The organism is Lysobacter sp. 1R34A, assembly GCF_051217035.1.
Taxonomy (GTDB): Bacteria; Pseudomonadota; Gammaproteobacteria; order Xanthomonadales; family Xanthomonadaceae; genus Lysobacter.
This window is the reverse complement of record NZ_JBPKJP010000001.1, coordinates 171,304-228,974: the sequence shown is the minus strand read 5'-3', so window position 1 is coordinate 228,974 and position 57,671 is coordinate 171,304. Positions and strand designations below refer to the sequence as shown.

The window sequence follows — 57,671 nt, the reverse complement described above, 5'->3', positions numbered from 1 at the left end:
CCTTCTCGCGGCCACCCGTCGCCGAAGACGGCGGCGGGCTCGACATCGACCTGCGCATCGAGCCCGGCGGGCATACCGAGCTGTACGTCGAGGCCGGCCTGGCCGGCGGCGACGAATTGCCGCCGTCGCGCGAACGGTTCCGTCAGGCCGCCACCCAGGCGCGGCTGCGCATGCGCCATCGCCAGCGGCGCGGCGCCAGGATCAGCAGCAACGGCCCGCTGTTCGACGAGTGGATGCAGCGATCTCGCTCGGATCTGGCCTTGCTGACCAGCGAACTGGCCAGCGGCCCCTATCCCTATGCCGGCATCCCTTGGTTCTCGACGCCGTTCGGGCGCGATGCGGTGATCACCGCGCTGCAGACCCTGTGGCTCGACCCGGGACTGGCCCGCGGCGTGCTGCGCTTCCTGGCCGAACACCAGGCCCAGGAGGAATCGGCGTTCCTCGATTCCGCGCCGGGCAAAATCATGCACGAAACCCGCAAGGGCGAAATGTCGAGCCTGCGCGAACTGCCGTTCGGCCTGTACTACGGCGGCGTCGACACCACCCCGCTGTTCGTGTTGCTGGCCGGCGCCTATGCGCGTCGCACCGGCGACCACGGCTTCATCGATACGCTGTGGCCGGCGCTGAGCGCGGCGACCGCGTGGATCGAGCGCGTCTGCGACGCCAACCCCTGGGGGCTGCTGGACTACGCACGGCGCGAGGCCAGCGGGCTGGCGAACCAAGGCTGGAAAGACAGCGAGGATTCGGTGTTCCATGCCGACGGCCGCTTCCCGGTCGGGCCGATCGCGCTGATCGAAGTGCAGGGTTATGCCTATGCGGCGTTCCGCGCCATGGCCGATCTCGGACGCCGTCGCGGCGAAGCGAACGCGGCGCGTTGGGACGCGCGCGCCGAACGCTTGCGCGACATCGTCCAGGCCAAGTTCTGGATGCCCGAGGCCGGCTACTACGGCATCGCGGTCGACGGCGAAGGCCGGCTGTGCGAGGTGCGCGCCAGCAACCCGGGGCACCTGCTGTACGTCGGCCTGCCCGAGCCGGCCCAGGCCAAGGCCGTGGCCGAGCAACTGATGTCGCCGGCGTTCTATACCGGCTGGGGCCTGCGCACCCTGGCCAAGGGCGAGCCGCGCTACAACCCGATGTCCTACCACAACGGTTCGGTGTGGCCGCACGACAGCGCGCTGTGCGCCAGCGGCATCGCCCGCTACCACGGCCGCGACGTCGCCGCGCGCTTGCTGCGCAGCGCGTTCGAGACCGCGGTGCACTTCGACATGCGCCTGCCGGAACTGTATTGCGGCTTCGCTCGCCGCCCCGGCGTGCCGCCGATTCCGTATCCGGTGGCCTGCCTGCCGCAGGCCTGGGCCGCGGGCTCGCCGTTCCTGTTGTTGCAGGCCTGCCTGGGCGTGGAGATCGACGGCGAACACGGGGTGGTGCATGTCGATCGCCCACGCCTGCCGCCAGGCATCGATGACGTGCGGGTGCGCGGCCTGATCGTGGGCGACCAGAAGGTCGACCTGGTGTTCAAGCAATTCGGCGACCGGGTCGGCGTGTTCAGCGAAAGCCGCAACGAGCACGCCATACCGGTCAACCTGCGCAGTTGAATGCAGGCGTCCACAGCCTGGCCGCGGCAACAGGTGCCGCCTGCGAAAAAACTGCAGTGCGTTCGCCGGCGACGTAGCGCCGCCCTCGGCTACGGATCGGCGGCACCGCGCGGCGCGGCTGGCACGGCGCTTGCTTGATGGCGCTTGCTTGATCCTGGGTGCTCGCCTGTCGCGCCGCTCTTCCCGGAAGCCTTAACAGCCAAGACAAGAGGAGAACCCTCGTGAAAGTAGATGCGATCATGACGCCCTCGCCGGTCAAGGCCACCTCGTCCACGCGACTGCGCGAGGTGGCCCGGATGATGCTCGACCACGACGTCGGCGAGATCCCCATCGTCGACGAAAACGGCATGCCGGTCGGTGTGGTGACCGACCGCGACATCGTCGTCCGCTTGGTCGCCCACGGCCAGGACCCGACCCAGGTCGCCGCGCACGAGTGCATGACCAGCCCGGCCCTGACGATTCCGCTCGACAGCGACGTCAAGGACTGCGCCGAACTGATGATGCGCGAGCAGATTCGCCGCGTGCCCGTGGTCGACGACGACGGTCGGCTGTGCGGCATGGTGTCGCTGGCCGACCTCGAACGCGAACAGAGCCTGCGCTCGATCAAGGCCGAAGTCGGCCGGCGGGTGTCTCAGCCCCATTGAGCCGTCGTAGGTAGGCGACCGCAAAGGCAGGCAATGGCGGATCGGGACGGTACGCTCCGACCCGCCCCGGCGGCCCGATGCCGCCTGACGCGGCCTTTTGCCGACTTTCATCCGCAGGCGCCGCACGACTGATCATCGGTCACCGATCGTCCGCCGCGCGTTGGTTCCAGCGTCGCGGCCGGACGGGTCGGTCGAATGCTTCGCGACGCCTGAGCGCGTCGGCGCAGGCGTCAGCGACGCACGTGGAAACCGCCGCCGGCGATCAGGTCGTTCACGTCCTGGAGGTCGACCAGGTTGAAGTCGCCGGGGACCGAATGCTTCAGGCTCGCCGCCGCCAAGGCGAAGGCCAGTCCGTGTTCGTCGCTCATGCCGCTCAACAGCGCATGCAGCAGGCCCGCGGCGAACGCGTCGCCGGCGCCGATCCGGTCGACGATCCCGCTCAGGTCCCTCGGCGTGGCGCGCAGCACGCTGCCGTCGCGATGGAAGAGCGACGCCGACAGCCGGTGATGGTCGACATCGCGTTGTTCGCGGTGGGTGCAGGCCAGTCGTTGCAGATTCGGGAACGTCTCGAAGGCGAGCCGCGCGGCCGCGGCCGTGTCTTCGGCGTCGGCGAAGCCGGCGGCCTTGGTTCCCAGCACCACCGCGATGTCGCGATGATCGGCGAACGCCAGGTCGGCCAGGCTCATCAAGGTGTACAGGATCGGCGCCGGTTCGCAGTTCGATTCCCGCCACAGCGAGCTGCGGAAATTGCCGTCGAAACACACGCGCACGCCGGCGTCGCGGGCAGCGCGTGCGGCAACGATGGCCGCTTCCGCGCCGCGTTCGCCGAGCGCCGGGGTGACGCCCGACAAATGCAGCCAAGCCGCGCCGGCAAGCAGCGCCGGCCAATCGTAGGGCCGGGTCCCGGCGATCGCGAACGCCGAGCCGGCGCGGTCGTACAACACTCGGCTGGGGCGTTGGATCGCCCCGGTTTCCAGGAAGTACAGGCCCATCCGCCCGGGTGCGGTCGATACCGCGCGGGTGTCGACACCGTGCCGGCGCAGCTCGCCGCATGCGGCCTCGCCGAGCGGGTTGTCCGGCACCACGCTGACCATCGCTGCCTCGTGCCCCAGCCGGGCCAGCGACACGGCGACGTTGGCCTCGGCGCCGCCGACATGCGCCTCCAACAGCGGCGACTGCAGCAGGCGCTGCCGCCCCGGCGCGCCGAGCCGCAGCAACAACTCGCCGAAACATACGACTCGTCCGCTCATACCGCCCCCTTCAGAATGACCCGCCGGCCTGGCGTGACCGGCCTCCCATTAGCGATTGCGCACCGCAGCATGCTGTTCGTCCAAGCTTTTGTTAGGGTTTTGACCAGCGGTGTCATTTTTGTTCAGGGGACACCATATCAGGCGCAGCAAGCCCGTCAAGACCGGCTCCCGAGCGGTCTGGCACCTTCGTAAGGGGAGAGGAATGCAAGTGCAACTAGAGACCAGAAAGACACCGGTTACCGTGCTCGCCGCCGCCATCGCGCTAGGGCTGTCGATGTCGCCATCGGCAGGGTACGCGCAACAACCGGCGCAGGCCGAGGCCCCGCCCGCAACCGCGGAGTCCACCCCGGCGGTTCAGACGCCGGCAACGCAGCCACCGGTCGAGGACGCCAAGAATCTCGATGCCGTCGTCGTCACCGGCTTTCGCGCCAGCCTGCAGCAAGCCCTGGACATCAAGCGCGAGGAAGTCGGGGTGGTCGACGCGATCGTCGCCGAGGACATCGCCGACTTTCCCGACTTGAACCTCGCCGAATCGCTGCAGCGCATTCCCGGCGTCTCGATCGCGCGCGATGCCGGCGAAGGCCGGCAGATCTCGGTGCGCGGCCTCGGCCCGGACTTCACCCGCGTGCGCATCAACGGCATGGAAGCGCTGACCACCGCCGGCGGCACCGACAGTTCCGGCGGCGCCAACCGCGGCCGCGGTTTCGATTTCAACGTCTTCGCCTCAGAGCTGTTCAACAGCCTGAAAGTGCGCAAGACCGCCTCGGCCGACGTCGAGGAAGGCTCGCTCGGCGCCACTGTCGATCTGCAAACCGCCCGCCCCTTCGACTACGACGGCCTGACTTTCGTCGCCGGCGGCCAACTCGGCTTCAACGACCTGTCCAAGGACATCGACCCGCGCGCCACCGCGCTGATCAGCAACACCTGGGCCGACGGCCGCTTCGGCGCCCTGCTATCGGTCGCTTACACCGACCGGCGCCTGGTCGAGGAAGGCCACAGCACGGTGCGCTGGGACAACGGCCCGAGCAGCGGCGGGTTCGCCGCGAGTTCGCCGTTCGCCGCCGCCCGTCTTCCCGGCACGTTTCATCCGCGCATTCCGCGCTACGGAGTGATGGAGCACGACCAGCAGCGCCTGGGCATCACCAGCGCGCTGCAGTTCAAGCCCAGCGACAAGACCGAACTCGGCCTGGACCTGCTGTACGCCAAGTTCGACGCGACCCGCACCGAGAATTTCCTCAACGGCATTTCCTTCAGCCGCACCGGCACCGGCAAGCCGCAGACCGTGGTCCTCGAGGGCGAGGTCGACGAGCGCGGCAACCTGGTCTACGGCCGCTTCAACAACGTCGACGTGCGTTCGGAAGCGCGCTACGACGAACTCAGCACCAAGTTCACCCAGGCCAATTTCTACGGCGAACACAAGTTCAGCGACGACTTCGCGCTGAGCGGCCAGATCGGCCGGGCCAAGTCCGAGTTCGACAACCCGATCCAGACCACGATCACCCTCGACCGCAGCAATGCGCAGGGCTATGTCTACGACTATCGCGACAGCAGCCGCCTGCCGGTCATCGACAACGGCTTCGACGTCAACGACCCCAATGCCTGGAGCTTCGCCAACGGCGTGTCCGAGATCCGCCTGCGCCCCCAGGCCTCGGAAAACACCTTCGATAACCGGCAACTGGATTTCCGTTGGACCCTCGCCCCGGGCTTCAAGCTTAAGGGCGGCATCCAGTCGAAGAAATACCAGTTCGACAGCAGCGAGATGCGTCGTGTTTCCGAGCTGGCCGTGCCCTCGTTGCCGGCCGGCACCCATCTGGCCGACCTGACCCGCTCGGTCGCCCTGCACGGCACCAGCGTCGGCGGCGCCAACGATTCGCGCTGGCTGATCCCGGACATCGATGCGTTTAACCGGCTGTTCGACATCTACAGCAACTCCGGGACCTTCGCCTTGTCGCCGGACGTGGCCAGCGCCCGCGGCAACAACCGCAGCGTCGAGGAAAAGGACCTGGGCTATTACCTGCAGACCGATTTCTCGACCAACCTGGGCGAGATCCCAATCAGCGGCAACCTCGGCGTGCGCCACGTCAAGACCAAGCAGTCCTCGACCGGCTTCGCCCTGGCCGGCACCACGCCGGTGCTGACCACGGTCGAGCGCGAATACAACGACACCCTGCCCTCGTTGAACCTGGTCGCCGACATCACCCCGGACTTCCTGATCCGCTTCGGCGCGGCTAAGGTGATGTCGCGCCCGGGCCTGGCCAATCTGACCCCGGGCGTGACCGTCAGCGTGAGCGGCGGCAACCGCGTCGTCGCCGGCGGCAACCCCCTGCTCGACCCGTTCCGCGCCAAGACCTACGACCTCGGCCTGGAATGGTATTTCGCCGAAGAAGCGTTGCTCGGCCTGGGGTTCTTCTACAAGAACATCGACAGCTTCGTGCAGACCTCGCGCGAGATCCGCCCCTACAACACCTCAGGCCTGCCCAACGAGTTGCTGGCCGGCACCGGCGCGCTGCCGACCGACGAGTTCCAGTTCAACATCCCGGTCAACACGCCGGGCGGCAAACTGCGCGGCGTCGAGTTCAGCTATCAACAGCCCTTCAGCTTCCTGCCGGGCTTCTGGAACGATTTCGGCGTGCAGTTCAACTACACCTACGTCGATTCGAAGATCCAGTACGTCACCGCCGCGGGCGCCTCGGCGCTCAAGACCGACCTGGTCGGGCTGTCCAAGAACGCCTACAACGCGACCCTGTACTACGAAGGCGAGCGTTTCAGTGCGCGGGTCTCGGCCGCCTACCGCGACGATTACCTGACCACGGTCCCGGGCCGCAACAACGCCGACGTCGAAGGCACCAAGGGCACCACCACGATCGACATGTCGGCGTCGTGGAAGATCAACGACAAGCTCGAACTGACTCTGGAAGGCCTCAACCTGACCGACGAATACAACGACCAGTGGGTGGATTCGCTGGCCGATCGCGTCTCGGTCTATCACCACACCGGACGCCAGTACTTCCTCGGCCTGCGCTTCAAGCTGTAAGCCGCCGCGTCGCGTCGCGGACCGGTGCGGCTCTCGAATGAGCCGTACCGGCCTCGGCCGAATCCGCACGACGGTTCCCTGCCCTTTCCTCACCGGTGCGTCGATGCGTAACCTGCTGCTGATCGCTTGCCTGGCCGGATGGCCGCTGCTCTCCTGCGCCGGCCCGGTGCCGACCGTATTCCTCGCCGGCGATTCGACCATGTCGATCAAGCGCGAAGAGAAACGGCCCGAGACCGGCTGGGGCGAGGCCTTCGCGGCGCAACTGCGGGCCGGCCGCGCCCGGCTCGACAACCGCGCGATGAACGGCCGCAGTACCCGCACGTTCATCGAGGAAGGCCGCTGGCAGGACCTGCTCGACGACCTCGGCGCGGGCGATTACGTGTTGATCCAGTTCGGCCACAACGACCAGTCCATGCACAAGGCCGACCGATACACGCCGCCGGCCGACTACCGCCGCAACCTGGAACGCTTCGTCGACCAGGTCCGCGAGCGCGGCGCCACCGCGGTGCTGCTCACGCCGGTGGCGCGACGCCGCTTCGACCACGCCGGCGCGGTTCTCGACAGTCACGGCGAATACCCCGGCCTGGTCCGGCAAGTCGCGGCCGAGCGCGCGGTGGCCCTGATCGACATGGAGCGGCGCAGCCAGGCCGTGCTTGGCGCTTGGGGCGATCAACGCTCCAAGGCCTTGTTCCTGTGGCTGCCCGCGGGCGAACACCGCAACTACCCGGACGGCTTGAGCGACGACACCCATTTCTCGCCGATGGGCGCGCGCTGCATGGCCGCGGAAGTCGTCGATGGGCTACGCCTGCTCGACCTGCCGTTGAGTGCCGCGCTGGGCCGGCCGGGGCGTTGCGTGCTGGCTAGGGGTGAGTGAAGAGGAGTGAGAAGCGAGAAGTGAGGAGTGAGAAGTGAGTGTCGAGGAGTGAGAAGTGAGTAACTAGGAACCAGGAACCGGTGCGGCCTTCGGGACGCGACTCGTTGCACGTTACTCGTTGCACGTTACTCGTTGCACGTTACTCGTTACTCGTTCCTCACTTCCCTACTCACTCCTCGCTCCGGCTACAAAGTGCCGCGCTGCACGAACGGCACGCGTTCGTAGAGCCTGCGCTCGCCGCCGCGCGGGTCTTCGGCCAGGCGCGGTTGGGTGTCGAACAGCAGGGTTTCGCGCCGCTGCAAAGAGTACGGCGGCCAGGCCGGCAGGCCCTCGTGGTTCGGGTCGCCGTGCCGGGCCAGGGCGATCAGGGCCTCGCTCATGTGCGCCGCCAGCGCCCGCGCCTGCTCCCCGTCGCCGGTGCGCGCGCCGGCCTGCCCGGTGTTGTCGAACACCAGGGCGATGTCGAGGGTGTGCATCGCGCCCCAGCGCCCGTCGTCGAGCGGCGAGCCCCAGTCCAGTTGATAGACCCAGGCCGGCGCGCCCTGGCGCGCGCGGGCTTCGGCCTCGATGATCGCCGCGCGCCAGGAGCGGCCGGCGGTGGTCGCGGCGAAGAAGATCTGCGAGGGCGTGTAGTCGGGGTACAGGCGCCGGTATTCGGCGATCACCGTGGCCGGATCCAGGTCGACGTACTGGTGCTCGCGGAGTTTGCCAGGCAGACGCTCCCAGTCCAGGGCCAGGTTCGCCGCATCGCCGGCGAGGAAGGCGCGGGTCTCGTCGCGGGTGTTGCCGATCACCATCGGGATCGCCGCCGATTGCGCCGGCGCATCGGGATAGAACGGATGCCGATGCAGGGATTTGCCGTCCAGCACCGGCCCGAAATACAGCGCGGTGTCTTCGACGCGCGAGACATCGCGCAGCGAGGTCGCCTCGACCAGGGTCTGCATCGGCAGGCTGCGCAGCCGCGCGAGATTTTTCGGCGCGATCTTCAGCGCGTCGAGCAGACGCTGCGCGCGCTGGGTCGCTGCGCGCGGCCCGGCCGCGGTGACCTGCTGCCCGCTCATGGTCATGGCGCGGTGAAACAGGCCTCGCGCTGCCGGCATCGCCATCAAGGTGGCGATCTTGGCGCCGCCGCCGGACTGGCCGAACAGGGTCACGTTGCGCGCGTCGCCGCCGAACTCGGCCGCATGCTCGCGCACCCAGTGCAGGGCCTGGACCAGATCGAGCTGGCCGACGTTGCCGGACCAGGCGAATTCGTCGCCGCCGAGCTGGGCGAGGTACAGATAACCGAAGGCGTTCAAGCGATGATTGAGTGTGATCACCACGACATCGCCGCGCCGGCACAGGCGCACGCCGTCGTACAGCGGGCTGCTGCCCGAGCCGCTGTCGTAGCCGCCGCCGTGGAGATACACCAGCACCGGCCGCGCGCCGCCGTCGCGCAGGGCCGGAGTGGACACGTTCGCGTACAGGCAGTCTTCGCCGATGCCGCCGTCCGGTGTGCGTTGCGGCGCCGACGCGCCGTGTGCGAGCGCATCGCGAACGCCCTGCCAGGGCCGCTCGCGCAGCGCCGGCAGGAAACGCCGCGTCGAGGTGTCGGCGCCGTAGGGGATGCCCTTGAATACCAGCACGCCGCGGTCCCGGTAACCGCGGACGCGGCCGCTGCGGGTCGCAGCGACCGGGCTCTCCGTGCTCGGATGCGCACAGGCGGCCGCCCTCGCCGCCGAGGACGGGACTTCTGTAGCGGCCGCCACGGCCGCGGACGTCAGGCAGGCGCCGGCCAACGCGCCTGCAAGCGCTTTCAAGCTGTCGCGGCGCCCTGGATCCTGCATCGCGGCTTCAGCGCAGCGGCGCGCGGCGCGGCAGCGGCTTCAGCGGCTCCATCGTCGCCAGGTCCCAGTCGGCCGGGACGAAGGCTTGCCGGGTCGGCTCGACCTTCGGATAGCCGCCGACCTCGTTCTCGCTGTCGATGATCTTGCCGCGGCCTTCGACCGTATCGGCCAGGATCCGGCGATCGATGTCGTCGCGGTCCCAGGGCCGCGCACCGGCCTCGGCGATGACCGCGTCCTGCACCTTCGACGCCGGCAGCAGGCGCACTCCGAACGGCAAGGCCGGCGCCTTCTTCATTCGGGTCAGGGCGAGCGGCGTGGTGGTGTAGCGCCCGGTTTGCGGCAGCGGCCGGCCGAGCCGGTCGACCGCAAGGTTGTCGTCGGCGTAATAGGCCAGATCGCCCGAACCGCCGACCATCAGCAAGGCGACGTCTTCGGTGGAAGGCCCGGCGCGCATCACGTTGCCGCGCAGCACCAGTTCGCCTTCGGAATAAGCGTGCCCGAGCCACTCCTCGGCGATCAGGTTGTAGTGCACCGCCCGTTGTCCCGGGTCGTAGATCAGGTTGTTGAGGACCTGTCCGCGCGCGCCGCCCTTGAACAGCGGATTGCGTTCGTAGTTGTGCGCATACAGATTGCCCACGATCAGCACATCGTTGACGTGGTCGTGGATCAGCGTGCCCTTGGAATGCTCCCCCTTGCCGTGAGTGGCATTGGCCAGGCCCTCGGCGATCAGGTTGTTGCTGAAGGTGATGCGCCGGGAAGCCGCCTGTCTCCACGCGGCCTCGCTTTCGCCGGCGAAACGGGTGCTCGAGGCCGACAGGTTTTCGTCGGTGGCCCAGCTCAGCGAGCAATGATCGACGATCACGTCGCGGGCGCCGCGCACGGTGTTGATGGCGTCGAAATCCACCCCGGCGCGTTTTTCCAGCCCGGCCTCTCCGGGCCGTATCCGGATATGCCGCACGACCACGTCGTGGGTGGCGATGGTCAGGCCGCCCCGGATGAAGGTCACGCCCGGTTGCGGCGCGGTCTGGCCGGCGATGGTCAGGTAGGGCTCGCTGATGCGCAGTTCCTTGCGGCCCAGGTCGATCACGCCGGCGACTTCGAACACGATGATGCGCGGGCCCGGCGTCGCCACCGCTTCGGCGAACGAACCGGGGCCTTCGCCGGCCAGGGTGGTGACGCGCAGGATCTGGCCGCCGCGTCCGGCCGGGGTATGCGCCGCCCAGCCCATCGCGCCGGGAAAGGCCAGAGGCTGCGCCGCGCCGTCGCGGTTCGGGGCGGCCGCGGGCTGCGCGGTCGCGACCCCGGCGATCACGGCCAGTACCGCGAGCAGAACGCCGCACGCCGTGTTCCGCTTATCGCGCCGCGCCAAGTTCGCGGCCTTGCCGCCGATGCCTCGCCCCATCTCGCCACTCCCCATCGCACCCTCCCCGGTCTGATTCGAGCATACGCCGGATTGTCAATGACACCGGTTTCCTATACAACACCCGGACGCACAATCGAGCCCCGGGGGGACCGTCCAGGCATGCCAACACACCCGTTCGATGACCAGCGCGACGAGCTGGCGATCGCCATCCGCCTGGTGCGAGCCCGGCTCGACGCGAAGGCGCTAGAGGCTTATCCAGGCCCGCAGCCGCAGACTTTGGACGCCGGCTACCGGATCCAGGACCAGGCCATCGCGCTGTGGCATCGCGCCGTCGCCGGGTGGAAAGTCGGGCGCATTCCGGACGCCTGGCAGGCCACGCTCGGCGAGGACCGCCTGGTCGGTCCGATCTTCGCCGGCGCGGTGCAGAATGTCCCGGCGGGACAACGCGGCCGCTTCCCAGTGATCGAGCGCGGCTTCGCCGCGATCGAAGCCGAATACGTATTCACCCTCGGCAGCGACGCCCCGGCCGGCAAGACCGAATACAGCGAGGAGGAAGCCGCCGATCTGGTCGCCAGCCTGTCCATAGGCATCGAGCTGGCCGGCAGCCCGCTGGCCTCCATTAATCGGCTCGGCCCGGCGGTGGTGGTGTCGGACTTCGGCAACAACGCCGGCCTGATCGTCGGCCCGGCGATCGCCGAGTGGCGCCGGCTCGACGACCGCGAGCTGACCTGCGAAAGCTTCATCGATCAGCGTCCGGTCGGCACCGGCGGCGCGGCTTCGATCCCCGGCGGGCCGCTGGCGGCCCTGGCCTTCGCCCTGGGGCGCTGCGCCCGGCGCGGCCATCCGCTCAAGGCCGGCATGCACGTCACCACTGGCGCGGCCACCGGCATCCACGACATCCTCGCCGGTCAGTCCGCCCGCGTGGACTTCGGTCGCTGGGGCCGCCTGGGCTGCGAGACCGCCACCGCCATCGCGACCACGGAGCGCCGGCCATGAGCACACGACGCAAGTTCCTGCTCGGCCTCGGCGCCGCCGGCGTATCGGCGGGCGTGGCCTCGGCTTCTTGGGGCGGCAGCGGCGGCGACACCCGCGTGCTGACCGCCACCGACGTGCACGTCAAGGACTATCCCACGGTCGCCGCGGTCGACTGGATCGGCCGCGAACTCGAACAGGCGACCGGCGGCCGCCTGCGCCTGCGCATGTACCACTCCGGCCAGCTCGGCCGCGAGTCCGAGGCGATCGACATGGCGCGCTTCGGCGCGATCGACATCACCCGCGTCTACAGCGGTGCGCTCAACAACGCGTTTCCGCTGACCCAGGTGTTGTCGCTGCCGTACGTATTCGATTCGGTCGCGCATCTGCGCCGGGTACTCGACGGCCCGGTCGGCGCGCGGGTGCTGCGCGGCTTCGCCGCCCGGGACCTGGTCGGCCTGGCGATGTACGACTGCGGGGCGCGCTGCTTCTACAACGTGCGCCAGCCGATCCGCACGCCGGCCGACATGCGCGGGCTCAAGTTCCGGGTGCCGTCGTCGGACATCTTCATGCGGATGATCCGCCTGCTCGGCGGCAACCCCACCCCGCTGGCCTACGGGGAAGTGTTCTCGGCCCTGCAGACCCATCTGATCGACGGGGCCGAGAACAACCTGCGCAGTTTTCATTCGAGCCGGCAGTTCGAGGCCGCCCGCCATTGGTCGCAGAGCGAGCACTCGTACGCGCCGGACGTGCTGCTGATGTCGAAACGCAGCCACGACGCCCTGGCCCCGCACGACCGCGGCCTGCTGCTGGAGATCGCCCGGGCCTCGGTGGCGGTGATGCGGCGCCTGTGGGACGAGTCCGAGGCGGTGGCGCGGCGCACCCTGGTCGAGGCCGGGGTGCAGATGAACGATTGCGACCTGCCTGCGTTCCGCAAGGCGGTGGCGCCGTTGTTGGACGACTACCACCGCGTGCCCGCGCTCGAAGCGCTGTACCGCGACGTACGCTCACTGGCTTGAGGCCCTACCCGTGAATGAAGCACGCGATGTCGATCCACAGGTTCTCCCTCCCGCGCCGAGCGGCCTGCTCGACCGTGTGGCCTCCGTCGCCGTCGCCATCGCCGGCGCGGCGCTGGTCGGCATGGTCGTGGTCCAGGCGGTACAGGTGTTCGCCCGTTACGTCATCAACGACTCGCCCGGCTGGACCGAGCCGGTCGCGCTGATCCTGCTCAATACCGCGATGAGCTTCGGCGCCGCGGCCGGCGTGCATCGCGGCGCGCACTTCGGTTTCTTCATCCTGCTGCACGTCGCGCCGCCGCCGCTGCGGCGGTTCCTGACCGCACTGTCGCAGGCGGTGATCGCGCTCATCGGCGCCGCGCTGGCGTTCTGGGGCGGCGAACTGCTGCTCGACGGGCTCGACATTCCGATGGCCGGCGCGTCCCTGCCACAAAGCGCCGCCTTCGCGCCGATGGCGATCGGCGGCGCGCTGATGACCGTGTTCGCGCTGCAACGCATCGTCCAGGCATACGCGCCGTCGCCCCGCATCGAAGGGAGCCCCTGATGGAAGTCACGATTCTGTTCGGCGTGTTCGCCGCGCTTTTGCTGATCGGCGTGCCGGTCGCGTATTCGCTGTCGTCTGCGGCGCTGGCGACGCTGATGTACATCGGCCTGCCGCCGATCGTGGTGGTCCAGCAGACCGCCGCGGGCGCCGGCTCGGCCTCGCTGATCGCGATCCCGCTCTTCATCTTCGCCGGGGAGATCATGCTGCGCGGCGGCATCTCCGAGCGCCTGATCGGCCTGGCCTCGGCCCTCGTCGGGCATCTGCGCGGCGGCCTGGGCCAGGTCAGCGTGCTGTCGTCGCTGTTCTTCGGCGGCGTCTCCGGCTCGGCCATCGCCGACGTCTCGGCGATCGGCGGGGCGATGATTCCGCAGATGGTCAAGCGCGGCTTCGACCGCGACTTCGCCGTCAACGTCACCATGACCGCGGCGATGGTGGCCTTGCTGGTGCCGCCCTCGCACAACCTGATCCTGTATTCGGCTTCGGCCGGCGGCAGCATCTCGATCGCCGACCTGTTCGCCGCCGGCATCGTGCCGGCGCTGCTGATGACCGTGACCCTGATGGTGACCTGCTGGATCATCGCGCGCCGGCGCGGCTACGCGATCGAACCGTTTCCCGGCTTCGGCATCGTGCTGCGCCGCTTCGTCTCGGCGCTGCCGGGACTGGCGCTGGTCGCGCTGATCTTCGTCGGCATCCGCGCCGGCATCTTCACCGCGGTCGAGAGCGCCGCGATCGCCGTGGTTTACGCTTTGCTGGTCACCACCCTGGTCTACCGCAAGCTGCGCTGGAAGGATTTCCTGGAGACCGTCGCCGGCGCCGCCCGCACCACCGGCATGATCTTGTTCGTGATCGCCTCGGCGGCGTCGTTCGGCTGGCTGCTGGCCTACCTGCAGGTGCCCACCGCCGCGGTCGAGGCCCTGACCGGCCTGACCACCGACAAGAACCTGCTGCTGTTGCTGATGATCCTGATCCTGCTGGTGCTCGGCACCTTCATGGACCTGGCGCCGATGATCATCATCTGCACCCCGATCTTCCTGCCGCTGGCGAAGGCCATCGGCGTCGACCCGGTGCACTTCGGCATCATCCTGGTGCTCAAGGGCGGCATCAGCCTGATCTCGCCGCCGCTGGGCTCGGTGCTGTTCGTCGGCACCGCCATCGGCCAGATCAGCATCGGCGAGACCTTGCGCACCATCTGGCCGTTCTGGCTGTCCGCGCTCGGCGTCCTGCTGGTGGTGACCTTCGTGCCGGAACTGTCGCTGTGGCTGCCGGCCCTGCTGAAACATTGAGCGCGGTCGCGGATCGTGGCCGCAGGCCGGCGCGGGCGCGCTCGGCCTGCGATGCGGGCTAGAATCCCCCATCCCTACGGTCCCCATCGCCTTGTCCATGCCGCCGCGCAAGAAAACTGAACGTATCGCACCGCCGGCCGCCAAGAGCGCGAGCGCGGTGCCCGGCAAGGCGCAGACGATCAACGACATCGCGCGCCTGGCCGAGGTGTCGAAGAAGACCGTCTCGCGGGTGATCAACCAGTCGCCGCTGGTGCACAAGGAGACCCGCGACCGGGTCGAAGCGGTGATGCGGGAGTTCAACTACACCCCGGACCCGTTCGCGCGCGGGCTGGCGTTTCGGCGCTCGTTCCTGATCGGCATGGTCTACGACAACCCGACCGCGCAGTACATCGTCAACATGCAGTACGGCGCGCTCGACGCGATCCGCGATTCCGGCTTCGAGCTGGTCGTCCATCCCTGCGACAGCCGCAGCCCGGGCTATATCGACGGCGTGCGCCGCTTCGTCCAGCAGCAGAAGCTGCACGGGGTGATGCTGGTGCCGCGCGTATCCGAAGACCAGGCCCTGGCCGACATGCTGGCCGAGATCGACTGCCGCTATTCGCGCATCGCCTCGGTCTCGCTGGACCAGGCCTCGCGCATGGTCATCACCCACGACCGCGACGGCGCGGCCGAGGCCGCCGACTATCTGCAGTCGCTCGGCCATCGCGACATCGCCCTGATCACCGGCCCGAACAGCTATCGCTCGGCGCACGAACGCACCGCCGGCTTCATCGAGGCCCTGGCCAAGCGCGGCATCGAGTTGCCGCGCGAGCGCGTGGTCGAGGCCGGCTACACCTTCGAGTCCGGCGTCGCCTCGGCCGAACGCCTGCTCGCCGGCAACCAGCGCCCGACCGCAATCTTCGCCGGCAACGACGAAATGGCCGCCGGCGTCTACAAGGTCGCCCTGCGCGCCGGCATCAGCATCCCGCAGGAACTGTCGGTGATCGGCTTCGACGACAGCCCCCTGGCATCGCGCCTGTGGCCGGCGTTGAGCTCTGTGCGCTTGCCGATCCGCGACATGGGCCGCATTGCCGCCTCGATGCTGCTGGCCGAACCCGCCGCCGCCTCGGCCCTGGCCGCCGCCAGCGTCCGCCCCCATCTGATCGTCCGCGATTCCTGCCAGCCGCCTGCGCGCTGAGTGGGAGGGCTGTCGATGGTGCGCTGTTCCAAGAGACGGCCGAATAACGATGGCTGTCGTCATTGCCCGGCCGGCGCGACACGGCCAGCCTAGGAGCGACGCAAGTCGCGACCAAGGGACGGGTAAAGGCCATAAAGCCAACATCAGTCATCGAAGCGGCGCATGCCGCGACCGCGTTGCGTCGGCCTTGCGGCGTCTCTCTAAAGCAAGATCAGGTTCAGGATCAAACCCAAAGCTTCCGCCACTAAAGGGGCGGGTTACTTTCTTTTGTCCAAAGCAACCAAAGAAAGGCAACCAAAGAAAAGTGCTTTTCTTGGAATCAAAGGCCCGCACGATCGAAGCCGACGCAGGGATGCTCCAGACAGGCCATCCCTGGCCTGCTGGCGCACGGCCCGCCTCCCTGCGGGCCGCCCTCCGGGTCTTCCATTGACCGGCAAAGCGGCAATGCCGATCAAAATCTCGATAGCGATAGTCGTCGCGCTCGTGGGTAGGAGCGGCGCGAGCCGCGACCACGCGGCCCCGATCAACCGCGCCGGCAGCCGCGGATTCGCGGTCGCGGCTTGCGCCGCTCCTACCCGGCGAAAGCACGCCGTTTCTGTAAATAACGCCAGCCCTGCGTCTCCGCGCGTTCCGCGGTCGCGACTTACGTCGCTCCTACAGGAAGCGGCGGCGCGCCATTGCTGGCTTCGCTGTGGCTTGGCTGTGGCTGTGCGCCGCTTCGCACTCGCGAAGGCTAAGAAGACCCGGAGGGCGGCGCGCAGGGATGCGGACCGTTTTTCATCGGGACAAGGAGGTCCCGTATGAAAAATCACCGCGTATGCATCGAACGCGCGGGCCCTTGATTCAAAGAAAAGCACTTTTCTTTGGTTACCTTTCTTTTGTTGCTTTAGACAAAAGAAAGTAACCCGCCGCTTTAGTGGCGGAAGCTTTGGGTTTGATCTTGATCTGTAGTTGCAGACCGTAACGCCGCGAGACCGGAGCAGCGCGGTCGCGGCTTGCGCCGCTCCTACCCGGCGAAAGCACGCCGTTTCTGTAAATAACGCCAGCCCTGCGTCTCCGCGCGTTCCGCGGTCGCGACTTACGTCGCTCCTACAGGGATGGGTCGACGTGCTCCGATTCCCTGTTGTTGGCTTTGGCTTTGGCTTTGGCTGTGCACCGCTTCGCACTCGCGAAGGCTAAAGAAGACCCGGAGGGCGGCCCGCAGGGATGCGGGCCGTTTTTCATCGGGACAGGGATGTCCCGTATGAAAAATTCCCGCGTTGGCATCGCTCATACGGGCCCTTGATTCAAAACAAAGCACTTTTCTTTGGTTACCTTTCTTTTGTTGCTTTAGACAAAAGAAAGTAACCCGCCGCTTTAGTGGCGGAAGCTTTGGGTTTGATCTTGATCTTGATCTGATCCTGATCTTGATCTGATCCAGATCTTTCTTGATCCATACGCCGCAAGACCGGACCAGCGCGGTCGCGGCTTGCGCCGCTCCTACCCCGGCGAAAGTGCGCCGCTTCGATGGATGACGAGGGCCTTCAGATCTCCGCGCGCTCCGCGGTCGCGACTCACGTCGCTCCTGCAAGGGTCTCCGCTCTGCCCAGCCAAATCCGGCACATTTTCGGAATCCATAACTTATTGATTTAGATAAATATTTAAGCGCGAAAGCTCCGTCAACCCGGACCCGACCCGATCCAAGCCTCGTCCCAGAGCGCCCTCCGAAGGAACGAATGACACCGGTTAACCTTCCGGTCTAGAATCGTCCCCTACCCGGTCCCCACTCCGGCCCGGACACCCGACCCGACGGAGCTTTCGATGTTCCAAAAGACCTACCACGCCACCCATCCCGACATGATGGCCGGCGCCAGCAACGAGCAATTGCGCGATCGCTACCTCATCGGCGATCTGTTCGCCGACGGCCAGGTGCGTCTGAACTATTCGCACAACGAACGCTTCGTCATCGGCGGCGCGGCGCCGACCGGTGCGCCGGTCGCGCTGCCGCAGCACACCGAGCCGGCATCGGCGGCGGGCAAATCCTTTCTGGAACGCCGAGAGCTCGGCATCGTCAACGTGGGCCGCGGCGCCGGCACGGTGCTCGTCGACGGCCAGACCTATGCACTGCAGCCGAAGGACGGCCTGTACGTGCCGATGGGCACGCAGAACGTCGTGTTCGCTTCTGACGATGCCGCCGAGCCGGCCAAGTTCTACCTGGCCTCGACGCCGGCGCATGCGCGCCACGAGACCGTGCACATCTCGATCGACCAGGCCGTGCCGCTGCAGCGCGGCGCGCTGGAGACGTCGAACGAGCGGGTGATCTATCAATACATCGTGCCGGCCACCTGCCGCTCCTGCCAGCTGCTGCTGGGCCTGACCGTGCTCAAGCCGGGCAGCGTCTGGAACACCATGCCGCCGCATCTGCACGACCGCCGTTCCGAGGTCTATTTCTACTTCGAACTCAGCGACCAGCGGGTCATGCATTTCATGGGCGAGCCGGCCGAGATGCGCCACATCGTGATCCGCAACGACGAGGCGGTGGTCTCGCCGCCATGGTCGATCCACATGGGCTCGGGCACGCAGAACTATTGCTTCATCTGGGCGATGGGCGGCGAGAACCTCGATTACACCGACATGCACCAGCTCGACATCTGCCAACTCAAGTGAGGGCGCGCGCATGAACACCGATCCGCATCCGCGCAATCCGTTCGGCCTCGACGGCACGGTCGCCCTGGTGACCGGCGCCAATCGCGGGCTCGGCCAGGCGATCGCCTTGGCGCTGGCCCAGGCCGGCGCCGACATCGCCGCGGTCGCCAGCGGCACGATGGACGAGACCGCCGCGCTGGTGCGCGGCCTCGGCCGCCGGCTGCTGCCCTTGCAGGCCGATCTGTCGAGCCTGGAACCGATCGACCGCATCGTCGCCGAAACCGCCGCAACCCTCGGGCCGGTCGACATCCTGGTCAACAACGCCGGCCTGATCCGCCGCGCCGACGCGCTCGATTTCAGCGAGGCCGACTGGGACGCGGTGATGAACGTCAATCTCAAGAGCGCGTTCTTCCTCGCCCAGGCGGCCGGGCGCGGCATGGTCGCCCGCGGCCGCGGCAAGATCATCAACGTCGCCTCGATGCTGTCGTTCCAGGGCGGCATCCGGGTGCCGTCCTACACCGCCAGCAAGTCCGGCCTGGCCGGCATCACCCGCCTGCTCGCCAACGAATGGGCCGGCAAGGGGCTCAACGTCAATGCGATCGCGCCCGGCTACATGACCACCGACAACACCGCGCAGCTGCGCTCGGACGAGGCGCGCAACCGCGACATCCTGGCGCGGATACCGGCCGGGCGCTGGGGCCAGCCGTCCGACATCGGCGGCGCTGCGGTGTTCCTCGCCAGCCGTGCATCGGACTACGTCAACGGGGCGGTCCTGCCCGTCGACGGAGGCTGGCTGGCGCGCTGAGCGCCGACACACTGGAGAACCCGCCATGACCCTGTCGATCCGCCGATACCCGAGCGCCGCCCTCGCCCTCGCGACCATCGCGATGGCGCTGTCGCCGGCGCAGGCCGCGCAGCCGCCGGCGAAACTGCGCAGCGACTCCTACGTCGAGCAGGCGCGCGACATCGCCCAGGCGCAGCCGGGCCCGCACGAAGGCGAAGGCCGCACCACCGCCTATCCGTTCTTCGCCCAGGCCGACGGCTTCGATATCGTGTTCCGCCAGCGCAGCCTGCATCCGGGCGCGAGCATCGGCGACCACACCAACGACAAGGACGAGATCTACTACGTGCTATCGGGACGCGGCGAGCTGATGCTCGACGGCCGCCGCCGCGAGGTCGGCGCGGGCGACGCGGTCCTCACCCGCCGCGGCAGCCGCCACGGCCTGCGCCAACTCGGCGACGAAGACCTGACCCTCATCGTGGTCTACCGCAAGCCCGCGCCCTGATCCGTCCGCGTCGTCCGCTGCGTCTGCGGTGAACGGCCGCGGGCGACAGGGCGGACTGCGCTTGGACCCTCGCTCGATTCGAGGATATGCGCACCCGAAGGTGCGCCCTCGCCATCCTTGGCGAGTGAGGGCTTCGTCCCGAAGCCGACGCAAGGCCTGCCCGCGGCGGCTCGCGTACCGACGCTGAAGGCCGGATGCGCTGATGACCGGATCGTCCGCGCGGCGCCGCGCCACAGGGCGCGGGTCGGTATCCCTAATCAGACGAGCGAGTGCCCCATTTCCCTCCGCGTCCCCGCGACGGCCCGGCGGTTCGGCGACGCCGGTCACGCTCCGGTACTGCCCGAGCCGGTCGCCCGCTTCCGGCCGCGCGGCACTGTGCCGTTATCCGCACCCGGGGCGCGCAAGCGATGCAAGCCGCGCCGGCGCGCCGGTCCGACCATGGCCCGGGTCGTGTCCGGAGGCGCCATGTCCGTCGAAGTCGAAAGCCGCTTGGTCCCGCTGGCCGGGGCGCCGGCATGAATCGTCCGAGTCTGGAGGTCGCCCTGCTCTGGTCGGCCCTGGCCCTGCTCGCGCTGGCTTATGCCTGGCGCTGGTACAGCCTGGAACGCGCCCGTCGCAAGCGGAACGATGGCCAGCATGCCGGCCCCGACGCCGGCGGCCCGCCGCCGCGCCTCGGCGATTGGCTGACCGGTCTGGTCGCGAATTTCTTCGACACGCTCGGCATCGGGTCGTTCGCGACCACCACCGCGATCTTCAAGTTGCGCGGCCGGGTCGCCGACGATCGCATTCCCGGCACCTTGAACGTAGGCCACGCCTTGCCGACCATCGCCCAGGCGCTGATCTTCATCGCCGTGGTCGGCGTCGACTTCGTCACCCTGGCGGGCATGATCGCCGCCGCAGTCGCCGGCGCCTGGGCCGGCGTGCGGGTGGTGGCGCGGCTGCCGAAGCGCGCGATCCAGGTCGGCATGGGCATCGCCCTGCTGGTCTCGGCCGCGTTGTTTCTCGCCACCAACCTGCAATGGCTGCCCGGCGGCGGCGAGGCCCTGGGCCTGTCCGGCGCGACCCTGGCCTTCGCGATCGGCGCCAGCTTCGTCCTCGGCGCCCTGATGATGCTCGGCATCGGCCTGTACGCGCCTTGCCTGATCCTGGTCAGCCTGCTCGGCATGAACCCGCTCGCGGCCTTCCCGATCATGATGGGCGCCTGCGCCTTCCTGATGCCGGTCGGCGGCGCGGCCTTCGTGCGCAGCGGCCGCTACGACCTGCGCGCGGCTCTCGGCCTGACCTTGGGCGGCGTTCCCGGAGTCTTGATCGCGGCCTTCCTGGTCAAGTCGCTGCCGCTGGAATGGCTGCGCTGGCTGGTATTGGCGGTCACCCTGTACGCCGCGGTGCAGATGCTGATTTCGGCGCTGCGCGCGCGCAGCGACCGCGCCGCCGCACTGGAAGCCGACCGCGCCTGAGCCCGAATCTTGATCTGGCGCCACGCGCACCGGCTCCGACACGCAGGCGCACTATCGGGCGTGGTTGGCGCGCGACGCTTGCGGACGTCGCTGATCGGCGACCGCTACGCCCCTGGGCGTCGTCGACTGCCGCCCGCGACACCTTGCGCGCGGCTTACCGCCGCCCTGCCCTATGCGCCGCTCAGGGCACGCTGCACTGGAAAACGAACGTGACCCGATTGCTGCCCGGCGTCGCGGACAAGCTGCCGAGAGTCACGCCGGCCGACAGCGCAGCGAAGGTCAGCGGGCCCGCCGGGCAAGCGCCCGCCGGCCCACTGCACGTCACGGCATTTCCCGCCGGACAGACGATCCCCGGACCGGCGGTATCGCTGACCCGCGCGCCCACCACGGTATCCGGGCCTTCGTTGGTCACCACCACGGTATAGGTCGTGGTCGATGCGCGCGTCACGGTGTCGTCGGGCGGGTCGATATCGTTGTTGACGCCCGGCGTATTGGTCTTGGTGATGCGCAAATCGGCCTGTTGCCGCGTATTGACGATGGTGCACACGATCGCGGTGTCGTTGTCGCCGACGGTCAGGGTGTTGCCCGACAGGCCGCCGGTACCGGAACAGGCCCAGGCGCCTGGGTTGTACAGCCCGACGTTGCCGGCGCCGAGCGTCTCCGACAGGGTCAACACAGCGCCGGTGTCGACGACGACCGCAGTGCCGGTATCGGTCTCGTTGGCGCTGCCGGCGACCGAGGCCAAGGCCGGATTCGCCACGCCGCCGGTGGCGCCGAGGTTGGCGCTGTCGTTGACGACCGCGCCGACCCAGGTCTTGGCCAACGCCACCGAAGCGGTCTTGCGCGTATTGGTGAAACTGCAGGTGAAATCGGTGCCGGCCACGACATCGGCGGCGGCGATGGTCACGGTGGTGCCGCTCAGGCTGCCGACGTTGGCGGTGCCGTTGCTGCAGGTCGCGCTGGAGAGTTGGTAGATCGCCGGCAATGCGGTTTCCTGGATCGTGATCGCGGTGCCCGGCGCGACGATCCCGAACGGTTGCAGGCCCGCTGCGGCATTGCCGTCGACCTGCGCCGTGCCCGATGCCGGGGTGCTCACCGTCGCGGCGGTCAGCACGGTATTGGTCAGGGCGAAGCCGAAGGTCGCGGCTGCGACCGGGCTGGTGGTCTTGCTCAAGGTCACGCAGCCCGGATCGACGCTCGCGCTAGCGGTGTTGTTGGCCGTACCGCCCGGCGCGGGCGTGACGAACAAGGCCTGCGCGCTGGTGGCTTCCTGGATCGGCGCGACCACCGCGACCGTGCTGGTGTTGGTGGCGGCCGCGCACCGGGCCGGGTCGAGGGTGCCGGTGATCGAATAGGTCAAGGTTCCGCCGGCCGCGCCGTTACCGGCCGGCAGGGTCGCCGTCGCGCCGATCGCACCGGTGCCGCTGGCCGCCGGGCACACCGGCGCGGGCGTGCCGCTGGCCGCGCAGGTCCACGAGAACGCGGTGAAACCCGCCGGCAACGCGTCGGCGATCGAAACCTGCGCGTCGTGGACGCTCAGATCGGCGCCCGTGCCGACGGTCGGACGTGCGGTGTTGTTCTGGTAGGTCACCGTGAACACGGTCGTACCGCCCGGCGCAGGATTGGCATTGCCGACGGTCTTGGTCGTGCGCGTATCGACGTCGTTGTCGAGGATGGTGTAGGCGGACAACGGCACGGCCACGCCGCCGCAGGTGCTGGTGCTGGCGATGGTGTAGACGGACGGATTAGGCACCACGCTCATCACGAGCGTTTCGTTGTTCTCGACGATGGTGTCGTTGACCACGACGATGCCGGTCGGGAACTGGCTGCCGGTGCCGCCGTCGTAGTTGCCGGCCGGGATCGTCATGGTGAAAGTGTTGGTGCCGGTCGGCGTGGTGTAGTCGCTGCCGAGCGTCGCGGTACTGGCCGCGGTGACCTGGATCGTCACGGTGATCGCAGTCGCCAGGTTGCCGGACACCGCGATCAGCGGGCCGGCGCCGGCGCCGGTCGATTCCGGCCCGGAGCTCGAGGATGCCCGGAACTCCAGGTACGGGGTCAGGAAGATCTGGATCTCGTCGAGAAAATTGCCGGCACTGTTGTTGCCGGTGGCCGTACTGATCGCTTCAAAGCCGAAATCGTGGATGCCGGAGGTGCCGGCCCAGGTGAAAGTACCGGTGTAATCGGCCCAGGTATTGGTGATGGTCGGCGCGGCGCAGCTCGCGCCGCCGATCAAGCCGCCGCCGCAGGCCTGCACGGTGCCCGCGCCGGTGGTATTGGTGGCGAAGCGACCGATCTGGTTCGCCGCCGTATCGATGTTGAAGGCCATCACGTCGATGCCGGTGCCCGCGCTCTCTCTGGCGCGATGACTGAGCTGCCAGCGGACCTGCTCACCGGTGACCAGGCAGACGCGCTGGAACAGGCGCGAGGCCGCCTGGGCATTGAGCTCGGCGAAATTGCTGCCGGCACGCGACGGCACGCCGAAAAAACCGTTGCTCCACAGCTCGATCAAGGGCCCGACTTCGCCGCCCGGCGGGCTGCTGCAGGTGCCGTTGGAAATGGCGCTGAAGTGGGTGGTGGTCCAGCCGGTGACCCGCGAATCCACGGTCTGGGTGAAACAGCCTGCAGGCGACAGGACTGGCTCTTCAAAACCGAGATTGATGAAACTGCGCTGGATCTGGGCAGTCGCCGGAAGCGCCAGCAAGGACAGCATGGCCAGTGCCGAAGCGCAGGCGAACGTGCGTGCGTCGCGGGCATGGCCGAACGAACATGGGCGGCGATGGCTAAACACGTGACCCCCTTCGCAACCGTCGTTCGATCGATGCCGAGCAGGACGGTTGGCGTACTCGGTTCGCTGCGTTGCGGACAAGGCAACGGATGCGCCTCATGGGCGTCCTTCCTCCCGGGCCGGGGCTAGCCCCGGTGCCTCGGCCAAGAGTTTCGTGATGAATATCACAAATTCAGCCCCCTCTCAATCACGGCGCGGGGGCGTCGGGGCGAGGCCGAGTCTTGTCGAATCGAATCCGGGAGCGATCGGTCACGGCAGCACACCATCGCAGAGGCCTGCGCATCGCCGGCCCGCCGCGGCCGGGGCGTCGCTACGGCTCGGCCCAAGGCGCCTTCTCGAACTTGCGCACCAGGTAATCGATCAGCACCTGCACGCGGGCCGGGCGGATGCGGCCCGGCGGCGTGACCACATGCAGGGCGATCGGCGGCGGCGCCCACTCCGGCATCACCACCTCGAGCTTGCCGCTGCGCAGTTCGCGCCAGACCAGGAACTCGGGCTGCAGGGCCAGGCCCTGCCCGGCGAGCAAGGCCGGATTCAAGGCCTCGGCATTGTTGACCCGCAGCGGCGTCGACACGCTGATCGAGAAATCGCCGTGGCGCTTATGGCTGAAACGCCATGCGTTGCCGAACCGCGAATAGGTATAGAACAGCGCGTCGTGATCGGCCAGTTGGCGCGGATGCTTCGGCCGGCCGCGCCGTTCCAGGTAGGCCGGCGCGCCGACCAGCAGGATGCGCACGCCGCACAGGCGCCGCGCCAGCAGGCTCGAATCGGCCAGGGTCGAGATCCGCAGGGCTAGGTCGTAGCCCCCGCCGATCAGGTCGGTGACGCCGTCGTCGAACGCGATCTCCACGGCGATATCGGGGAAGCGCGCCATGAACTCGGGCAACAACGGCGACAGATGGGCGACGCCGAACGACATCGGCGCGGCGATCCGCACCTGCCCGCGCGGGCTCTTGGCCTGGGCGGTGACCTCGGCCTCGACCGCTTCGCCCTCGGCGAGAATGCGGCTGGCGCGTTCGAGCGCGCCGCGGCCGCTCTCGGTCAGCGACATCTTGCGCGAGGTGCGGTGAAACAACACTGTCTTCAGCCGCGTCTCCAGGCGGGTGATCGCTTTCGACACGGTCGCCTGCGACAGGCCGAACTCGGCCGCGGTGCGGGCGAAGGATCCGGTTTCGGCGACCTTGGCGAAGATCGCCCAGGCTTCCAGGTCGGGCAGTTTCTGCATTGCGGGTGTCCATGCCTGTTTTGGAAAGAATGGTTTTCCATTGGTTCCATTCTAAACCCGATCGCGTCGGCCTATCGTTCTCCTCAAGCCGCACGGCACCCCACCAAGAGGACACGGACATGATCGAACTTCGCCCCTACGACAGCCTCGGCGGCGCCGACCACGGCTGGCTCGACGCCAAGCATCACTTTTCCTTCTCCGGTTACCGCGATCCCGAACGCATGGGCTGGGGCGCGCTGCGGGTCTGGAACGACGACACGATCCAGGCCAACACCGGCTTCCCGCCGCATTCGCATGCCGACATGGAGATCATCACCTACGTCCGCGACGGCGCGATCACCCACCAGGACAACCTCGGCAACCGCGGCCGCACCGAAGCCGGCGACGTCCAGGTGATGAGCGCGGGCACCGGCATCCAGCACGCCGAGTACAACCTCGAATCCGGCACCACCCGCATCTTCCAGATCTGGATCATTCCCGATCAGCGCGGCGGCGCGCCGACCTGGGGCAGCAAGCCGTTCCCGAAAGGCGACCGCGCCGGCCGCTTCGTGACCCTCGCCAGCGGCATCGAAGGCGACGAAGACACCTTGCCGATCCGCGCCGATGCGCGGGTGCTCGGACTGACTCTCGCCGCCGGCGAATCGGCCGAGTACGTCTTCGCCGACGACCGCTATGGTTACCTGGTGCCGGCCAAGGGCAGCGTCGAGGTCAACGGCGTGCGGGTGCAGGCTCGCGACGGCGCGGCGATCCGCAACGAGGGCGCGATCCGCGTCGTCGCGATCGAGGATGCCGAACTCGTGCTCGTCGACACAGCGCCCTGATCCCGACTTTCGCAGTTGACCCCGCCAGTTCAAAACGACTGCCTGCGACCGCGATCAACGCCGTGGTCGCCGGCATCGCCCACACTCTCCCTTTCCCCCCACCGTACAGGAGCAAACCCCATGGGCACTTTCACCACCAAAGATGGCGTGCAGATCTACTACAAGGATTGGGGCCCGCGCGACGGCGAACCGGTGGTCTTCAGCCACGGCTGGCCGCTGAGCTCGGACAGCTGGGAAGCGCAGATGCTGTTTCTCGCCGAACACGGCTATCGCACCATCGCCCATGACCGCCGCGGCCACGGCCGTTCCAGCCAGCCCTGGGACGGCAACGACATGGACCACTACGCCGACGACCTCGCGCAGTTGCTCGAACATCTCGACATTCAAGGCGCGAGCCTGTTCGGTTTCTCCACCGGCGGCGGCGAAGTCGCGCGCTACATCGGCCGTCACGGCACCGGACGGGTCAAGAAGGCCGGCCTGATTTCGGCGGTGCCGCCGCTGATGCTGAAGACCGAGGCCAACCCCGGCGGCCTGCCGAAGGACGTGTTCGACGGCCTGCGCGAAGGCTCCATCGCCGACCGCTCGCAGTTGTACCAGGACCTCGCCGGCGGTCCGTTCTTCGGCTTCAACCGGCCGGGCGCGAAGAAGTCGCAGGGCATGATCGATTCGTTCTGGGTCCAGGGCATGCAGGGCGGCCACAAGAACACCTACGACAGCATCAAGGCGTTCTCGGAAACCGACTTCACCGAAGACCTGAAGAAGTTCGACGTACCCACCCTGATCCTGCACGGCGACGACGATCAGGTCGTACCGATCGACGCGGCGGCGCGCGCCTCGGCCAAGCTGGTCAAGCAGGCCAAGCTGGTGGTCTACCCGGGCGCCCCGCACGGCCTGACCGACACCCACAAGCAAAAGCTCAACCAGGACTTGCTGGAGTTCCTCAAGTCCTGATCGCAGGCGCCGCACCGAGTCCGGTGCGGCGCTTCCATGTGCGGCCAGGCTGCGCGACGCAAGCCTGACGCCTTGCCTCCTCAGCCGACCGGCGCGGCCAACGCGGTCGCGATCCGAACCTCGCCGGTCAGGACTTTATGGATCGGGCAGGCATTGGCGACCTGCAGCAGGCGTTCGCGCTGCTCTTCGCTGAGTTCGCCGCTCAGCGCGATGCGACGGCGGATATCGGTACCCTCGGCAGGCCTGCCGTCGGGATTGAAGCTCAGTTCCACTTCGACCGCGCTCAGCGGCCACTGCTTGCGTGCCGCATACATGCGCAGGGTGATCGCGGTGCAGGCGCCGAGGCTCGACAGCAACAGACGTTCCGGGGTGGGGCCGCTGTCGGCGCCGCCCTGCTCGGCCGGTTCGTCGGCGAGCCAGTGATGGCCGAGGTCGTCGCTGAAGCGGATCTGGTACGGCGCGCCGTCGCCGCTGGCGACGACGGTGGGAATGGCGGCCATGCACGGCTCCGAAACGATTGAAGATCGGCCGGTTATCGCATGCGCCCGGCGAAAGCAGAAGCGCTCGCGGCGGAACGCTGCATCGAGGCGCGAAGGGTTGGCGATCCGCACGCAGACGGCGCTTGCGCGAGCGAAGCGGATCGTCGAAGGCGCGGTTGGAGGCGAACCGATCGCCAGCGAGACCTGCCGGCATCGAGCGCACCGACGAGGCAGAGCCAGGCGGACCGGGCGGTCCGTCCCGTGCTCCGGCGGCGCCCTGGCCGTTTTGGCGGACGGACTGCGTACCCCTGCTTGGCGGCCGCGATGGCGGCAGCGAACCCACGCGCCCGGCCGGCGCGGCAGCTACCGACGAGGAGAACGGCATGACCCAGGACAGCGGCGCGGGCAACGACCTGCTGGCGGACTTTGGAACCCGCGACATCGTGCTCGAAGTGGTCGCCGACACCGCGACCCAGGACGGCGCACCCGAGGTGCAGGTCACCCTGCTCGTGGCCGGCGTGCTGATCTCGGGCACGGTGATCGGCTTCAAACGTTACGCCGAGCATCACCCGATCACCGCGCGCATGCAGCAGGCGGTCGAAGGCCTGACCGAGAGGGTCGACGGCGATACGTCCCGGCCCGGACCGCCGCTGTATCTGCACCTCAAGGATGCGATCTATCACACGCCCGGGGCGCAACAGGCGTTTCCCTCCGATCGCGGGGTGTTCTGCCGTATCGCGCTGAAGGACGTGTCGGCGTTCAATTTCGGCGGCATCGGCTGGCCGCAGCCGGACTGAACCGGCCGCGGCGGTCGCTCTCCGCCCTGCGCGCCGCCGCCCAGCCGCAGGGGCGTCGGCAGCCATTGCTTCGCCACATGCCTGCCATATGCACGGGTTAGGGTTCGGTCACCCCGTGCCGAGCCAGCGCCATGCACGCCGACGATCCGCACCGCCGCCGTTTCCTCGTCCGTTCAGGCAACGCCCTCGGGCTCGCCGCCGCGAGCTGGGCCCTGCCCGCCGCCGCCGCACCGGCCATCCTCACCGCCGAATCGGCGCGTCCGCGGCTCGACTACGGCATCCAGTTCGGCGACGTCGGCACGCGCCAGGCCACGGTCTGGGCGCGCAGCGACCGCGCCTCGCGGATGTGGGTCGAAGTGGCCGACAACGAGGGTTTCCGCCGCGCCCGCTCGCTGCGCGGTCCGCTCGCGAGCGCCGCCAGCGACTACACCGCCCGCCTGGACTTGCCGCTGAGCCACGGCCCGGCGCAACGCTACGTGCGGGTCGCCTTCGAGGACGCGCGCAGCGGCATCCGCAGCGCCTGGACCGAAGGCCGGTTGCGCGGTGCGCCGCAAGGCCGCGCCGATGCGCGCCCGATCCGTTTCGTCTGGGGCGGCGACGTCGCCGGCCAGGGCTGGGGCATCAACCGCGAATTCGGCGGCATGCGCATCTTCGAGGCGATGCGCCTGCGCGATCCGGATTTCTTCCTGAACTCGGGCGACACCGTCTACGCCGACGGTCCGATCCAGGCCGAAGTCGCGGCCGAGGACGGCCGCATCTGGCGCAACCTGGTCGCCGAAGGCGTGCACAAGGTCGCCGAGACCCTCGACGAATACCGCGGCCGCTACCGCTACAACCTGCACGACGACAACCTGCGCCGCTTCGCCGCGCAGGTGCCGCAGCTGTGGCAGTGGGACGATCATGAAGTCGTCAACAACTGGTCGGCGTCGAAGGATCTCAGCGCCGATGCGCGCTACACGGTCAAGGACGTCGCGGTGCTGGCGCGGCGCGCCCGTCAGGCCTTCCTGGAGTATTCGCCGCTGCGCATGGATTGCGGCAGCGCAGGCACGCGGATCGACCGCGTGGTCCGCTATGGCCCGCAGCTCGATGTGTTCATGCTCGACATGCGCAGCTACCGCGGCCCCAACACCGCCAACCTGCAGTCCGGGCCGGACGCCGACACCGCGTTCCTCGGGCGCCGCCAACTGCGCGAGCTCGCTCATGGTCTGCGCCAGTCGCGCGCGACCTGGAAGATCGTCGCCGCCGACATGCCGCTGGGCCTGCTGGTGCCGGACGGCATCGACGCGCAGGGACGCGCTCGCTGGGAAGCGGTGGCCAACGGCGAGCACGGCCTGCCGCGCGGGCGCGAGCTCGAATTCGCCGAACTGCTGCGCGCCATCCGCGAGGTGCGCAACGTGGTCTGGCTGACCGCCGACGTCCACTACTGCGCGGCGCATTACTACGACCCGGGCCGCGCCGCGTTCCAGGAGTTCGCACCGTTCTGGGAGTTCGTCGCGGGCCCGCTCAACGCCGGCTCCTTCGGCCCGAACGGACTGGACGGCACCTTCGGCCCGCAGGTGGTGTTCCAGCGCGCCGCGCCCAGGGCGAACGCCTCGCCCTTCGCCGGCTACCAGTTCTTCGGCGAAGTGAACATCGACGCGGACGGCGCGGCCCTGACCGTGGACCTGCGCGGGCTCGACGGCGCCAGCGTATTCAATCAGCGCCTGCAGGCGCGCTGAGCGCCGCCCCATCGCCTGGCCGCCCGCGCGCGAACGCGCAGGCAGGCCACCGCCGCGGACTGGAACGCAGCGATTCGCCGGCCGCCGTGACGGCGGACCAGGGCCGCGCTTAGGATGCTGGGCCAGCCTCCGGAGCCGTGCCCGTCATGACCGACCTGCGTGTGTATCAGATCGATGCCTTCACCCGGCAGCGTTACCAGGGCAATCCGGCCGGCGTGGTCGCCAATGCCGAAGGGCTGAGCGACGAACATATGCAGTTGATCGCGCGCGAGCTCAACAATTCAGAAACCGCCTTCATCCTGCCGGCCGAGGCCGCCGATCACGATCTGCGGGTGCGCTTCTTCACCCCGACCACCGAAGTACCGGTGTGCGGCCATGCGACCGTCGCCGCCCATTTCGTCCTCGCCCTCGAACGCGGCCTGCCGACCGGACCCTGCCGCCAGCTCACCGGCGCCGGCATCCAGGTCATCGAAACCCTGCGCAGCGACGACGGCTTCCGCATCGCCATAGAACAGAATCGGCCGACTTTCGAGCCGCGCCTGCCCCAGGCGCTCGCCGGCCAAGTCGCTGCGGCGCTCGGCGTCGAGGAGCGCGCGCTCGACCCGCGCTGCCCGGTGCAATTCGTCTCGACCGGGCACGGCAAGCTGCTGATCGGCCTGCGCGAGCGCCGGCGACTGCAAGCGCTGCAGCCGGACGCCGCGCAGCTGATCGCGCTCGGCCCGAAGGTAGGCGCGAAAGGCTTTTTCGTCTTCACCCTGGACTGCGAGGGCGACGATCATGGCGATGCCCTGACCCATGGCCGCATGTTCGCACCGGCGATCGGCATCGCCGAAGACCCGGTCACCGGCAACGCCAACGGCCCGCTCGGCGCCTATCTGGTCAAGCACGGCCTGCTCGAAGCCCGCGACGGGCTCGCCCGTTTCCGCGCACGCCAACAGGCCGGCAACGGGCGCGCCGGGCACATGGACGTCAGCGTGCGCGTCGAACATGGGGAGCCGCGCGGCGTGCGTATCGAAGGCGACGCGGTGGCTTGCTTCCAGGCGACCTTGCCGCGCACGTTCTGAGAACGGCTCAGACCGCATCCTTCCGGCGCGCATCGATCGTTAGGAAGCTGGGCATCCCCGCTCCAGATCGGACATCGGCGAGATGGGAGATATGTCGCTTTCGACATACGGAGCGGCCCCCTCCAACGCATGCGCAAACGGTTCGTTACTTGAAACCGCGTTCCCGGAATGCCGGGCGGCTTCCTCCGTCGAAGCGAGGGGGCTTGGAGGATCGCTTGGGTCGGGCAAAAAGCGAATCGCGCATCCTTCATCGGCGAGCGAATAGGCGCCTCGCCGATTTCGCCGGCGCAGCATGTCGATCAACCGTGCGACCCGATCCGTATTCGTTTCGCCGCATCGAACCGGCCTCTTCGACCGCCATCGAGACGATGCGCTTCGCACTTGCAGAACGAAACTGAGACCAAGCGCGTGAAGGCCGTCGGCTCTCGCCAATAGCGCCCCGATAATTCCAGTGCGCGGCGCCGACTTCGAGCACTATTCGGTAATCGGCCAATTTCCCCGGTAAAAAAGCAATTTCCGCATACCGATCGGCGCCTGCGATCTGCGGCATCGCGGTAATCCAGTTCCGCATTCTGTGACCACGCACGAACGATAATGCGATAGGCATCGCTACTTCGATCGACAAACACGCCGAGTCGTTGACCGCCCTGACAACAGGACGTAACACTGTCCGGGCAAGATGCAATCCAAGGTTTCGTCGAACAACGACTCGCACCAAAAAACAATAACAGCGAGCCGTTCCATTCCGATCCGTCCGCACTCCGCCGCATGGAATGCGCGACGAACTTATTCGTGACACGGAGCAAGTCGATTGAAAAACCCCAGCGCTATCGCCGCGGGACCCATCCCGGCCGCGATCCCATCGATTCGTAACCTCCCATCGCAGACGCCCATGCGCTCGGTCCGGTCGATGAGCGCCGTGCCCGACCCCTGTCCGGGATGATCCGCAAGCCCTAGCGCGGAGGCCTTGTCGATTCGCATCGAATCCGTGGCCGACCGCGCAGCCGAAGCAAACCCGAAGCAAAGACCCACCTGCCGACCGGCATGCGCTTGCGCGTGCCGCGGGAGTCATCGCGCCGGATCCGGTGCGCGATCGGCCGTGGGCGCGCCATGCCGGCACAGCCAGCGCTACACCTCACCGCAGTCCTTTCGTGGAGTTCGCATGAGCAGTTCCTACAGCGACCTGTGGCGCCTGATCCGTACCGGCAAGCCCTCCATCGCCTTGCTGTCGCTGGCGGCGCTGACGGCGATGGCCTCGGTCGCGGGCACGCTCTGGTTTCCGATCCAGACCAAGCAATTGATCGACGACTTCAGCACCGGCGGCATCGACCCGGGCCGCATCGCGGTCCTCGCCGGCATCCTGGTCGCCGCCAACCTGGTCGGCGCGATCTCGGCCTATCTGCTGGCGCGCGTCGGCTATCAGTTGGTGGCGCGTCTGCGCGCGTCCCTGGTCGACAAACTGCTCAGGCTGCCGATCGCCTCGTTCGACCGCGAAAGCAGCGGCGAACGGGTCAGCCGGGTGGTCCGCGACTGCGAATCGATCTCCGAGCTGACCACGCGCCAGGCGATCAACCTGCTCACCGGCGTGTTGCTGCTAGGCGGCTCGATTGCGGTCCTGCTGCTGCTCGACGTGCGCCTGACCCTGACCCTGCTCGGCTCGATCGGCGCCGCGTTCGTGGTGATGATCCCGATCGCCTTTCTGCTCGACGGCCTGTCGCGCCGCATCCAGGACCGCACCGCGCGGCTCAGCGGCATCCTCACCCACGTGTTCCAGGAGATCCGCCTGGTCAAGGCCTTCACCGCCGAGCCGCGCGAACGCGAGCGCAGCGAGGAGGAGATCGAAGGCCTCAAGCAACTCGGCTGGCGCGTGGCGCGGGTCAACGCCGCGCTCGAACCGCTGATGAGCCTGGCGATGACCCTGGCGATCATCGTCATCCTGGTCTACGGCGCCTCGCGCGTGGCCGCCGGCGAGATCACCATGGGCACACTGACCGCCTTCATCCTGTACATCTTCAACGTCGCCAATCCGCTGGTCCAGCTGACCAACTTCACCGCCGAGCTGCAGAAGGCGAAGGGCGCCTCGGGACGGATCAGCGCGATCCTCGCCGAGCCCGAGGAAGAACCGCTGCCGGGCCGCGCCGAGCGCCGCGGCGGCGGCCTGCTGGAATTCCGCAACGTCTCCTTCGGTTACGCCGGTCGCGACACCGCCGTGCTGCACGGCATCGACCTGCAGTTCGCGCCGGGCACCACCACCGCCCTGGTCGGTACCAGCGGCAGCGGCAAGACGACGATCCTGTCGCTGATCGAACGCTTCTACGAACCCAGCGGCGGCGAGATCCTCTACGACGGCCAGCCGATCTCCGGCTTTCCGCTGGTCGACTGGCGCGGCAGCATCGGCTACGTCGCCCAGAACGCGCCGATCATGCCCGGCAGCGTGCGCGACAATCTCGCCTACGGCCTGACCGGCGAGTTCTCCGACGCGGCCCTGCGCTCGGCCGCCGAGCGCGCCGGCGCGCTCGACTTCATCGAACGCATGCCGCAGGGCTTCGACACCGTGCTGATCGAACAGGGCAACAACTTGTCCGGCGGCCAGCGCCAGCGCATCGCCATCGCGCGCATGTTCCTGCGCGATCCGGACCTGCTGATCCTCGACGAGGCCACCTCCAACCTCGACAGCGAAACCGAACACCAGGTCAAGCTGGCCCTGGAATCGCTGATGCGCGGACGCACCAACATCATCGTCGCCCATCGCCTGTCCACGGTGATGCACGCCGACCGGATCTGCTTCCTCGATGGCGGCCGCATCTCCGGCGTCGGCAGCCACGGCGAGTTGATCGCCACTCATCCGTATTACGCCCGCCTGGTCGAGCGCCAGTTCCAGCGCGCACCGGAGCCGGCCCTGCTCGAAGCCGACTGACCCGTCCTGCCCGTCCGCTCGGCGTTCGCGCCATCGGCCATGCCCGGCCGGTCCGCCGCGGCGGCGCCGCGAACGAAACGACATTCCCTCGCTCCATCTTCAGCACACCGGTGAGTTCATGAGCAAGGTAAATCCGCGCCCCCTGTCGGCACCGCAGTCGGAAATGTGGTTCGCGCAGGCGTTCGATCCGGACAACGCGTACTACGACACGCGCGGTTACGTCGACATACGCGGGCCGCTCGACGTCGAGGCTTTGAGCCGCGCTGTCGACGCCTTCGCCGCCGAGGCCGATACCCTGCGCCTGCGCTTCGAGCACGGCGTCGACGGGCCGCTGCAATGGATCGGCGAGAGCCGCGGTTCGCTGCTGCAGGTCGTCGACTTGTCGAGCCATGCCGACCCGGTCGCCGCCGCGCACGCGCACATGCTCGCCGATGCCAGCCGCGTCTACGACCTCGCCGCGCCCCCGTCCGCTCGAACCCCGTCCACTCCAACCCTGTTCACCCAGATCCTGTTCAAGCTGGGCCCGGCCCATCACCAGTGGTACCAGCGCTACCACCACATCGTCATGGACGGCTACGGTTATTCGCTGGCCACCGCGCGCATCAGCGAGCGCTACAACGCCCTGCGCCACGGCCTGGAACCGGCCGGCGGCGAAATCGCCAGCGTGATGGAGTTGGTCGAGGAAGACCTGCGTTACCGGCAGTCCGAGCGCCATGCCAAGGACGCGCAGCATTGGCAAGACTATCTGCGCGACGCGCCCGAACGGGTGGGCCTCGACGGTCGCGTGCCGAGGCCTTCGGCACGCTTCCATCGCCGCAGCAGCGCGATCCCGCAGGCCCTGGTCGATCGCTTGTCCGAAGCCGAGCAGCGCATCGGGGTGAAATGGCCGCAGTTGGTGACCGCCGCGGTCGCCGCCTATCTGCAGCGGATCGCCGGGCGCGAGGAGATGCTGTTCGATTTCCCGGTCGCCGGCCGTTCCAGACTGGCCCGCGGCATTCCCGGCACCGTCGCCAACGTGCTGCCGCTGCGCCTGTCGTTCGCCGCCACCGCCACGCTGCAGGAATTGGCCAGCGCGAGCGGTCGCGAAATCGGCAAGAGCCTGCGCCACCAGAGCTATCGCGGAAAGGACATCCTGCAGGCGCTCGCCGACGGCGGCCAGCAACGCTGCTTCGGCCCGCGCATCAACATCATTCCCTTCGACTATGCCTTCGATTTCGACGGTCAGCCCGGCATCCTGCATTCGCTGGCCAACGGCGTGGTCAACGACGTCGCGGTGAACCTGGAAGGCCAGATCGGCCGCGACGGCTGCCTGCTGCATTTCGACGGCAACGCCGAGAGCTACGACGAGGACGAGATCGCCGCCCATTTGCGGCGCCTGCTGGCCTTCGTCGGCGCCGCGGCGGCCGACCCGCACCGCCCGCTCGCCTCGATCGAGCTGCTCGACGATACCGAGCGCCAGCGCCTGCTGCTGGACTGGAACGACACCGCCCGCGAGATCGAGCCCGAATCGGTCGCGGCCGCGTTCGAGCGCCAGGCCCGCGCTACCCCGGACGCCATCGCCGTCGTCGGCGAGGACGGCGCGCTCAGCTACGCCGAACTCGACCGCCGCGCCGACGCCCTCGCCCATGCGCTGCTGCAACGCGGCGCGACGGCCGAACGCGGCATTGGTCTGTTGCTGCGCCGATCCGCGGACCTAGTCGTCGCCGTGCTGGGCGTGCTCAAGACCGGCGCCTACTACGTGCCGCTGCACGAGCAGCACCCCGACGAACGCCTGGCCCGGGTGCTGGCCGAGACCGACGCGACGGTGCTGATCGCCGACGCCAGCCTCGATGCGCGCGCCCTGGCGCATCCGAACGTGCTGCGTCTGGACCTTCTGGGGGTGGATGGAGCCGGTTTCGCCGGGCACTGCGAACCCATCGACCGCCGCCTGATCCAGACCGACATCCATCCCGAACAGCTCGCCTATGCGATGTTCACCTCGGGCTCGACCGGCGTGCCGAAGGGCGTCGGCGTGCGCCAGCGCGACATCGTCGAGCTCGCCCGCGACCGCCGTTTCGGCGAGGGGCACGAGGTCGTGCTGCTGCATTCGACCCACGCCTTCGATGCCTCGACCTACGAGCTGTGGGTGCCGTTGTTGAACGGCGGCCGCATCGTGGTGGCGCCGGCCGAAGCGGTCGACGGCCACGATTTCCAGCGCCTGATCGAGCGCTTCGGCGTACGCAGCCTGTGGCTGACCGCCGGCCTGTTCCACGAATTCGCCGAATCGGCGCCGCAGCTGTTCGCCTCGCTGCGGCAAGTCTGGGCCGGCGGCGACATGCTCTCGGCCGATGCGATCCGTCGCCTGCAGGCGCGGCATCCGCAGTTGCGCATCGTCAACGGCTACGGCCCGACCGAAACCACCACCTTCGCCCTGACCAGCGTGATCCCGGCGCTGGCGGCCGAGGCCGAGCGTGTGCCGATCGGCGCGCCGCTCGACAATATGCGCGTCTACGTGCTCGACGCCGCGTTGCGGCCGGTGCCGGTCGGCGTGGCCGGCGAACTCTACATCGCCGGCAGCGGCTTGGCCCGCGGGTATCTGCATCGCCCTGCGCTGAGCGCCGAGCGCTTCGTCGCCAATCCGTTCGAGCACGGCCAACGCATGTATCGCTCCGGCGACCGCGTGCGCTGGCGCGGCGACGGCCAGATCGATTATCTCGGCCGCGCCGACCAGCAGGTCAAGCTGCGCGGCTTCCGCATCGAACTCGGCGAGATCGAAACCGCCCTGGCCCGCGCCGGCTACGCGCAAAACGCAGTGATCCTGCGCGAAGACCGGCCCGGCCAGCCGCAACTGGTCGCCTATGTGGTCGCCGACGCGGTCGACGCCGCCGCCCTGCGCGACGGCCTCGCCGGGCGCCTGCCCGAATACATGCTGCCGAGCGCCATCGTCGCGATGCCGGCCTTGCCGCTGACCGGCAACGGCAAGCTCGACCGCAAGGCCTTGCCGGCGCCGGAGCTCGATGCCCGCCCCCATCGCGAACCGCGCGACGAACGCGAACGCGCGCTGTGCGAATTGTTCGCCCAGGTACTGGGCCTGGAGCGCGTAGGCATCGACGATCATTTCTTCGCCCTCGGCGGTCACTCCCTGCTCGCCGCTCGCCTGATCGGCCGGGTCCGTACCGCGCTCGGGGTCGAACTCAGCCTGCGCCAGGTGTTCGAGGCGCCGACGGTCGAGGCCCTGGCCCGGCGTCTGAGCGAAAGCGCCCCGGCGCGGCCGGCGCTGAGCGCGCAACCGCGTCCATCGCCGTTGCCGCTGTCGTTCGCCCAGCAACGGCTGTGGTTCCTGCACCAGTTCGAGGGCCCCAGTCCGACCTACAACATCCCGCTGGCCCTGCGCCTGGACGGCGAGCTCGACCGCGATGCGCTGCGCCTGGCGATCGCCGATCTGCTCGACCGCCACGAGAGCCTGCGCACCGTGTTTCCGCACGGCGACGCGCCGCAGCAGCGCGTGCTCGATGCCGCGACAGCGCCGTTCGAACTCGTCGATTGCGACGACGCCGGGCTCGACGAGGCGCTGGCCCGCGCGGCGGGCCATGGCTTCGACCTGAGCCGCGAGATCCCGCTGCGCGCGAGCCTGTTCCAGCTCGCCCCGCAACGCCAGGTCCTGCTCTTGCTGATGCATCACATCGCCGCCGACGGCGCCTCGCTGGCGCCGCTGGCCGAGGACCTGGCCCAGGCCTATGCCGCTCGCTGCCAGGGCCACGCGCCGCAGTGGGCGCCGCTGCCGCTGCAATACGCCGACTACAGCCTGTGGCAGCGCCGCCTGCTCGGCGACGCCGGCGACGCGGCCAGCCTGGCCGCGCGCCAACTCGCTCACTGGAGCGAAGCCCTGGCCGATCTGCCGGAACGGATCGAACTGCCTACCGATCGACCGCCGCCGCAGGCCCCGAGCCATCGCGGCCGCAGCCTGCGCTTCGCCATAAACGGCGAGGTGCATGCGGCCCTGCTCGACTTGGCCCGGCGCCAGGGCGCGAGCCTGTTCATGCTGCTGCAGGCCGCGCTCGCCGCGACCCTGAGCCGGCTCGGCGCCGGCACCGATATCGCCATCGGCACCCCGGCGATCGGCCGCGACGACCCGGCGCTGGAGCGCCTGGTCGGCATGTTCGTCAACACCCTGGTGCTGCGCACCGACACCTCCGGCAACCCGAGCTTCGCGACGCTGATCGAGCGCGTGCGCCGCTTCGATCTGGCCGCCTACGCGCAGCAGGATTTGCCGTTCGAACAATTGGTCGATGCGCTCAACCCGGTGCGCAGCCTCGGCCATCACCCCTTGTTCCAGGTGATGCTGTCGCTGCAGGCGGCCGCGCCCGCGTTGCCGGCCTTGCCCGGCCTGCGCAGCGAACTGCTGGCGTTCGACGCGCCGGTGGCCAAGTTCGATCTCAGCTTCGATTTCACCGAACACCACGTTGGCGACGGCGCTACGCGCCTGACCGGCCTGCTCGAATACGCCACCGACCTGTTCGACGAGGCCAGCGCGCAGTGCATCGTCGACGGCCTGGTCCAGATGCTGGCGGCGATGGCCGCCGATCCGCGACAGCGCATCGGCGCGGCCGGCCTGTACGACGACGCCCAACGCCAGCGCCTGCTCGAGGGCTCGCGCGGAGAGTCGGTCGAAGTCGAAACGACCGCCCTGCCCGGCTGGTTCGAGCGCCAGGCCGCGGCCACGCCGGACGCGATCGCCCTCGTCTGCGGCGATGCCGAGCTCGACTACGCCACCCTCGAACAGCGTGCGAACCGGCTGGCCCATCTGCTGATCGCCGAAGGCGTCGGCGCCGAGAACATCGTCGCCCTGGCCCTGAACCGCTCCGTCGACAGCGTCGTAGCGATGCTGGCCGTGCTCAAGGCCGGCGCCGCCTACCTGCCGCTCGACCTCGAGCATCTCGGCCCCCGGCAACGCGACATGCTGCTCGACGCGGCGCCGACCCGGGTGCTCGCCCACGCCGACATCGCCGCCGGCCTCGACGGCGAGCTGCCGGTGCTGATCCTCGACGACGCCGCATTCCAGGCGCGCCTGCAGTCGATGCCCGCGCAGGCGCCGACCGATCCGCAACGGGTGCGCCCGCTGCATCCGCAGCACCCGGCCTATCTGATCTACACCTCCGGCTCGACCGGCCGGCCCAAGGGCGTGCTGGTCGCCCACGCCGCGCTGTCGCATCTGTTCCAGCACCAACGCAGCACCTTGTACAACGCGATTGCGCGCGACAACGACACGACCCGGGTGCGCTTCGCCCTGACCGCGACCTTCGCCTTCGACACCGCCGTCGAGGGCCTGCTGTGGATGAGCGCCGGCCATCAGTTGGAGCTGATCGACGACGACACCCGCCGCGACGGCGAGCTGTTGATCGCGCGGCTGCGCGAGCGTCGCATCCATGCGGTCGACCTGACTCCGTCGCACTTCGAGCCGCTGCGCCAGCGCGGCCTGCTCGATCCTGCGCACTGGCATCCGCGCAGCGTGATCCTCGGCGGCGAAGCCATCGCGCCGGCGCAATGGAAAGCCCTCGCCGAGCGCGACGACGTGCGCGGCTACAACGCCTACGGCCCGACCGAATACGGCGTCGATGCCGCGTTCGCCGCGGTCGAAGGGGAGGCCGCGCCCTCGGTCGGCCGCGCGATCTGGAACACCCGCGCCTACGTGCTGGACGCCTGGCTGCAGCCGGTGCCCGATGGCGTGGCCGGCGAGCTGTACCTGGCCGGCCCCGGCCTGGCCCGCGGCTATCGCGAGCGCGCCGCGCTGACCGCCGAGCGCTTCGTCGCCGACCCCTTCCATGCCGGCGAGCGCATGTACCGCAGCGGCGACCGGGCGCGACGCCGCCGAGACGGCCGCCTGGAAGTGCTCGGCCGCATCGACGAGCAAGTCAAGATCCGCGGTTTCCGCATCGAACTCGGCGAAGTGCAGGCCGCGCTCGCCGCACTCGGCCACGCCGACAACGCAGTGATCGCACGCGAGGACCGCCCCGGTCACAAGCGCTTGGTCGCCTATGTCGCCGGCGCAGCCGTCGACACCGAGAGCCTGCTGCGCCGACTGGGCGAGCGCCTGCCCGATTACCTGCGCCCGGCCGCGCTCGTCGCCCTCGACGCGCTGCCGCTGACCCGCAACGGCAAGCTCGACCGGCGCGCCCTGCCGGCGCCGAAGCTCGAGATCGCGGCGAGCGCGGCCGCGGAAACCGCGCATGAGCGCTTGCTCGCGCGCCTGTTTGCCGAGGTGCTCGGCCTGGCCGAGGTCGGCGTCGACGAAGGCTTCTTCGCTCTCGGCGGCGACAGCATCAGTTCGATCCAGTTGGTCGGCCGCGCCCGCCAGGCCGGCCTGCGCCTTAGCGCCCGCGACGTGTTCCAGCACCAGAGCGTGCGGTCGCTGGCCGCGGTCGCGACCGCACTCGACCCGGCATCGACGCCGGCGCAGCCGGCGGTCGATCCGGTCGGCGAACTGCCGGCCACGCCGATCGTGCGCGAGCTGTTCGAGCAGGACGGCCCGTTCGGGCAGTTCCAGCAGTCGATGCTGCTGCGCGTGCCGGCGCTGCGCGAGGCGCCCCTGCTGGCCGCTCTGCAAAGCCTGATCGACCATCACGACGCGTTGCGTCTGCGCGTCGACGCCGGCCCGACCCTGCGGGTCGGCGCCGCCGGCAGCGTGCAAGCGCGCGAGCTGCTGCGCCGGGTCGACATCGATATCGACGGCTTCGACGCCGCCGCGCGCAGGCGGCTCATCGAAACCGAGGCCCAGGCCGCGCAGACCCGGCTCGATCCGCACGCCGGCCGCCTGCTGCAGGCAGTCTGGTTCGACGGCGGCGAGGACTCGCGGCTGCTGCTGACCGTGCACCATCTCGCCGTCGACGGCGTGTCCTGGCGCATCCTCGTGCCCGACCTGCGCGCCGCCTGGGAGGCCTGCGCCGAGCAGCGCCCGGTGCGACTGGGGCCGGTGCCGACCTCGCTGCGGCAATGGGCGCTGGCCTTGCCGGCCGCCGCCGAACGCCGCCGCGCCGAACTGCCGTTCTGGCAGGCGATGCTCGACGGCGATGTCGCCGCGGTCGCCGCACAACCGCTCGACCCGCGACGCGACACCCTCGCCAGCCAGCGCAGCCTGCGCCTGCGCCTGGACAGCGCCAGCACGCGCCTGCTGTTGACCCGCGCGCCCGAGGCGATCCACGGCCGCGTCAACGACGTGCTGCTGACCGCCTTCGCCCTGGCCCTGGCCGCATGGCGCGGGGCGAGCCACGCGAACCCCGGCGAAGCGTCGGTGCTGTTCGACCTCGAAGGCCACGGCCGCGAGGCCGGCCTGCTCGAAGGCGCCGATCTGTCCCGCACCGTCGGCTGGTTCACCAGTCTGTTCCCGCTGCGCCTGCGCCTGCCCGAAGGCAGTGCCGACGCCGCGCTGCGCGGCGGCAAACCACTGGAACGCGCGCTCAAGTCGGTCAAGGAACAACTGCGCTCGCTGCCGGACCACGGCATCGGCTACGGCCTGTTGCGTCATCTCGACGAGGCCGGCCGCGCCGCGCTGGCCGGCCTGCCGGCGCCGCAGGTCGGCTTCAATTACCTCGGCCGGTTCGACCTCGACACGAATGCCGACGGCTTGTGGAACGCGGCCGAACCCGACCTCGCGCTCGGCAGCGGCGGCGACGCGGCGATGCCGCTCGCGCATGCGGTCGAGCTCAATGCGCTGACCCTGGCCGGCGAACACGGCCCGGAGCTGTGCGCGAACTGGAGCTGGGCCGGAGAACTGCTGCAGCAGGACGAAGTCGAGGCTTTGGCCGGGCATTGGTTCGCCGCGCTGCGCGCGATCGCCGCCCATGCCGCGGCCAGCGACACCCGCCGGCTGACTCCCTCGGACCTGGAACTGGTCGCGATCGACCAGGACAGCATCGAACGCCTGGAATCGACCCAGGCGCTGGCCGAGATACTGCCGCTGTCGCCGCTGCAACAGGGCCTGTTGTTCCACACCTTGTACGACCGCTCCGCGCCAGACGCTTATCTGACCCAGATGGTGTTCGAGCTCGACGGCCCGCTCGACGGCGACCGTCTGGAACGCGCAGCACGCGACCTGCTGGCCCGCCATCCGCACTTGCGCGCGGCCTTCGTCCACGACGGCCTCGACCAGCCCTTGCAGCTGATCCCGCAGGAATTGTCGCTGCCCTGGGAAGTGATCGACCTTCGGCCCTTGACCGCGGAACGCCGCGACAGCGAACTCGAACGCCTGCTTGCCGAGGATGCGCAACGCCCGTTCGACCCGGCGCAGTCGCCGCTGCTGCGCTTCACCCTGCTGCGCTGCGCCGGCGACCGCCACCTGCTCGCGTTCACCAGCCACCATCTGCTGCTCGACGGCTGGTCCTCGCCGATCCTCATGCGCGAGCTGTTCGCGCTGTATCGCGACGGCGCCGCGGCGGCGTTGCCGCGGCCCACGCCTTATCGCGACTACCTGCGCTGGCTCGCCGGCCGCGACGCCGGCGCCGCGCGAGAGGCCTGGCGCGCGGTCTTCGCCGACTTCGAAGAAGCGACCCGCATCGCCGCGGCGACCACCGCGGCGGTCGCGCCGGAAGTGCGCCGCTACACCGCCGACGCCGCGCTCAGCGCCCGTCTGGAGGCACAGTCGCGCCGCCTCGGCGTGACCCTGGCCAGCTTCGTCCAGGCCGCCTGGGGCCTGGTGCTGGCGCAACTGAGCCACCGCGACGACGTCGTGTTCGGCGCCACCGTGTCCGGGCGGCCGCCCGAGCTGGCCGGCGTCGAAGACATGATCGGCCTGTTCATCAACACCTTGCCGTTGCGCCTGCGACTGGATCGCAACGAGAGCGTCGGCGCCCTGTTGCAGCGTCTGCAGCAGGAACAGTCGGCCTTGCTCGACCATCAGCACCTCAGCCTGACCGAGATCCAGCAGTCGGCCGGCCATCCCGAACTGTTCGACACCCTGGTGGTGTTCGAGAACTTCCCGATCGGCGCCGACGCCACCGGTACGCTCGAGGTCGGCCCGCGACTGAGCGCGCGTTTCCACGGCCATCGCGGCGGCGACGCTTCGCACTATCCGCTCGGCCTGGTCGCGGTGCCCGGGCGCGAACTCGCGCTGAAACTGAGCTATCGCCCGGACCTGTTCGACGCGGCGGCGATCGACCGCATCGCCTCGCGCTGCCTGCTCGCGCTGGACGCCCTGGCCGGCGATCCGCAAACGAAGGTCGGCCGGATCGACCTGGTCCCGGGCGACGAACGCGCCCTGCTGCGGCAATGGAACGACACCGCCCATGCCTTTCCGGCGCGGCCGCTCCCGGCCCTGTTCGAAGCCCAGGTCGCGCGCACGCCCGACGCCGTCGCGGTGGTGTTCGAAGACCGGCGCCTGAGCTATGCCGAGCTCGACGCTCGCGCCAACCGCCTCGCTCATCGCCTGATCGCCGACGGCATCGGCCCGGAGAGCATCGTCGGCGTGGCCCTGCCCCGCTCGCTCGAACTGATCGTCGCGCTGTACGCGGTGACCAAGGCCGGTGCGGCCTATCTGCCGCTCGACACCGACTATCCGCCCGAGCGCCTGGCCTACATGATCGACCACGCCGCGCCGGTCCGGGTGCTGACCCGCTCCGATGTCGCCGCGCGCTTGCCGGCGCAGGCCGCGTTGCTGTCGCTCGACGACGCCGGGCTGCTCGCCGCGCTGGCCCAGGCCAGCGATCGGGCGCCGAGCGACGCCGATCGCGTCCGTCCGCTGGAACTCGATCACCCGGCTTACGTGATCTACACCTCCGGCTCGACCGGGCGCCCCAAGGGCGTGGTCAACTCGCATCGCGGCATCGTCAACCGCCTGGCCTGGATGCAGGCCGAGTACGGCCTGTGCGGCGACGACGCGGTGCTGCAGAAGACCCCGTCGAGCTTCGACGTGTCGGTGTGGGAGTTCTTCTGGCCGCTGCTGGAAGGCGCGCGTCTGGTGGTGGCCCGCCCCGACGGCCATCGCGACCCGGCCTATCTGGCCGCGCTGATCGAACGCGAATCGATCAGCACCGTGCATTTCGTGCCGTCGATGCTCGATGTGTTCCTGTCCGAGCTGGCCATGCGCGGCACCGACGGCGCTTCCGCCTGCGCCAGCCTGCGCCGCATCCTGTGCAGTGGCGAGGCCCTGTCGGGCGAGTTGCGCACGCGCGTACGCGACCGGATCGCGCGACCGCTGCACAACCTCTACGGCCCCACCGAGGCCGCGGTCGACGTCTCCGCCTGGGCCTGCCGCGACGACGAAAGCAGCGCGCAGGTGCCGATCGGTGCGCCGATCTGGAACACGCGCTTGCACGTGCTCGATGCCGCGCTGCGCCCGGTGCCGGTCGGCGTCGGCGGCGAGTTGTATCTGGCCGGCGTCGGCCTGGCCCGCGGCTATCTGTCGAATCCCGCGCTCACCGCCGAGCGCTTCGTCGCCGACCCTCAAGCCGGCGACGGCTCGCGCCTGTACCGCACCGGCGATCTGGCGCGCTGGCGCGACGACGGCCAGATCGAATACCTCGGCCGTATCGACCATCAGGTCAAGATCCGCGGCCTGCGCATCGAACTGGGCGAAATCGAAGCGGCGCTGGCCCAGCTCGGTTGCGGCCAGCACGCGGTAATCGCGCGCGAAGACCGCCCCGGCGACAAACGACTGGTCGCCTACGTCGCCGCCGAGGCGATCGACGTCGACGCCCTGCGCGAAGGCCTGAGCGCTCGCCTGCCCGAGTACATGCTGCCGAGCGCCTTCGTGCGCCTGGACGCGCTGCCGCTGTCGCCGAACGGCAAGCTCGACCGCAAAGCCTTGCCGGCGCCGGACTACGCGCCGCACGCGCACTCGCGCGGCCCGCGCGATGCCACCGAGGCCTTGCTGTGTGCGTTGTTCGCGCAGGTACTGGGACGCGAGCGGGTCGGCATCGACGACAGCTTCTTCGCCCTCGGCGGGCATTCGCTGCTCGCCACCCGGTTGATCGGGCGGGTGCGCGCGACCTTCGACCTGGAACTGCCGATTCGCGCCCTGTTCGAGGCGCCCACCGTGGAGGCCTTCGCCCGCCGCCTCGGCGAAGGCGGGCGCGCACGCCTGCCGCTGTCGGTGCAGGAGCGCCCGCAGCCGCTGCCGCTGTCGTTCGCTCAGCAACGCCTGTGGTTTCTGCACCAGTACGAAGGCGCCAACGCGATCTACAACCTGCCGCTGGCGCTGCGCTTGCGCGGCGAGTTGGATGCGGTCGCCCTGCACGCGGCGATCGCCGACCTGGTCGAACGCCACGAAAGCCTGCGCACCGTGTTCCCGGGCGGCGACACGCCGCAGCAGCAGGTATTGGAGAAGGTCGCGCTCGGACTGAATGCGTTCGATTGCAGCGAAGCCGACCTGCCCGAACGCCTCGCCGCGGCGGCCGCCCACGCCTTCGACCTGGAACGCGAGATTCCGTTGCGCGCCAGCCTGTTCCGGCTCGGCGCGCAGGACCACGTGCTGCTGCTGTTGCTGCACCACATCGCCGCCGACGGCGCCTCGCTGGTGCCGCTGAGCCGCGACCTCGCGCAGGCCTATGCCGCGCGTCGCGACGGCCGGGCGCCGGCCTGGGCGCCGCTGCCGGTGCAGTACGCCGACTACAGCCTGTGGCAACGGCGCGTGCTCGGCGCCGGTCCGGCCTCGGGCAGCACCCACGACGACAGCGTGTACGCGCGCCAGCTCGCCTGGTGGACCCGGCGCCTCGCCGCCCTCCCCGACCAGCTCAGCCTGCCCACGACGCGGCCGCGGCCGCAACTGGCGAGTTATCGCGGCGCCTCGCTGCCGCTGACGATCCCGGCCGATCTGCATCGTGGCCTCGCCACCCTGGCGCAGCGCGCCGGCGCGACCTTATTCATGGTGCTGCAGGCGGCGCTGGCGACCACCCTGACCCGTCTCGGCGCCGGCACCGACGTGCCGATCGGCAGCCCGGTCGCGGGCCGCACCGATGCCGCGCTCGACGACCTGGTCGGCCTGTTCCTCAACACCCTGGTGCTGCGCACCGACACCTCCGGCAACCCGTCCTTCGAGCGCCTGCTCGAACGCGTGCGCGACGCCGATCTGGCCGCCTACGAACACCAGGAGCTGCCGTTCGAACAACTGGTCGAAGCGCTCAACCCGGTCCGCTCGCTGGCCCATCACCCGCTGTTCCATGTGATGCTGGTGCTGCAGAACAATCCGCCGCCGCAAGCGGCGCTGGCCGGCCTGCATTGCGTGCCGCAGACCCTGACGCTGGCCTCGTCGAAGTTCGACCTGAGCTTCGATTTCAACGAGGCCTTCGATGGCGATGGCGCGCCCGCCGGCATCGACGGCACCCTCGAATACGCAGTGGATCTGTTCGACCACGACGACGCGCAGGCGCTGGCGCAGCGCCTGCTGCGCGTGCTGGCCGCGGTCGCCGCCGAGCCCTCGCTGCCGCTGGACCGCATCGAGCTGCTCGACGCGGGCGAGCATCGGCGCCTGCTGGTCGAGGCCAACGCCACCGCCCGCGCCCAACCGGGCCTGACCCTGCCGGCGCTGTTCGAGGCCCAGGTGCGGCGCAGCCCCGAAGCGACCGCGGCGGTCTGCGCTCAGGCGCGCCTGAGCTACGCCGAACTCGACGCCCGCGCCAACCGTCTCGCCCACCTGTTGATCGGGCATGGCATCGGTCCCGAGGACATCGTCGCGATCGCTCTGCCGCGATCGCTCGACATGCTGGTGGTCCTGCTCGCCACCCTCAAGGCCGGCGCCGCCTATCTGCCGCTGGACCCGGACTATCCGGCCGAACGCCTGGCCTACATGGTCGAAGACGCGCGTCCGGCCGCCTTGATCGGCGACACCGACACTTTGGCCTTGCTCGCCGACAGCGCGGTCGCCTTGCGCTGCTCGCTCGACGACGAGGCGCTGCATGAGCGGCTCGCCCAGGCGGACGCACGGGCGCCGCGCCAGGACCAGCGCGTGCGCGCTCTGCATCCGCGTCATCCGGCCTACGTCATCTATACCTCGGGCTCGACCGGCCGGCCCAAGGGCGTGGCGATCGAACACCGCGCGCTTGAGAACTTCCTGTGCGCGATGCAGCGCGAGCCCGGGCTCGGCGCCGGCGAGCGCCTGCTGGCGCTGACCCCGATCTCGTTCGACATCGCCGGGCTCGAGTTGTACCTGCCGCTGCTGTGCGGCGCCGAACTGCATATCGCCCCGCGCGAGATCGCCACCGACGGCGAACGCCTGCGCGAACACATTGAGGCGATCTCGCCGAGCGCGATCCAGGCCACTCCGGCGACCTGGCAGATGCTGCGCGCCGCGGGCTGGGCGCCACACGCGAGCTTGCGGGTGTTGTGCGGCGGCGAAGCGCTGCCGCCGGAGCTGGCCGAGTTCCTCGCCGCCGGTGCGGCCGCGTTGTGGAATCTGTACGGCCCCACCGAAACCACGATCTGGTCGCTCGCCGGCCGGATCGTCGCGGGCGAACCGGTGCGCATCGGCGCGCCGATCGACAACACCCGAGTGTATGTTCTCGATGCGCATCTGCGGCCGGTGCCGAGCGGGGTCGCCGGCGAACTGTACCTGGCCGGCGACGGCCTGGCGCGCGGTTACTTCCGCCGTCCCTCGCTGAGCGCCGAGCGCTTCGTCGCCGACCCGTTCGCGGCCGGCGAGCGCATGTACCGCACCGGCGACCTAGCCCGCTGGGGACGCGACGGCCGCCTGGATTTCCTCGGCCGCGTCGACCATCAGGTCAAGATCCGCGGCTTCCGCATCGAACTGGGCGAGATCGAAGCGGCGCTGGCCCAGCTCGGCCACCCGCGCAACGTGGTGGTCGCGCGCGACGACCGCGATGGCCTCAAGCGGCTGGTCGCCTATGCCGTCGGCGCCAGCCTCGACAGCGGCGCGCTGCGCCAGGCCCTGGCCCAGCGCCTGCCCGACTACATGCTGCCCTCGGCCTTCGTCGCCCTGGATGCGCTGCCGCTGACGCCGAACGGCAAGGTCGACCGCAAGGCCCTGCCGGAACCGGGCGAAGGCGACCGCGGCGCCGAAACCTATCGCGCCCCGCAGACACCGCCACAGCAGCTGCTATGCGAGTTGTTCGGCGAGGTGCTCGGGGTCGAACGGGTCGGCCTGGACGATCATTTCTTCGGCCTCGGCGGGCATTCCCTGCTCGCCACCCGCCTGGTCAGCCGGATCCGCGCCGCGCTCGGCGTCGAACTGCCCCTGCGCGCCCTGTTCGAGGCTCCGACCGTGGCGAGCCTCGCCGCGCGTTTGCCCGACGCCGAGTCGGCCCGCCCGGCGCTGCGGCCGCAGGCGCGTCCGGCCTTGCTGCCGTTGTCGTATGCGCAGCGCCGGCTGTGGTTCATCCAGAAGTTCGAACAGCACGCCGCCGGCGACGCCGGCGCCGCCTACAACATCCCGATGCCGCTGCGCCTGTCGGGCCGGCTCGACCTCGACGCCCTGCGCGCCGCGCTCGGCGATCTGGTCGAGCGCCACGAAAGCCTGCGCACGATCTTCCCGGAAGCCGACGGGACGCCGTATCAGCAGGTGCTGTCGCTCGATGAGCACGCGCCGCAGTGGACCCTGATCGAAGCCGACGAGCAGTCCCTGCTCGAGCGACTGCACGCCGAGGCCATGCACGTGTTCGACCTGGCCCGCGAGACGCCGCTGCGCTGCAGCCTGTTCCGTCTCGGCGAGCAGGAACACGTGCTGCTGGTGGTGCTGCACCACATCGCCGGCGACGGCTCGTCGCTGGCTCCGTTGGCCCGCGACCTCGGCCGCGCCTATGCCGCGCGCCTGCAGGGCCGAGCGCCGGACTGGGCGCCGCTGCCGGTGCAGTACGCCGACTACACCCTGTGGCAACAACGCCTGCTCGGCAGCGAACAGGACCCCGACAGCCTGATCTCGCGGCAATTCGGTTACTGGAAAGCCCAATTGGCCGATCTGCCCGAGCGCATCGAGCTGCCGACCGACCGGCCGCGTCCGCTGGTCGCCAGCTACCGTGGCCGCCAGTGGGCGCTGAGCATCGATGCCGAATTGCACGCGCGTCTGCTGGCACTGGCGCATCGCCACGAGGCGAGCTTGTTCATGGTGCTGCAGGCCGGCCTCGCGGCGTTGTTGCACCGGCTCGGCGCCGGCGACGACATCGCCCTCGGCAGCGCCATCGCCGGGCGCAACGACCAGGCCCTCGACGATCTGGTCGGCTTCTTCGTCAACACCCTGGTGCTGCGCGCCGACGTTTCCGGGCAGCCGAGCTTCGAAACCCTGCTCGGCCGGATCCGCGCCACCGCGCTCGCCGCCTACACCCACCAGGATGCGCCGTTCGAGCGCCTGGTCGAATTGCTCAACCCGACCCGTTCGACCGCGCACCACCCCCTGTTCCAGGTCGGCATGGTCCTGCAGAACGTGGCCGAGGCCGAGCTGCGCCTGCCCGGCCTGACCGTGTCGATGCACCCCGCGGATTTCCGCAGCGCCAAGTTCGACCTGTTCTTCAACCTCGGCGAGCGCCTCGCCGCCGACGGCGTGCCGGCCGGCCTCGACGGCGTCATCGAATACGCCACCGACCTGTTCGACGAAGCCTCGATCGAACGCCTGTGGCGACGCCTGCTGCGCCTGCTCGACGCCGCCGCGCGCGAGCCGCAGCGCCGCATCGCCGCGATCGACCTGCTCGACCGCGACGAACGCCAGCGCCTGCTCGGCGACTGGAGCCATGCGACACCGAGCGATACGAACAACGCCATCGCCGACGCCACCGTCCCGGCCCTGTTCGCGCATCGAGTCGCACGCGACCCCGATGCGCCGGCGCTGCTGTTCGGCGACAGTTGCCTGAGCTACGCCGAACTCGACCGCCGCGCCAATCGTTTCGCGCATGCGCTGATCGCCCAGGGCATCGGCCGCGAGGACCGCGTCGCCATCGCTCTGCCGCGTTCGCCGGAAATGGTCGTCGCCGTGCTCGGCATCCTCAAGGCCGGCGCCGCCTATTTGCCGCTGGACCCGGATTATCCGCCCGAACGCCTGGCCTACATGCTCGCCGACGCGAAACCCGCGCGCCTGATCAGCCGCCGCGAGATCGAAGCGCGGCTGCCCGAGCACGGCGTACCGAGCTGGCTGCTGGACCTGCCGGAAACCGTGCAGACCCTGGCCGCGCAAGCGACGGATGCGCCGCGGCTCGCCGCCGCATCGCCGGCCGATGCCGCCTACGTCATCTATACCTCCGGTTCGACCGGACGGCCCAAGGGCGTGGTCGTCACCCACGCCGGCGTGCCGAGCCTGCTCGCCAGCCAGGTCGCCGCGTTCGAGGTTGGCCCGGGTTCGCGCGTGCTGCAGTTCGCTTCGCTGAGCTTCGACGCCGCGTTCTGGGAGCTGTGCATGGCGCTGCTCTCGGGTGCGGCGCTGGTGGTCGCCGAGGCCGACCGACTGTTGCCGGGCGAGGCCCTGGTCGAGACGCTGCGGCGTCATCGCGTGACCCATGCGACTCTGCCCCCGGCGGCGCTGTCGGTGCTCGGCGCCGATGCGCTCGCGAGCTGCAGCGACCTGATCGTCGCCGGCGAGGCCTGCGCGCCGCAGTTGGTGAAGACCTGGTCGCAGGGCCGGCGCATGACCAATGCCTACGGACCCACCGAAACCACGGTATGCGCGACCATGAGCGCGCCGCTGGCCGGCGCGACCTCGCCGCCGATCGGTACGCCGATCTTCGGCGCCCGGGTGTACCTGCTCGATGCCGGCCTGCAGCCGGTGCCGGTCGGCGTGCCCGGCGAGCTGTACCTGGCCGGCAGGGGCCTGGCGCGCGGCTATCTGCATCGCCCGGCGCTCAGCGCTGAACGCTTCGTCGCCGACCCCTACGTCGCCGGCGAGCGCATGTACCGCAGCGGCGACCTGGCGCGCTGGCGCGGCGACGGCCAGCTCGAATTCATCGGCCGGGTCGATCACCAGGTCAAGCTGCGCGGGTTCCGCGTCGAACTGGGCGAGATCGAGGAGGTGCTGCAACGCCACGCCGCGGTCGCGCAATCCATCGTGGTTGCGCGCGAAGACGTGCCCGGCCACAAGCAACTGGTCGCCTACGTGGTGCTGGAGCACGAGCGCGAGGGCGATCGCGATCAAGGCCGGGAGTCGCGCCTGATCGGCGAGTGGGAAACCATCTACGAAAGCCTGTACGGCGAAGCGCCGCCGCAGGCGGTCGAGTTCGGCGAGAACTTCCACGGCTGGAACAGCAGCTACGACGGCTCCGGGATCGCCCTGGAGCAGATGCGCGAATGGCGCGCGGCCACGGTCGAGCGCATTCTCGAATTGCAGCCGCGGCGCGTGCTCGAGATCGGCGTCGGCAGCGGCCTGATCCTGTCGCAGGTGGCCCCCCACGTCGAGGCCTACCATGGCACCGACCTGTCGGCCGCGACCATCGAGCGCCTGCGCGGCGAGATCGCGCAGCAGGCGCACTTGGCCGGCAAGGTCGAGTTGCACGCGCGGCCGGCGCACGAGATGCAAGGGCTCGGCGACAGCCTGGCGAACGAGGGCCAAGCCGGCCACTTCGATACCATCGTAATCAACTCGGTGCTGCAGTACTTCCCGAACGGCGACTACCTGGAGGAAGTGGTCCGCCAGGCGATGCAACTGCTGACGCCGGGCGGCGCGCTGTTCCTCGGCGACGTGCGCAACCTGCACCTGCAACGCAGTTTCGCCACCGCGATCCAGTTGCACCAGGCCGATGCCGACACCGATGCGGCGACGCTGCATCGTCGCATCGAGCAGATCCTGCTGGCCGAGAAAGAACTGCTGGTCGCACCGGAATTCTTCAGTCAGCTGCCGCAGCGCCTGGACAGTATCGCCGCGGTCGACATCCAGACCAAGCGCAGCGCCTACGGCAACGAACTCAGCCGCCACCGCTACGAAGTGGTGTTGCGCAAGGGCCCTGTGCCGCTGCGCTCGCTGGCCTCGGCGCCGGTGCTGCAATGGGGCCGGGACGTCGACGGGATCGATGCCGTCGCCGTGCACCTGCACGACCGGCAGCCGGCCGTCCTGCGCCTGCGCGGCGTGCCCAACGATCATCTGCAGCCCGAACTCGATGCGCTGCAAACGCTGGCCTCGGGCGCGCCCATTGCGCAGGTGCGCGCGCGATTGATCGCCGCCGGCAGCGCCATCGATGCAGTCAGCGAGGGCCTGGTGCGACTCGGACGCGACCTCGGCTATCGGGTCGCGACGACCTGGTCCGGCGGCGCCGTCGGCGACGGGCTGGACCTACTGTTCGTCCACGACGCATCGCAGGCCGCCTGGACCGACCTGTACCTGCCAAGCGCGCCGCGCGACTTCGCCGCCTGCACCAACAACCCGGCCAGCTTCGACCAGTTCAGCGACCTGCGCCGCCATGTCGCCGCGCAGTTGCCCGACTACATGCAGCCGGTGATGGTGCTGCTGCCGGCGATGCCGCTGACCCCGAACGGCAAGATCGACCGCAAAGCCTTGCCGGCGCCGGATTTCACCCCGACCCATCACCGCGCCGCGCGCAACGACCGCGAGCAGGTCCTGGCCGAGCTCTACGCCGAAGTGCTGGGCCTGCCGCGGGTCAGCATCGACGACAGCTTCTTCGACCTCGGCGGCGACAGCATCATTTCGATCCAGTTGGTCAGCCAGGCGCGCAAGGCCGGGCTGCTCATCACCCCGCGCGACGTATTCCAGCACCAGAGCGTCGCCGCCCTGGCCCTGATCGCGCGCGAGGCCGACGAAGCCGCGCCGGCGCTGCTCGACGAGCCGATCGGCGAACTGCCGGCGCTGCCGATCCTGCGCTGGTTCCTCGAGCGGGAGGTCGCGCTCGACGGTTTCAACCAGTCGGTGCTGCTGCGGGTGCCGGCCGGTCTCGCCGAAGCCGAGCTGCGCGAAGCGCTGGCGGCCCTGCTCGATCATCACGATGCGCTGCGCCTGCGCCTGGACCGCGACGCCGCCGAGGCCTGGCGCCTGCAGGTGCCCGAACCCGGCAGCGTCGACCCCGCGGCCTGCCTGCGCCGCATCGACATCGTCGGCCTCGACGACACTGCGCTCAAAGCCCGCATCGACGCGGCCGCGGCCGAATCGGCGCAGGCCCTGTCCTGCGAACGCGGCGATCTGCTGCGCGCGGTCTGGTTCGACGCCGGCGACGGCGGCCGGCTGCTGCTGACCATCCATCACCTCGCCGTCGACGGCGTGTCCTGGCGCATCCTGATTCCGGATTTGCGCGAAGCGATCGAGGCCATCCAGGCCGGCAAAACGCCGCGCTTCGCCCCGCGCAGCCACTCGCTGCGCGCCTGGTCGCAGCAGTTGTTCGACGATGCGCATTCGCCGCAACGTCTGGCCGAACTGCCGCATTGGCAGGCCGTGGCCGAGGCTGTCGATCCGCCGCTCTCGCCGGTCGCGCTCGACCCCGTCCGCGATACCGGCGCGAACTGCGAACATCTCAGTCTGAGCCTGCCGAGCGAGGTCACCAGCGCCTTGCTGACCAGCGTGCCGGCTCGCTTCCACGCCCGCATCAACGACGTATTGCTGAGCGGTTTCGCCCTGGCGGTCGGCGATTGGCGCCGCCGCCACAGCGGCGCGGCGGTCGATTCGCTGCTGCTGGACCTGGAAGGCCACGGCCGCGAAAGCGAGCGCAACGGCCTGGACCTGTCGCGCACGGTCGGCTGGTTCACCAGCCTGTATCCGCTGCGGCTGAGCTTCGACGAGATCGACCTGGAACGCGCCTTCGCCGCCGACGGCGAACTCGAACGCCTGGTCAAGCGGGTCAAGGAACAACTGCGCGCGGTGCCCGATAACGGCCTCGGCTATGGCCTGTTGCGTCATCTCAATGCCGATACCGGCGCCGTGCTCGCCGCACGACCGGCCGCGCAGATCAGCTTCAACTACCTCGGCCGCTTCGGCGTGTCCGAAACCCGCGACTGGGAACAGGCCGAGGAGGAAGCCGCCAACCACGGCGGCGATGCGATGCCGATCGCGCACGCGATCGAGCTCAACGCGCTGACCCGGGACCGCGCCGGCGGCCCCGAATTCATCGCCACCTGGTCGTGGCCGCGGGCCTTGTTCGACCGCGCCCAGATCGCCGACTTGGCCGAAACCTATGCGCGCGCCCTGCGTGCGCTGGTCGCGCTGCTCGAACGCGAGGACGCCGGCGGCCTGACCCCGTCCGACCTGCCCCTGGTCGCGCTCGACCAGACCATCATCGAAACCCTGGAACGCGGCCACGGCGGCGCCCACACCGTCGCCGACGTGCTGCCGCTGACCCCGTTGCAGCAAGGCCTGATGTTCCATGCGCTGTACGACCACGACGGGCCCGACCCTTACGTGGTGCAGGTGCATTTCGATCTCGACGGCCCGCTCGACGAGGCGCGCTTGCGCCAGGCCGCGCAACGGCTGATGCAGCGTCATCCGCACCTGGGTGCGGCCTTCGTCCACCGCGGGCTGGCGACGCCGGTGCAGCTGATCCCACGGCAGGCGCCGCTGGATTGGCGCCGGGTCGATCTCGATCGACTGCCGGCCGCGCAACGCGAAGCCGCCGCCGCGGACATCGGCGAAGCCGAACACCTGCGCCGCTTCGAGCTCGATCGCGCGCCGCTGCTGCGCTTCACCTTGATCCGCCTCGGCCAGACGCAGCATCGCCTGCTGATCACCAACCACCACATCCTGCTGGACGGTTGGTCGCTGCCGGTCCTGGTGCAGGAATTGTTCGCGCTGTACGGCGGCGCCGAGCTGCCGCGCGCCACTCCTTATCGCGACTATCTGGCCTGGCTGGGCCAGCGCGATCCGGCCGCGGCCGAACAGGCCTGGCGCGAGGTCCTCGCCGACATCGACGAACCGACCCTGTTGCTGCCGTCGCGCCCGGCCGCATCCGGCGAGCAATCGCACCACGCCCTCGATCTGCCCGAGCCGCTGTCGCGCACCCTCGCGCAGTTGGCGCGCCGCCATGGCCTGACCTTGAACACCCTGGTCCAGGGCGCCTGGGCGCTGCTGCTCGGACGCATGCTCGGTCGCGACGATATCGTGCTGGGCACCACCGTATCGGCGCGTCCGCCGGAGCTGCGCGACGTCGCCCAGATGATCGGGCTGTTCATCAACACCGTACCCTCGCGCGTGCGCCTGCACGCCGGCCAGAGCTTCATCGACCTGCTGCTGCAACTGCAGGCGCAACAGGCCGGGCTGATCGAGCACCAGCACCTCAACCTGTCCGAGCTGCAGCGCCTGGCCGGCTTCGAGCGCCTGTTCGACAGCCTGTACGTGTTCGAGAACTATCCGATCGACCACAACGGTCTGGAGTCCGCGCTCGGCGAGCTGCGCATCAGCGGTTTCCACAGCAGCGACGCCACCCATTACCCGCTGAGCCTGCTGGTTACCCCGGGCGCCCGCCTGTCGTTCCGCTTCAACTACGACCCGGCCCGTTTCGACGCGCTCAGCATCGAACGCCTGGCCGAACGCCTGTCGCGCCTGCTCGACGCGGTCGCCGCGCACCCGCAACGCGCTCTGGAGCAGTTCGACCTGCTCGACGACCGCGAGCGCCGTCGTGTGCTCTACGACTGGAACGGCAACGAAGTCGAGCTGCCCGTGCAGACCGTGCCGCAGTGGTTCCAGCAACGCGTCGCCGCCGCGCCCGAGGCAGTCGCCGTGGTCTGCGCCGGCCACGAGTACAGCTACGCCGAACTCAACCGCCGCGCCAACCGCTGCGCGCATGCGCTGATCGCCCACGGCGTCGGCCCCGAGGACCGCATCGCCATCGCCGTGCCGCGCTCGCTCGACACCGTGGTCGCGGTACTCGGCATTCTCAAGGCCGGCGCCGCCTACCTGCCGCTCGACGCCGATCATCCGGCCGAACGCCTGGCCTGGACCCTCGCCGATGCGCGTCCGCGCAAGGTCGTCGCCACCCGCGCCAGCGCCGCGCGCCTGCCGGCCGATGCCGAGCTGTTGCTGATCGACGACGAGCACGGCTTCGCCGGCGAGCTCGCGCATGCGCCGAGCCACGATCCGGACGACCGCGAACGCATGCGCGCGCTCGATCCGCGCCACCCGGCCTACGTCATCTACACCTCCGGTTCGACCGGGCGGCCGAAGGGCGTAATCGTCACCCACGCCGGCATCCCCAGTCTGACTCACAGCCAGATCGAACGCTTCGGCCTCGACCCGAACAGCCGCGTGCTGCAGTTCGCCTCGATGAGCTTCGACGCCGCGGCGATGGAAATGCTGATGTGTTTCGCCGCCGGCGCGACCCTGGTATTGCCGCCGCCGGGCCTGCTGCTCGGCGATGCGCTCGCCCGCACCCTCGACGAACAGCGCATCAGCCACACCCTGATTCCGCCGAGCGCGCTGAGCAGTCTCGACCCGGACGCTCAGAGCTGGCCGGCCACCCTGATCGTCGGCGGCGAAGCCTGCCCGCCGCACGTCGCCGCGGCCTGGTCGGCCGGGCGGCGCCTGGTCAATGCCTACGGCCCGACCGAGATCACCATTTGCGCGGCGATGAGCGGCGTGTTGTCGCCGGCTTCGCTGGCCGGCGCGGCACCGCCGCTCGGCACGCCGATCGCCAACACCCGCTTGTACGTGCTCGACGCCATGCTGCGTCCGGTGCCGGCGGGCGTGGCCGGCGAGTTGTACATCGCCGGCGCCGGCCTGGCCCGCGGTTACCTCGATCGCCCGGGCTTGAGCGCCGAGCGTTTCGTCGCCGACCCGTTCGTGATCGGCGAGCGCATGTACCGCAGCGGCGACCGTGCCCGTTGGCGCGAAGACGGCCAGCTCGACTATCTCGGCCGCGCCGACCAGCAGGTCAAGCTGCGCGGTTTCCGCATCGAACTGGGCGAAATCGAAGCGGCGCTGGCGCAGTGCGGCCATGCCGGCAATGCGGTGATCGTGCGCGAGGACCGGCCGGGGCATCCGCTGCTGGTCGCGTATCTGGTCACTCACGAGGCGATCGACGAAGACGGCCTGCGCCGCCGCCTCGGCGAGCGCCTGCCCGAGTACATGGTGCCGTCGGCCTTCGTCGCCCTGCCTGCGCTGCCGCTGACCGCCAACGGCAGCAAGCTCGACCGCAAGGCCCTGCCGGCACCTGAATTCGCCGCGCAACCCGCCTCGCGCGGCCCGCGCGACGCGGCCGAAGCGATCCTGTGCGCACTGTACGCCGAGGTGCTCGGCCTGGAACGGGTCGGCGTCGGCGACAGCTTCTTCGCCCTCGGCGGCCACTCCTTGCTCGCGACCCGGTTGATCGGCCGCATCCGCGCGACCTTCGACGTCGAGTTGTCGATCCGCACCCTGTTCGACACGCCGACCGTGGAAGCGCTGGCGCGCGCCCTGCCCTCGGGCGGCGGCCGTCGTGCGCCGCTGATCGCGCAGCCGCGACCGCAGCGCCTGCCGCTGTCGTTCGCCCAGCAGCGCCTGTGGTTCCTGCACCAGTTCGAAGGCCCGAGCGCGACCTACAACATCCCGCTGGCCCTGCACCTGGACGGCGACCTCGACCGCGATGCCTTGCGCGCCGCGCTCGCCGACCTGGTCGCGCGTCACGAGAGCCTGCGCACGATTTTTCCCGCGGCTACGGTCGCCGGCGAAGCGCCGAACCAGTGCGTGCTCGCCGAAGCCGAAGCGCCGCTCGCGATCACGAGCAGCGACGAGCGACGCCTGCGCGCCGATCTGTCGCAGGCGGCCGCGCACGCTTTCGACCTCAGCCGCGAACTGCCCCTGCGCGCGCATCTGTTCGCGATCGCACCGCAGCGGCAGGTGCTGCTGTTGCTGCTGCACCACATCGCCGGCGACGGCGCCTCGCTGGCGCCGCTGGCGCGCGATCTGGCCCAGGCCTATGCCGCGCGCCTGCGCGGCCGCGCCCCGGACTGGGCGCCGCTGCCGGTGCAGTACGCCGACTTCAGCCTGTGGCAACGCCAGGTGCTCGGCGACGAGCGCGATGCCGGCAGCCTGCTCGCCCGGCAGACCGAGTACTGGCAGCGCACGCTGGCCGATCTGCCGGAACTGATCGCCCTGCCGAGCGATCGGCCGCGGCCGCCGACCTCGAGCTATCGCGGCGGCCATCTGTCCTTGCCGCTCGAC

At 69.5% G+C, this 57,671-nt stretch carries 27 protein-coding genes (2 of these 27 only partly in view); 20 read left to right on the top strand and 7 right to left on the bottom strand.

What is annotated here, in order from left to right; all coding sequences use genetic code 11:
- Positions 1-1,595, top strand: partial view of an amylo-alpha-1,6-glucosidase gene (locus tag ACSAMQ_RS00725; RefSeq protein WP_435393792.1) — the 3' portion only. The gene continues 526 nt to the left of window position 1, outside the view; the window shows 1,595 of its 2,121 coding nt (coding positions 527-2,121); its start codon lies off the left edge, out of view; it ends in the stop codon at positions 1,593-1,595.
- A 221-nt stretch (positions 1,596-1,816) separates the two neighbouring features.
- Positions 1,817-2,239 (top strand): CBS domain-containing protein, encoded by a 423-nt coding sequence (locus ACSAMQ_RS00720; RefSeq protein WP_435393791.1) that lies wholly within the window; start codon positions 1,817-1,819, stop codon positions 2,237-2,239.
- A gap of 230 nt (positions 2,240-2,469) precedes the next feature.
- On the opposite strand, the gene ACSAMQ_RS00715 is transcribed toward ACSAMQ_RS00720, so the two are convergent.
- A complete protein-coding gene (locus tag ACSAMQ_RS00715; RefSeq protein ID WP_435393790.1) occupies positions 2,470-3,489 on the bottom strand; it encodes a sugar kinase in 1,020 nt (339 codons plus the stop codon).
- 202 nt (positions 3,490-3,691) lie between these two features.
- Here ACSAMQ_RS00715 and ACSAMQ_RS00710 point away from each other — a divergent pair, with 202 nt between their 5' ends.
- Together ACSAMQ_RS00710 and ACSAMQ_RS00705 are read left to right on the top strand one after the other, a co-directional pair.
- Positions 3,692-6,523, top strand: coding sequence for a TonB-dependent receptor (locus ACSAMQ_RS00710; RefSeq protein ID WP_435393789.1), 2,832 nt, complete (start codon positions 3,692-3,694; stop codon positions 6,521-6,523).
- Between the two features lie 103 nt (positions 6,524-6,626).
- Positions 6,627-7,397 carry a rhamnogalacturonan acetylesterase gene (locus tag ACSAMQ_RS00705; protein WP_435393788.1) on the top strand — a complete coding sequence of 257 codons (771 nt, stop codon included), beginning with the start codon at positions 6,627-6,629 and terminating at the stop codon, positions 7,395-7,397.
- A gap of 185 nt (positions 7,398-7,582) precedes the next feature.
- On the opposite strand, the gene ACSAMQ_RS00700 is transcribed toward ACSAMQ_RS00705, so the two are convergent.
- Both ACSAMQ_RS00700 and ACSAMQ_RS00695 read right to left on the bottom strand, forming a co-directional pair.
- Complete coding sequence (locus ACSAMQ_RS00700) at positions 7,583-9,223, bottom strand: carboxylesterase/lipase family protein (protein WP_435393787.1); 1,641 nt, start codon at positions 9,221-9,223, stop codon at positions 7,583-7,585.
- 7 nt (positions 9,224-9,230) lie between these two features.
- Positions 9,231-10,535, bottom strand: coding sequence for a pectate lyase family protein (locus tag ACSAMQ_RS00695; RefSeq protein ID WP_435393786.1), 1,305 nt, complete (start codon positions 10,533-10,535; stop codon positions 9,231-9,233).
- Positions 10,536-10,745: 210 nt separating this feature from the next.
- Here ACSAMQ_RS00695 and ACSAMQ_RS00690 point away from each other — a divergent pair, with 210 nt between their 5' ends.
- The 9 genes from ACSAMQ_RS00690 (at position 10,746) to ACSAMQ_RS00650 (ending at position 20,946) form a co-directional block, all read left to right on the top strand.
- A complete protein-coding gene (locus tag ACSAMQ_RS00690; protein ID WP_435393785.1) occupies positions 10,746-11,582 on the top strand; it encodes a 2-keto-4-pentenoate hydratase in 837 nt (278 codons plus the stop codon).
- Entirely contained in the window at positions 11,579-12,577 is a 999-nt protein-coding gene (locus ACSAMQ_RS00685) for a TRAP transporter substrate-binding protein (protein WP_435393784.1), read from the top strand. The genes ACSAMQ_RS00690 and ACSAMQ_RS00685 overlap by 4 nt, the downstream gene beginning before the upstream one ends.
- 10 nt (positions 12,578-12,587) lie before the next feature.
- Positions 12,588-13,118, top strand: a complete 531-nt coding sequence (locus ACSAMQ_RS00680) for a TRAP transporter small permease (protein WP_435393783.1) — start codon at positions 12,588-12,590, stop codon at positions 13,116-13,118.
- Positions 13,118-14,401: a TRAP transporter large permease gene (locus tag ACSAMQ_RS00675; RefSeq protein ID WP_435393782.1), complete on the top strand. Its 1,284-nt coding sequence runs from the start codon at positions 13,118-13,120 to the stop codon at positions 14,399-14,401. Before ACSAMQ_RS00680 ends, ACSAMQ_RS00675 begins: the two co-directional genes overlap by 1 nt.
- A gap of 97 nt (positions 14,402-14,498) precedes the next feature.
- On the top strand, positions 14,499-15,578 hold the full coding sequence (locus ACSAMQ_RS00670) for a LacI family DNA-binding transcriptional regulator (RefSeq protein ID WP_435393887.1): 1,080 nt from the start codon (positions 14,499-14,501) through the stop codon (positions 15,576-15,578).
- Positions 15,579-17,378: 1,800 nt separating this feature from the next.
- The gene (gene kduI / locus ACSAMQ_RS00665; protein ID WP_435393781.1) at positions 17,379-18,224 is read left to right on the top strand and encodes a 5-dehydro-4-deoxy-D-glucuronate isomerase; all 846 of its coding nucleotides are present in this window, start codon (positions 17,379-17,381) and stop codon (positions 18,222-18,224) included.
- Between the two features lie 10 nt (positions 18,225-18,234).
- Complete coding sequence (gene kduD / locus ACSAMQ_RS00660; protein WP_435393780.1) at positions 18,235-19,008, top strand: 2-dehydro-3-deoxy-D-gluconate 5-dehydrogenase KduD; 774 nt, start codon at positions 18,235-18,237, stop codon at positions 19,006-19,008.
- A gap of 25 nt (positions 19,009-19,033) precedes the next feature.
- On the top strand, positions 19,034-19,489 hold the full coding sequence (locus ACSAMQ_RS00655; RefSeq protein WP_435393779.1) for a cupin domain-containing protein: 456 nt from the start codon (positions 19,034-19,036) through the stop codon (positions 19,487-19,489).
- A 515-nt stretch (positions 19,490-20,004) separates the two neighbouring features.
- A complete protein-coding gene (locus ACSAMQ_RS00650; protein ID WP_435393778.1) occupies positions 20,005-20,946 on the top strand; it encodes a TSUP family transporter in 942 nt (313 codons plus the stop codon).
- Between the two features lie 181 nt (positions 20,947-21,127).
- Here ACSAMQ_RS00650 and ACSAMQ_RS00645 read toward each other — a convergent pair whose 3' ends face one another.
- Together ACSAMQ_RS00645 and ACSAMQ_RS00640 are read right to left on the bottom strand one after the other, a co-directional pair.
- Entirely contained in the window at positions 21,128-23,656 is a 2,529-nt protein-coding gene (locus ACSAMQ_RS00645; RefSeq protein ID WP_435393777.1) for a prealbumin-like fold domain-containing protein, read from the bottom strand.
- 385 nt (positions 23,657-24,041) lie between these two features.
- Positions 24,042-24,956 (bottom strand): LysR substrate-binding domain-containing protein, encoded by a 915-nt coding sequence (locus ACSAMQ_RS00640; protein WP_435393776.1) that lies wholly within the window; start codon positions 24,954-24,956, stop codon positions 24,042-24,044.
- A gap of 119 nt (positions 24,957-25,075) precedes the next feature.
- Between ACSAMQ_RS00640 and ACSAMQ_RS00635 the strand changes: the two genes are divergently transcribed.
- The gene (locus ACSAMQ_RS00635; RefSeq protein WP_435393775.1) at positions 25,076-25,777 is read left to right on the top strand and encodes a pirin family protein; all 702 of its coding nucleotides are present in this window, start codon (positions 25,076-25,078) and stop codon (positions 25,775-25,777) included.
- Positions 25,778-25,897: 120 nt separating this feature from the next.
- On the top strand, positions 25,898-26,728 hold the full coding sequence (locus tag ACSAMQ_RS00630) for an alpha/beta fold hydrolase (RefSeq protein WP_435393774.1): 831 nt from the start codon (positions 25,898-25,900) through the stop codon (positions 26,726-26,728).
- Positions 26,729-26,808: 80 nt separating this feature from the next.
- Here ACSAMQ_RS00630 and ACSAMQ_RS00625 read toward each other — a convergent pair whose 3' ends face one another.
- Positions 26,809-27,228, bottom strand: coding sequence for an OsmC family protein (locus ACSAMQ_RS00625; protein WP_435393773.1), 420 nt, complete (start codon positions 27,226-27,228; stop codon positions 26,809-26,811).
- A 362-nt stretch (positions 27,229-27,590) separates the two neighbouring features.
- Here ACSAMQ_RS00625 and ACSAMQ_RS00620 point away from each other — a divergent pair, with 362 nt between their 5' ends.
- From ACSAMQ_RS00620 to ACSAMQ_RS00610, 3 genes are all read left to right on the top strand, one after another.
- Entirely contained in the window at positions 27,591-28,004 is a 414-nt protein-coding gene (locus ACSAMQ_RS00620) for a hypothetical protein (RefSeq protein ID WP_435393772.1), read from the top strand.
- Positions 28,005-28,135: 131 nt separating this feature from the next.
- Positions 28,136-29,722, top strand: coding sequence for an alkaline phosphatase D family protein (locus ACSAMQ_RS00615; RefSeq protein ID WP_435393771.1), 1,587 nt, complete (start codon positions 28,136-28,138; stop codon positions 29,720-29,722).
- A 146-nt stretch (positions 29,723-29,868) separates the two neighbouring features.
- Positions 29,869-30,786, top strand: a complete 918-nt coding sequence (locus ACSAMQ_RS00610) for a PhzF family phenazine biosynthesis isomerase (protein ID WP_435393770.1) — start codon at positions 29,869-29,871, stop codon at positions 30,784-30,786.
- 247 nt (positions 30,787-31,033) lie between these two features.
- Here the strand turns inward: ACSAMQ_RS00610 and ACSAMQ_RS00605 are convergent, their stop codons facing one another.
- Complete coding sequence (locus ACSAMQ_RS00605; RefSeq protein ID WP_435393769.1) at positions 31,034-31,411, bottom strand: hypothetical protein; 378 nt, start codon at positions 31,409-31,411, stop codon at positions 31,034-31,036.
- Positions 31,412-31,948: 537 nt separating this feature from the next.
- Here ACSAMQ_RS00605 and ACSAMQ_RS00600 point away from each other — a divergent pair.
- Together ACSAMQ_RS00600 and ACSAMQ_RS00595 are read left to right on the top strand one after the other, a co-directional pair.
- The gene (locus ACSAMQ_RS00600; protein WP_435393768.1) at positions 31,949-33,703 is read left to right on the top strand and encodes an ABC transporter ATP-binding protein; all 1,755 of its coding nucleotides are present in this window, start codon (positions 31,949-31,951) and stop codon (positions 33,701-33,703) included.
- A 118-nt stretch (positions 33,704-33,821) separates the two neighbouring features.
- A protein-coding gene (locus ACSAMQ_RS00595) for a non-ribosomal peptide synthase/polyketide synthase (RefSeq protein ID WP_435393767.1) crosses the window boundary here: on the top strand, positions 33,822-57,671 show its 5' portion. 3,990 nt of this gene lie beyond the right edge of the window; only the first 23,850 of its 27,840 coding nucleotides appear in the window; the start codon lies at positions 33,822-33,824; the stop codon falls past the right edge of the window.

Coding starts and splice junctions, on each gene's coding strand:
- ACSAMQ_RS00610 (WP_435393770.1), top strand. CDS start 29,869: ATGACCGACCTGCGTGTGTATCAGATCGATGCCTTCACCCGGCAGCGT.
- ACSAMQ_RS00675 (WP_435393782.1), top strand. CDS start 13,118: ATGGAAGTCACGATTCTGTTCGGCGTGTTCGCCGCGCTTTTGCTGATC.
- ACSAMQ_RS00645 (WP_435393777.1), bottom strand. CDS start 23,656: ATGCTGTCCTTGCTGGCGCTTCCGGCGACTGCCCAGATCCAGCGCAGT.
- ACSAMQ_RS00615 (WP_435393771.1), top strand. CDS start 28,136: ATGCACGCCGACGATCCGCACCGCCGCCGTTTCCTCGTCCGTTCAGGC.
- ACSAMQ_RS00700 (WP_435393787.1), bottom strand. CDS start 9,223: ATGCAGGATCCAGGGCGCCGCGACAGCTTGAAAGCGCTTGCAGGCGCG.
- ACSAMQ_RS00710 (WP_435393789.1), top strand. CDS start 3,692: ATGCAAGTGCAACTAGAGACCAGAAAGACACCGGTTACCGTGCTCGCC.
- ACSAMQ_RS00630 (WP_435393774.1), top strand. CDS start 25,898: ATGGGCACTTTCACCACCAAAGATGGCGTGCAGATCTACTACAAGGAT.
- ACSAMQ_RS00690 (WP_435393785.1), top strand. CDS start 10,746: ATGCCAACACACCCGTTCGATGACCAGCGCGACGAGCTGGCGATCGCC.
- ACSAMQ_RS00600 (WP_435393768.1), top strand. CDS start 31,949: ATGAGCAGTTCCTACAGCGACCTGTGGCGCCTGATCCGTACCGGCAAG.
- ACSAMQ_RS00620 (WP_435393772.1), top strand. CDS start 27,591: ATGACCCAGGACAGCGGCGCGGGCAACGACCTGCTGGCGGACTTTGGA.
- kduD (WP_435393780.1), top strand. CDS start 18,235: ATGAACACCGATCCGCATCCGCGCAATCCGTTCGGCCTCGACGGCACG.
- ACSAMQ_RS00635 (WP_435393775.1), top strand. CDS start 25,076: ATGATCGAACTTCGCCCCTACGACAGCCTCGGCGGCGCCGACCACGGC.
- kduI (WP_435393781.1), top strand. CDS start 17,379: ATGTTCCAAAAGACCTACCACGCCACCCATCCCGACATGATGGCCGGC.
- ACSAMQ_RS00670 (WP_435393887.1), top strand. CDS start 14,499: ATGCCGCCGCGCAAGAAAACTGAACGTATCGCACCGCCGGCCGCCAAG.
- ACSAMQ_RS00685 (WP_435393784.1), top strand. CDS start 11,579: ATGAGCACACGACGCAAGTTCCTGCTCGGCCTCGGCGCCGCCGGCGTA.
- ACSAMQ_RS00655 (WP_435393779.1), top strand. CDS start 19,034: ATGACCCTGTCGATCCGCCGATACCCGAGCGCCGCCCTCGCCCTCGCG.
- ACSAMQ_RS00640 (WP_435393776.1), bottom strand. CDS start 24,956: ATGCAGAAACTGCCCGACCTGGAAGCCTGGGCGATCTTCGCCAAGGTC.
- ACSAMQ_RS00705 (WP_435393788.1), top strand. CDS start 6,627: ATGCGTAACCTGCTGCTGATCGCTTGCCTGGCCGGATGGCCGCTGCTC.
- ACSAMQ_RS00650 (WP_435393778.1), top strand. CDS start 20,005: ATGAATCGTCCGAGTCTGGAGGTCGCCCTGCTCTGGTCGGCCCTGGCC.
- ACSAMQ_RS00625 (WP_435393773.1), bottom strand. CDS start 27,228: ATGGCCGCCATTCCCACCGTCGTCGCCAGCGGCGACGGCGCGCCGTAC.
- ACSAMQ_RS00715 (WP_435393790.1), bottom strand. CDS start 3,489: ATGAGCGGACGAGTCGTATGTTTCGGCGAGTTGTTGCTGCGGCTCGGC.